Annotated in this window: 54 protein-coding genes and 2 tRNA genes (1 of these 56 running past the window's edge); 31 read left to right on the forward strand and 25 right to left on the reverse strand. The window is 67.5% G+C overall.

Features of this window, described 5'->3' with window-relative positions:
- The coding region (locus tag IDF66_RS22355) for an HNH endonuclease signature motif containing protein (RefSeq protein WP_190268692.1) at positions 1–995 on the forward strand (995 nt) is incomplete at its 5' end.
- 68 nt (positions 996–1,063) lie between these two features.
- Here the strand turns inward: IDF66_RS22355 and IDF66_RS22360 are convergent.
- Both IDF66_RS22360 and IDF66_RS22365 read right to left on the reverse strand, forming a co-directional pair.
- Entirely contained in the window at positions 1,064–1,690 is a 627-nt protein-coding gene (locus IDF66_RS22360; RefSeq protein WP_164310408.1) for a lipocalin family protein, read from the reverse strand.
- Between the two features lie 75 nt (positions 1,691–1,765).
- A complete protein-coding gene (locus tag IDF66_RS22365) occupies positions 1,766–2,203 on the reverse strand; it encodes a DUF7144 family membrane protein (RefSeq protein WP_190268693.1) in 438 nt (145 codons plus the stop codon).
- Between the two features lie 229 nt (positions 2,204–2,432).
- On the opposite strand from IDF66_RS22365, the gene IDF66_RS22370 reads away from it, so the two are divergent.
- Together IDF66_RS22370 and IDF66_RS22375 are read left to right on the forward strand one after the other, a co-directional pair.
- Positions 2,433–2,506, forward strand: a tRNA-Pro gene (locus IDF66_RS22370).
- A 100-nt stretch (positions 2,507–2,606) separates the two neighbouring features.
- Positions 2,607–2,876, forward strand: a complete 270-nt coding sequence (locus IDF66_RS22375; protein WP_190268694.1) for a hypothetical protein — start codon at positions 2,607–2,609, stop codon at positions 2,874–2,876.
- Between the two features lie 58 nt (positions 2,877–2,934).
- Here the strand turns inward: IDF66_RS22375 and IDF66_RS22380 are convergent, their stop codons facing one another.
- A complete protein-coding gene (locus tag IDF66_RS22380) occupies positions 2,935–3,492 on the reverse strand; it encodes an LppP/LprE family lipoprotein (protein ID WP_223310026.1) in 558 nt (185 codons plus the stop codon).
- Here IDF66_RS22380 and IDF66_RS22385 point away from each other — a divergent pair.
- The gene (locus IDF66_RS22385; protein WP_190268695.1) at positions 3,491–4,420 is read left to right on the forward strand and encodes a crotonase/enoyl-CoA hydratase family protein; all 930 of its coding nucleotides are present in this window, start codon (positions 3,491–3,493) and stop codon (positions 4,418–4,420) included. The genes IDF66_RS22380 and IDF66_RS22385 overlap by 2 nt on opposite strands.
- 34 nt (positions 4,421–4,454) lie before the next feature.
- On the opposite strand, the gene IDF66_RS22390 is transcribed toward IDF66_RS22385, so the two are convergent.
- On the reverse strand, positions 4,455–4,874 hold the full coding sequence (locus IDF66_RS22390) for a DUF7144 family membrane protein (RefSeq protein WP_164310416.1): 420 nt from the start codon (positions 4,872–4,874) through the stop codon (positions 4,455–4,457).
- A 144-nt stretch (positions 4,875–5,018) separates the two neighbouring features.
- Between IDF66_RS22390 and IDF66_RS22395 the strand changes: the two genes are divergently transcribed.
- Positions 5,019–5,462: a nitroreductase family deazaflavin-dependent oxidoreductase gene (locus IDF66_RS22395; protein WP_190268696.1), complete on the forward strand. Its 444-nt coding sequence runs from the start codon at positions 5,019–5,021 to the stop codon at positions 5,460–5,462.
- Positions 5,463–5,507: 45 nt separating this feature from the next.
- On the opposite strand, the gene IDF66_RS22400 is transcribed toward IDF66_RS22395, so the two are convergent.
- From IDF66_RS22400 to IDF66_RS22410, 3 genes are all read right to left on the reverse strand, one after another.
- Entirely contained in the window at positions 5,508–6,188 is a 681-nt protein-coding gene (locus IDF66_RS22400; RefSeq protein ID WP_190268885.1) for a haloacid dehalogenase type II, read from the reverse strand.
- 17 nt (positions 6,189–6,205) lie between these two features.
- Positions 6,206–7,207 (reverse strand): metallophosphoesterase, encoded by a 1,002-nt coding sequence (locus IDF66_RS22405; RefSeq protein ID WP_190268697.1) that lies wholly within the window; start codon positions 7,205–7,207, stop codon positions 6,206–6,208.
- Between the two features lie 63 nt (positions 7,208–7,270).
- Entirely contained in the window at positions 7,271–9,715 is a 2,445-nt protein-coding gene (locus IDF66_RS22410) for a penicillin-binding protein (protein WP_164311091.1), read from the reverse strand.
- 352 nt (positions 9,716–10,067) lie between these two features.
- On the opposite strand from IDF66_RS22410, the gene IDF66_RS22415 reads away from it, so the two are divergent.
- Positions 10,068–10,382 carry a WhiB family transcriptional regulator gene (locus IDF66_RS22415; protein ID WP_161061435.1) on the forward strand — a complete coding sequence of 105 codons (315 nt, stop codon included), beginning with the start codon at positions 10,068–10,070 and terminating at the stop codon, positions 10,380–10,382.
- Between the two features lie 81 nt (positions 10,383–10,463).
- Here IDF66_RS22415 and IDF66_RS22420 read toward each other — a convergent pair whose 3' ends face one another.
- On the reverse strand, positions 10,464–11,582 hold the full coding sequence (locus IDF66_RS22420) for an ArsA family ATPase (RefSeq protein WP_164310419.1): 1,119 nt from the start codon (positions 11,580–11,582) through the stop codon (positions 10,464–10,466).
- Positions 11,583–12,608 (reverse strand): ArsA-related P-loop ATPase, encoded by a 1,026-nt coding sequence (locus IDF66_RS22425; protein ID WP_190268698.1) that lies wholly within the window; start codon positions 12,606–12,608, stop codon positions 11,583–11,585.
- 43 nt (positions 12,609–12,651) lie between these two features.
- On the opposite strand from IDF66_RS22425, the gene IDF66_RS22430 reads away from it, so the two are divergent.
- Genes IDF66_RS22430 through IDF66_RS22440 form a run of 3 tightly spaced genes read left to right on the forward strand, consistent with a single transcriptional unit; the run spans position 12,652 to position 14,182 of the window.
- Entirely contained in the window at positions 12,652–12,816 is a 165-nt protein-coding gene (locus IDF66_RS22430) for a DUF4177 domain-containing protein (RefSeq protein ID WP_161061438.1), read from the forward strand.
- A gap of 5 nt (positions 12,817–12,821) precedes the next feature.
- Positions 12,822–13,295 (forward strand): RidA family protein, encoded by a 474-nt coding sequence (locus IDF66_RS22435; protein WP_164310421.1) that lies wholly within the window; start codon positions 12,822–12,824, stop codon positions 13,293–13,295.
- Between the two features lie 53 nt (positions 13,296–13,348).
- A complete protein-coding gene (locus tag IDF66_RS22440; RefSeq protein WP_190268699.1) occupies positions 13,349–14,182 on the forward strand; it encodes an MBL fold metallo-hydrolase in 834 nt (277 codons plus the stop codon).
- A gap of 96 nt (positions 14,183–14,278) precedes the next feature.
- Here the strand turns inward: IDF66_RS22440 and IDF66_RS22445 are convergent, their stop codons facing one another.
- On the reverse strand, positions 14,279–14,953 hold the full coding sequence (locus IDF66_RS22445) for a Crp/Fnr family transcriptional regulator (RefSeq protein WP_006330855.1): 675 nt from the start codon (positions 14,951–14,953) through the stop codon (positions 14,279–14,281).
- 189 nt (positions 14,954–15,142) lie between these two features.
- The gene (locus IDF66_RS22450; RefSeq protein WP_164310423.1) at positions 15,143–15,415 is read right to left on the reverse strand and encodes a hypothetical protein; all 273 of its coding nucleotides are present in this window, start codon (positions 15,413–15,415) and stop codon (positions 15,143–15,145) included.
- A gap of 158 nt (positions 15,416–15,573) precedes the next feature.
- Here IDF66_RS22450 and nth point away from each other — a divergent pair, with 158 nt between their 5' ends.
- The 4 genes from nth (at position 15,574) to IDF66_RS22470 (ending at position 19,224) form a co-directional block, all read left to right on the forward strand.
- The gene (gene nth, locus IDF66_RS22455; RefSeq protein WP_387998330.1) at positions 15,574–16,371 is read left to right on the forward strand and encodes an endonuclease III; all 798 of its coding nucleotides are present in this window, start codon (positions 15,574–15,576) and stop codon (positions 16,369–16,371) included.
- The gene (locus IDF66_RS22460) at positions 16,368–17,117 is read left to right on the forward strand and encodes a TlpA family protein disulfide reductase (RefSeq protein ID WP_203589460.1); all 750 of its coding nucleotides are present in this window, start codon (positions 16,368–16,370) and stop codon (positions 17,115–17,117) included. Before nth ends, IDF66_RS22460 begins: the two co-directional genes overlap by 4 nt.
- A gap of 95 nt (positions 17,118–17,212) precedes the next feature.
- Positions 17,213–18,028 carry an NUDIX hydrolase gene (locus IDF66_RS22465; protein WP_190268887.1) on the forward strand — a complete coding sequence of 272 codons (816 nt, stop codon included), beginning with the start codon at positions 17,213–17,215 and terminating at the stop codon, positions 18,026–18,028.
- On the forward strand, positions 18,025–19,224 hold the full coding sequence (locus IDF66_RS22470; protein ID WP_164310424.1) for a MarP family serine protease: 1,200 nt from the start codon (positions 18,025–18,027) through the stop codon (positions 19,222–19,224). Before IDF66_RS22465 ends, IDF66_RS22470 begins: the two co-directional genes overlap by 4 nt.
- A 36-nt stretch (positions 19,225–19,260) precedes the next feature.
- Here IDF66_RS22470 and IDF66_RS22475 read toward each other — a convergent pair whose 3' ends face one another.
- The 5 genes from IDF66_RS22475 to acs all read right to left on the reverse strand — a co-directional run bounded on the left by IDF66_RS22475 (position 19,261) and on the right by acs (position 24,602).
- The gene (locus tag IDF66_RS22475; protein WP_164310425.1) at positions 19,261–20,205 is read right to left on the reverse strand and encodes an alpha/beta fold hydrolase; all 945 of its coding nucleotides are present in this window, start codon (positions 20,203–20,205) and stop codon (positions 19,261–19,263) included.
- A gap of 3 nt (positions 20,206–20,208) precedes the next feature.
- Complete coding sequence (locus tag IDF66_RS22480; RefSeq protein WP_164310426.1) at positions 20,209–20,748, reverse strand: phage holin family protein; 540 nt, start codon at positions 20,746–20,748, stop codon at positions 20,209–20,211.
- 117 nt (positions 20,749–20,865) lie between these two features.
- A complete protein-coding gene (locus IDF66_RS22485) occupies positions 20,866–21,864 on the reverse strand; it encodes a MerR family transcriptional regulator (protein WP_190268700.1) in 999 nt (332 codons plus the stop codon).
- Positions 21,858–22,535, reverse strand: a complete 678-nt coding sequence (locus tag IDF66_RS22490; RefSeq protein WP_190268701.1) for a HEAT repeat domain-containing protein — start codon at positions 22,533–22,535, stop codon at positions 21,858–21,860. The genes IDF66_RS22485 and IDF66_RS22490 overlap by 7 nt, the downstream gene beginning before the upstream one ends.
- A gap of 114 nt (positions 22,536–22,649) precedes the next feature.
- Positions 22,650–24,602, reverse strand: coding sequence for an acetate--CoA ligase (gene acs, locus IDF66_RS22495; RefSeq protein ID WP_190268702.1), 1,953 nt, complete (start codon positions 24,600–24,602; stop codon positions 22,650–22,652).
- A 266-nt stretch (positions 24,603–24,868) separates the two neighbouring features.
- Here acs and IDF66_RS22500 point away from each other — a divergent pair, with 266 nt between their 5' ends.
- Positions 24,869–25,624, forward strand: coding sequence for a Fic family protein (locus IDF66_RS22500; RefSeq protein WP_164310430.1), 756 nt, complete (start codon positions 24,869–24,871; stop codon positions 25,622–25,624).
- Positions 25,625–26,301: 677 nt separating this feature from the next.
- On the opposite strand, the gene IDF66_RS22505 is transcribed toward IDF66_RS22500, so the two are convergent.
- Complete coding sequence (locus tag IDF66_RS22505; protein ID WP_190268703.1) at positions 26,302–27,219, reverse strand: HAD family hydrolase; 918 nt, start codon at positions 27,217–27,219, stop codon at positions 26,302–26,304.
- Positions 27,220–27,539: 320 nt separating this feature from the next.
- Here IDF66_RS22505 and IDF66_RS22510 point away from each other — a divergent pair, with 320 nt between their 5' ends.
- From IDF66_RS22510 to IDF66_RS22555, 10 genes are all read left to right on the forward strand, one after another.
- Entirely contained in the window at positions 27,540–28,511 is a 972-nt protein-coding gene (locus tag IDF66_RS22510) for an esterase/lipase family protein (RefSeq protein WP_190268704.1), read from the forward strand.
- A gap of 111 nt (positions 28,512–28,622) precedes the next feature.
- The gene (gene ssd / locus IDF66_RS22515) at positions 28,623–29,684 is read left to right on the forward strand and encodes a septum site-determining protein Ssd (RefSeq protein ID WP_190268705.1); all 1,062 of its coding nucleotides are present in this window, start codon (positions 28,623–28,625) and stop codon (positions 29,682–29,684) included.
- A complete protein-coding gene (locus IDF66_RS22520; protein ID WP_190268706.1) occupies positions 29,681–30,856 on the forward strand; it encodes a TadA family conjugal transfer-associated ATPase in 1,176 nt (391 codons plus the stop codon). The genes ssd and IDF66_RS22520 overlap by 4 nt, the downstream gene beginning before the upstream one ends.
- Positions 30,853–31,647, forward strand: coding sequence for a type II secretion system F family protein (locus tag IDF66_RS22525; protein WP_190268707.1), 795 nt, complete (start codon positions 30,853–30,855; stop codon positions 31,645–31,647). Before IDF66_RS22520 ends, IDF66_RS22525 begins: the two co-directional genes overlap by 4 nt.
- Positions 31,644–32,264 (forward strand): type II secretion system F family protein, encoded by a 621-nt coding sequence (locus IDF66_RS22530; protein WP_190268708.1) that lies wholly within the window; start codon positions 31,644–31,646, stop codon positions 32,262–32,264. The genes IDF66_RS22525 and IDF66_RS22530 overlap by 4 nt, the downstream gene beginning before the upstream one ends.
- Positions 32,265–32,352: 88 nt before the next feature.
- Positions 32,353–32,571, forward strand: a complete 219-nt coding sequence (locus tag IDF66_RS22535) for a DUF4244 domain-containing protein (RefSeq protein ID WP_164310437.1) — start codon at positions 32,353–32,355, stop codon at positions 32,569–32,571.
- A 16-nt stretch (positions 32,572–32,587) separates the two neighbouring features.
- Entirely contained in the window at positions 32,588–32,959 is a 372-nt protein-coding gene (locus tag IDF66_RS22540) for a TadE family type IV pilus minor pilin (RefSeq protein WP_190268709.1), read from the forward strand.
- The gene (locus IDF66_RS22545; protein WP_190268710.1) at positions 32,956–33,318 is read left to right on the forward strand and encodes an Rv3654c family TadE-like protein; all 363 of its coding nucleotides are present in this window, start codon (positions 32,956–32,958) and stop codon (positions 33,316–33,318) included. Before IDF66_RS22540 ends, IDF66_RS22545 begins: the two co-directional genes overlap by 4 nt.
- A 125-nt stretch (positions 33,319–33,443) precedes the next feature.
- Positions 33,444–34,895 (forward strand): hypothetical protein, encoded by a 1,452-nt coding sequence (locus IDF66_RS22550; RefSeq protein ID WP_190268711.1) that lies wholly within the window; start codon positions 33,444–33,446, stop codon positions 34,893–34,895.
- Positions 34,896–35,036: 141 nt separating this feature from the next.
- Positions 35,037–37,913, forward strand: a complete 2,877-nt coding sequence (locus IDF66_RS22555; RefSeq protein WP_190268712.1) for an AAA family ATPase — start codon at positions 35,037–35,039, stop codon at positions 37,911–37,913.
- Here the strand turns inward: IDF66_RS22555 and IDF66_RS22560 are convergent.
- Both IDF66_RS22560 and IDF66_RS22565 read right to left on the reverse strand, forming a co-directional pair.
- Positions 37,854–40,295 carry a LuxR family transcriptional regulator gene (locus IDF66_RS22560; protein ID WP_190268713.1) on the reverse strand — a complete coding sequence of 814 codons (2,442 nt, stop codon included), beginning with the start codon at positions 40,293–40,295 and terminating at the stop codon, positions 37,854–37,856. The genes IDF66_RS22555 and IDF66_RS22560 overlap by 60 nt on opposite strands.
- A 76-nt stretch (positions 40,296–40,371) precedes the next feature.
- On the reverse strand, positions 40,372–40,971 hold the full coding sequence (locus tag IDF66_RS22565; protein WP_223310027.1) for a TetR/AcrR family transcriptional regulator: 600 nt from the start codon (positions 40,969–40,971) through the stop codon (positions 40,372–40,374).
- A gap of 91 nt (positions 40,972–41,062) precedes the next feature.
- Here IDF66_RS22565 and IDF66_RS22570 point away from each other — a divergent pair, with 91 nt between their 5' ends.
- Positions 41,063–42,112 carry a TIGR03857 family LLM class F420-dependent oxidoreductase gene (locus tag IDF66_RS22570; protein ID WP_190268715.1) on the forward strand — a complete coding sequence of 350 codons (1,050 nt, stop codon included), beginning with the start codon at positions 41,063–41,065 and terminating at the stop codon, positions 42,110–42,112.
- Positions 42,113–42,119: 7 nt separating this feature from the next.
- Here the strand turns inward: IDF66_RS22570 and IDF66_RS22575 are convergent, their stop codons facing one another.
- Entirely contained in the window at positions 42,120–42,671 is a 552-nt protein-coding gene (locus IDF66_RS22575) for a hypothetical protein (protein ID WP_164310444.1), read from the reverse strand.
- Positions 42,664–44,991: a DEAD/DEAH box helicase gene (locus IDF66_RS22580; protein ID WP_190268716.1), complete on the reverse strand. Its 2,328-nt coding sequence runs from the start codon at positions 44,989–44,991 to the stop codon at positions 42,664–42,666. Before IDF66_RS22580 ends, IDF66_RS22575 begins: the two co-directional genes overlap by 8 nt.
- A gap of 329 nt (positions 44,992–45,320) precedes the next feature.
- On the opposite strand from IDF66_RS22580, the gene IDF66_RS22585 reads away from it, so the two are divergent.
- The 3 genes from IDF66_RS22585 to topA all read left to right on the forward strand — a co-directional run bounded on the left by IDF66_RS22585 (position 45,321) and on the right by topA (position 49,457).
- Entirely contained in the window at positions 45,321–45,524 is a 204-nt protein-coding gene (locus IDF66_RS22585; RefSeq protein WP_004022110.1) for a cold-shock protein, read from the forward strand.
- 158 nt (positions 45,525–45,682) lie between these two features.
- Positions 45,683–46,270: a hypothetical protein gene (locus IDF66_RS22590; protein ID WP_164310446.1), complete on the forward strand. Its 588-nt coding sequence runs from the start codon at positions 45,683–45,685 to the stop codon at positions 46,268–46,270.
- A gap of 175 nt (positions 46,271–46,445) precedes the next feature.
- Positions 46,446–49,457 (forward strand): type I DNA topoisomerase, encoded by a 3,012-nt coding sequence (gene topA / locus IDF66_RS22595; RefSeq protein ID WP_190268717.1) that lies wholly within the window; start codon positions 46,446–46,448, stop codon positions 49,455–49,457.
- A gap of 279 nt (positions 49,458–49,736) precedes the next feature.
- On the opposite strand, the gene IDF66_RS22600 is transcribed toward topA, so the two are convergent.
- Positions 49,737–51,194: an adenylate/guanylate cyclase domain-containing protein gene (locus tag IDF66_RS22600; RefSeq protein ID WP_203589499.1), complete on the reverse strand. Its 1,458-nt coding sequence runs from the start codon at positions 51,192–51,194 to the stop codon at positions 49,737–49,739.
- 171 nt (positions 51,195–51,365) lie between these two features.
- Here IDF66_RS22600 and IDF66_RS22605 point away from each other — a divergent pair, with 171 nt between their 5' ends.
- Entirely contained in the window at positions 51,366–52,625 is a 1,260-nt protein-coding gene (locus IDF66_RS22605) for a DNA polymerase III subunit delta' (protein WP_190268718.1), read from the forward strand.
- Positions 52,626–52,627: 2 nt separating this feature from the next.
- On the opposite strand, the gene IDF66_RS22610 is transcribed toward IDF66_RS22605, so the two are convergent.
- From IDF66_RS22610 to IDF66_RS22620, 3 genes are all read right to left on the reverse strand, one after another.
- Positions 52,628–53,551: a LysR family transcriptional regulator gene (locus IDF66_RS22610; RefSeq protein WP_164310449.1), complete on the reverse strand. Its 924-nt coding sequence runs from the start codon at positions 53,549–53,551 to the stop codon at positions 52,628–52,630.
- 101 nt (positions 53,552–53,652) lie between these two features.
- Positions 53,653–53,865 carry a hypothetical protein gene (locus tag IDF66_RS22615; protein ID WP_190268719.1) on the reverse strand — a complete coding sequence of 71 codons (213 nt, stop codon included), beginning with the start codon at positions 53,863–53,865 and terminating at the stop codon, positions 53,653–53,655.
- Between the two features lie 157 nt (positions 53,866–54,022).
- Positions 54,023–54,098, reverse strand: a tRNA-Thr gene (locus IDF66_RS22620).
- A gap of 127 nt (positions 54,099–54,225) precedes the next feature.
- Between IDF66_RS22620 and IDF66_RS22625 the strand changes: the two genes are divergently transcribed.
- Positions 54,226–54,600, forward strand: a complete 375-nt coding sequence (locus IDF66_RS22625) for a hypothetical protein (protein WP_190268720.1) — start codon at positions 54,226–54,228, stop codon at positions 54,598–54,600.
- Positions 54,601–54,603: 3 nt separating this feature from the next.
- Positions 54,604–56,843 carry the 5' portion of a TPR repeat region-containing protein gene (locus IDF66_RS22630; protein WP_190268721.1) on the forward strand. The gene runs 208 nt beyond the window's last position, so 2,240 of the gene's 2,448 nt are visible here — the first part of the coding sequence; it begins with the start codon at positions 54,604–54,606; the stop codon falls past the right edge of the window.

A 56,843-nucleotide genomic window follows, 5' to 3' on the forward strand; every position in this document is an offset into this window, starting at 1 on the left:
AGTTGCAGGCGCGGCCCACCACCGACACGGTGTTGCAGGATCAGTTGGCCGAGGTGGTGATCAGCCTCGACCCCGACGGCGCCGCCCAGACCCGCGAACAGTTCGCCCACACCTGGCAGAACCTGACCGTCACCGCCGACTCATCCGGGCACATGACCCTCGACGGCTGTGTACCCGCCGAAGATGGCGTGCACCTGTCCCAACGCATCAGCACCCTGATCGCCGAACGCCTGTGTCGCCGCGACCCGCGCCGCATCGGACAACAACGCGTCGCTGCTCTCGCCGAGATCACCGGCGTCCCCGGCAAAACACTCACCTGCCACTGCGGACACCACGACTGCCCGCAACGCCCCACCCCCAACCCCACCGACACCACCGACCCGAGCGGGCATGGCACCGAAGCTATTGCGGCGGACGCCGACGTGCCCGAGGCCGAGCCAAGCAGCCAACCACCGTCGACGTCGCCCACCTGGACACTGACATCCGATCCCACGGGCAGCGTGGTCCCCCGACTGCACGGCTACGGGGCCATCGACCCCGCACTGGCAGCAACCCTGGCCGAGAACTCCACCCTCATCACGCTTCCCGACCAGGCGCACCGCCGACCATCCGGGCTGATCGTCGTCGCAGACCGCGGACCCGCACCACCGGTCGACACGACCGGCCATGGCGGGCACCGGCATCCACCACCGGGAGCCCTGACCTACACACCATCTCGGCGACTACGCGACCAGATCCTGCACACCGACCTGCGGTGCCGATACCCACTGTGCGCCACACCATCCCACGACTGCGAACTCGACCACCTCGTCAAATTCAACCATGCCGACCCACAGGCCGGCGGCTGGACCGTGCCACAAAATCTGGCGCCGCTGTGCCGACCCGACCATCACCGCAAACACCTCGGAATATGGCTACCCACCATGCACACCGACCGCACCATCACCTGGCACAACCCCACCACCGGACAGCAGATAGTCACCCACCCGCGATAGCGGGGGTCACGGCCCCAGGCTGTCCTGCACAGTCCGCTGTGTACTGCGCAGTCCTACACAGTGCAGTCCTACACAGTGCAGAGCGGCGAATGATCGGTCCGCCCACCGGTTGTCGGCGATACGAGGAAGATGCACGAGTTGTATCCGACCTTCTCGATCTCACCGCGCAGCATGCGCAGTGTGGAGGTGGGGACGACCTTGTCCCGGGAGAGCAGGAATCCGGATGTCCGCGTGGGGTCGCCGACGACGGCAAACCGGTAGGGATCGGTCGGGGTCTTGCCGTCGGCGATCCAAGCGACAATGTAGTTGGGAGCACTTCCGGGATTGATGCTCACCGGAACCTGGGGGAAGGTCACCGACAGCTGGGCTTTGGTGACCGGGTCGACGACGGAGGCGCGGCCTTGCACGCGATTGGTCTGGCCGGTGAATGTTGTGCAGGTGTTCTCCACGCCGATGGTCTTGGCATCGATCGGCGTGTACGTGGCCTTGGTGTCCTTGGCACAGTTCAGGTTGAAGAACGCGGGCACTGCGGCGAGTTGCCACCACGAACCCAGATACCGCTGCGCGTCGAGCTTCGGAATCGGCTGCAGGGGAGCGGCCGATGCGGGTGCGGTCGCGACGAACAGGGCTGCGATCGTGAGGGCAACGGTCGCGAACAGCGTGAACAGCGGGCGGGTCGTGCGGGTGATGCGCATGGCAGCTCCGTTCGATGTGCTGGATGGTGCCAGCGATTCGGAGCCGTCGTCGCCGCGGATGGGTGACTGGGCCGTTCAGTACCCTTCGGCGGGCTTCCAGGTCGCAACCGCCCAGATCACGATCAGGTCGAGCGCGATGATGAGGATTGCCCACAGCGGGTAATAAGGGAGCCACAGGAATTGCGCGATGATCGACACCGACGCGATGACCACCGCGGCGACGCGCGCCCAATCGGCGCCGACCGCCAGGCCACCGGCGACGAGTACGCCGAGGACGCCGATGACGACGTGGATCCAGCCCCACGTGGTGAGGTCGAATTTGTACGCGTACTCGTTCCCGAGGACGAAGAGGTCATCTTTGGCCAGTGCGGAGATGCCCTGGAAGATCGCGACCAGGCTGGCCACGAAGATCAGCGCGGCCGCCACGATCGAGATTCCGAATGCGAACCCGGTCTTGGCTCCGTAGTCGGCGTCGCGGTCAGGCGTTGTCACATCGGTTCTCTCGGCGGTCATGGTGCGCCTCCCTTCATTGGTGCAGACGATATTGATGCAGACGATCGGACGATAGTGCACGACCAGATTAAGTTGCCGAAGCAAATGAAATGACATGAACGCGCCGTTCGGGTTGAAATGTTATGTCGTGAGGTGCATGAAGTCGCGGTCGACGATCGTCCGATTCGGCGTTTGGCCAGCCGATTTAGTCCCCAGGGGGACCTGGGGGTAAGCTATCGCAGGTTGCACACGGGGTGTGGCGCAGCTTGGTAGCGCGCTTCGTTCGGGACGAAGAGGTCGTGGGTTCGAATCCCGCCACCCCGACGCAAGGTTGAGATTGCAGAAGAGGCCCTGGCCTGGAGAAATCCGGTCAGGGCTTCCTCGTTTCCGGCAATGCCGGGCCGCCTGTGTGTGACCATGGGCTATGCCGACACTTCTGACCTCGGATGAGCTCGACATCCGGATCCTCTTCACCGAATCCGCGCCGGACGTTCTCACGTTTGTGCGCGAGGCGATTCGGGCGCACGAACCCATCGGTCTGTCGACGAATGCGGACCATCACGTCTATCTCGTCAATCTCGCAAACCTCAAGCAGTTCGCGCTCACCGAGCTCGACCGCGACGACGAGTCGTTGGCCGACGACCAGATCACGGTCCTCACCTCACTGGCCGAATTGCGCGATCAGGCCGGCTGAGCGGCCGCACGCCCGTCGTCATCCCGGCGGGAAGGTGCCCACGCGCCGGATACCGTCGTCATAGGTGGCGGTCACGATCGTCGGTCCACCGGTCGGGGCAGCAGAAGGCGTCGTCGCCGAGCAGCCACCGATAACGCACGGCCACCGAATCGCGGCCGAATCCGGCGATGGCCGTATAGGAATACGGCACGGGCTCGACAGTCCCGACGAACTCGCCGCCGTGGAACAGCAGCACGCGGCTCGTGGCGGTCGCATCGTTGTAGCCGGACCCGGTGACCAGCACGAAGTCGAGGTCGCAGCCGCGCCCCAGCGGGTTGTCGGACGCGGTCTCGACCTGCCACTGTCCGCCGTTCGGGTCGTTGCCGAGTGACGCGACGGCGTTGTGGACCATTGCGGAGTTCGCGTCGAGGCACAATCCGTGGCCGCTGCCGGCGGGTGGGGCCGCGGGCAGCGGTCCGGTGTCGGGAGCGGTCATGTGTGTGGTCGCCATCGTGGTGGCCCTGGGCAGTGCATCGTGCTGCGCGGTCTCGTCGGTGCCGCAGGCCGTTGCGAACGCGGGCAGGGTCAGCGCTGTCGCGACAACGCACACGACGCGCGAGAATGGCAGGTTCGCCATGGTGGTTCGCCCCTCGGTCGTCGATGTCCCGACCTACCTCGTCTATCGCGACGACCATCCGCGCGGTTACCGGAAGCGGCGAGAGATCCCGGACTCGGCGGAGAGGCTGCGGCGTATCGTCGGCGGGGTGATCATCGAGCGTGCGAACGGACCCGTCCGGATCATCGGTATCAATCGACCCGAGGTGCGCAACGCAGTCGACCGGACCACCGCGGACGCCCTCGCCGACGCCTTCCGTCGCTTCGACGCAGACGATTCGTCGTCGGTGGCTGTCCTGTACGGCGAAGGTGGAACCTTTTGTGCAGGAGCTGATCTCAAGGCCATCGCCGATGGCGCACCCAATCGGATCGACGACGACGGGGACGGTCCGATGGGTCCGTCGCGAATGCGGTTGTCCAAACCGGTGATCGCCGCGATCTCGGGGCATGCCGTGGCAGGCGGCCTGGAACTGGCGTTGTGGGCAGATCTGCGCGTGATGGACGACGACGCCGTGTTCGGGGTGTTCTGCCGCCGCTGGGGCGTGCCCCTGATCGACGGCGGAACCGTGCGACTACCGCGACTGATCGGTGCGAGCCGGGCGATGGATCTGATCCTGACGGGACGGCCCGTGTCGGCGCCGGAAGCACTCGATATCGGACTCGCCAATCGTGTTGTCCCGGCAGGGACATCGCTCGACGCGGCGATCCGACTGGCCACCGAGATCGCCGGACTGCCGCAGACCTGTCTCCGGCACGACCGGATGTCGATGCTCGAACAAGAGGGCCTCGACGAGCGCGCTGCCATCGCCAACGAGTTCGGACACGGCAAGGAGTCGCTGGCCGCGGACACGCTGGCCGGGGCGCGGCGTTTCGCCGGCGGCGCCGGTCGTCATGGTGCCGCGGAGGCCCGGTCTGCGCCCACCGATGTGGCAGGCACAGACCGGGCCTGAGGTCGGTGCGGCTCCGAATGTGTGGCCCGAGGGGTCAGGCCGTCTTCCAGGTGGCCACCGCCCAGATGATCACGAGATCGATGGCGATCACCAGCACCGACCACCACGGGTAGTACGGCAACCACAGGAAGTTCAGGATGATCGACAGCGCAGCCACGATGATGGCCGCGACCCGCGCCCATGCTGCGCCGGTGAACATCCCGATCGCGATGCCGATCGCGACGATCGAGACGACGATGTGGATCCATCCCCAGCTGGTGATGTCCATCTTGTAGACGTACTGCGGGCCGACGACGAAGAGATCGTCCTTGGCCACCGCCGAGATGCCCTGCAGGAGTCCGATGATGCCACCGGTGAGCAGCAGGATCGCGGCCGCGATCGTCGTGCCGCCTGCGAAGCCCTGCTGCACGCGATGGTCTTCGTACCGTCGTTCCTCGTACTGTGGTGTGGTCATGGCAACCTTTCTCTCTGATGGGTGCCGGAAGCCTTGTCGCGTCACCTCTACCGCATGGTCGTGGACGCACGCGGCGGCCACATCCCCCGTAGCGGGTGATTCCGTGATGGTGGGTGACAGAGCGCGACGAGAGGTCAGGTCTCGATGAGCATCGCCGCCCGGTTATTGCAGACCCGATGGTTTGTGCGAGCGCCGATCATCGTGTTCCGCGCCCGTCTCGGCTTCTTGTTCGGTGGTCGCCTGTTGCTGCTCGAGCACACCGGGCGTCGCACCGGAGAGAAGCGCTATGTGGTGCTCGAGACGGTCGAACGAGCGTCACCGACGCAGGTGGTGATCGCGTCGGGTTTCGGGACACGTGCCCAGTGGTTCAAGAATCTGCAGGCCGACCCCCGCTGCCGGGTGTCCGTCGGGTGGTCGTCGAGGCGTGCGGCGCTCGCGGAGGTGCTGGGTACCGACGACGCGACGGCCGTCCTCGACCGATATCGCGACGCGCATGCCCGTGCGTATGCCGAGTTGTCCGGAGTCATCGAGGAATCCACGGGACTGTCGATCGATGACGTGCCACTGGTCCGGTTGACCCTCATCTGACGTGCCTGAACCCGAGTTGGAGGACGTGCTGTCCGTCGGACCGGATCAGCAGCCGAGTTGCTGCGCCAGATCGAGGATGTCGGTGGCGTGGATGTCGTTCTGGGGCGAGCCGGAGTCGTCCTTCGGGTCGCCACCCCACTCCATCGGACGTTCGATGAACGCGGTGCGCAGGCCGAAGGATCGCGCCGCATCGAGATCGTGCTGGTGCGTCGCGACCATCATCACCTGCGCCGGCGAGACCTCGAGCAGATCGGCCAGGCCGCAGTAGGTCTCGCGAGCGGGTTTGTAGTGCCGCCAGAGGTCGGACCCGCCGATGACATCCCACTCGAAGCCGTTGTGCCGGGCCATGTCGGTGAGCAGCGCGACGGTTCCGTTGCTGAGCGCACACACGAGGAATCCGGTTCGGAGTCTGCGGATTCCGTCGGCCGCGTCCGGCCATCCCGGGATGGTGCGCCACGCGCGGACGAGCCGGGCCGCCTGCTCGTGGCCGAGTGCGCAGCCACACAGCGTCGCGACCTCGTGGACGGTCTCGGTCTGCAGATCGTCGAGACGCCGCCAGGGCAGCTCACCGGACTCCACGCGCGCCAGGATCGGTCCGTACCGACGGCGCCACTCACGAGCGAAAGCGCCGGCGTCAACGTCCGGCACCACCTCCCGGACCGTCGACGAGATCCCGGTGAACCAGTCGGTGACCGTGCCGAACGTGTCGAAGGCGAGCACCTTCAGCTCGCCCGCGGGCCCGTTCAGCCGATCTCCGACGCCAGTTGCGGCAGTGAATGATCCTCGTCGAACTCGGCGTCGCCGTTCGAGACCGGTGTCAGCGTCAGCAGGCTCGCCTCGGGGCGGCAGCAGAACCGGGCGGGCGCATACGGTGAGGTGCCGAGGCCTGCGCTGACATGCAACTTCATCGCCGAGCCCCAGCTGGACACGCCCTTCACGCGCGACCGGTCGAGCTCGCAGTTGGTCACGAGGGCTCCGAAGAACGGCAGGCACAGCTGGCCGCCATGCGTATGTCCGGCCATCACGAGGTCGTAGCCGTCGTCGGCGAAGCGGTCGAGCACCCGCGGCTCCGGCGAATGGGTGAGTCCCAGACGCAGATGCGCGAGCGGGTTCGGCCGCCCCGCGATGGTCTCGTAGCGGTCGCGCTCGATGTGCGGGTCGTCGACACCGGCGGCCACCACGCGCACCCCGCTGACCTCGAGTTCGCGCACGGTGTGGGTGGCGTCGAGCCAGCCGCGTTCGATGAACGCGGCACGCAGGTCCTGCCATGGCAGCGGATCGCCGAAGGTCCGGGTGTGGTCACTCCGGAAGTACTGGAAGGGATTCTTCAGGCGCGGCCCGAAATAGTCGTTGGAGCCGAACACGAACATGCCCGGCCGCGACAGCAGCCCACCCAGCGACTGGATGACTGCCGGGACCGCCTGCGGATGGGCGAGGTTGTCGCCGGTGTTGATCACCAGGTCGGGCTCCAGGGCCTCGAGCTCGGAGACCCATGCCTGCTTGAGGTGCTGGTGGGGTGTCATGTGGAGGTCGCTGATGTGCAGCACACGCAGCGGCGCTGCCCCGGGTTCGAGCACCGACAACGTGCTGTGCCGGAGTGTGAAGGCGTTGCGTTCGACCACCGTCGAGTAGAAGAGACCCGCGGCGGCCAGGCCGGCCAGCCCGCCCGCCGCGCGTACCGCGGCCGAGGAGGTCAGGCCCGCTGAGCTGATTCGGCCCGCGAGGGCGTTGTCGACGTGAACCATTCACTCAGGATACGCAGTGTCACGCCCGTGGCACCCACGGGTTTTCTCCGGCCCCCGGGCGACTCAGCCCGGGAGTTGGATCACCACCGGCCCGACGCCCGGGACCTGCACCGTCGTCTCGGTGGGGCCCTTGTCGCCGTCGTCGCGCCGGCCGTTGCTGACATAGATCGTCACCACACTGCCCGGCATCGCCGAATCCGACGGCGCGGTGAACACCACCGTGCCCTGCGGCCGGTTGCTGTCGACGTCGAGCTGGTTCACCTTGAACCCGGCGCGCTGCAGTCGCGACGTCGCGTCGCTGGCCCGCAGACCGCTGACCGAGGGAATCCGCCCGCGGTCATTGCCTGCCATGAATCGCGGATCGGTCGGTGGGAGGTTCACCGGCCCGAACTTGGTGGCCACCGGTTTGATCGCGGCGTACCAGGTCCGCGCCGGCTCCATGCCGCCGTACAGATTTCCGTCGTAGCACTGACGCAGCGGGCTGCTGCAGATCCCGGTCGGATTCGGGCCGTCGTTGTAGACGTAGGAGGAGCCGGCGATGTTGTTGGTGAAGCCCAGGAACGCCGACGAACGATGCGACTCGGTGGTACCCGTCTTACCGGAGACCGGCAGGGTCCAGCCTGCGGACCCGGCGGCGCCTGCGGATGTGCCGCCACCCTTGTCGTCGTGGCTCAGGCCGTTGGCGAGGGTGTTGGCGAGGCCTTCCTCGACGGCCTGCTCGCACGGCGGCGGGTTGAACGGGACTGCGGTCATCGCCGGCTTGCCGTCGGGCCCGAGCACCGGATTGCCGTACTGATCACGCTTGATGCGGCTGATGGATGCGATCGGATTCGGCGGGCACCAGGTGCCGCCGGAGGCCAGAGTGGCGGCGACGTTCGACAACTCGAGACCGTTGACGGGCAGTGGTCCCAGTGTGAACGAGCCGAAGTTGCCTTCCTTCACGTAGGTGGCCATGCTCTTGTCGCCATAGCCCGACGATCCGGGCACGGTGTAGGACCGCAACCCGAGACGTACGGCCATGTCGACTGCCGGCTTCACACCGACCTGCTGCAACAGCTTGACGAAGGCCGTGTTGGGGGACTGCGCGAGCGCATTGGTCACAGACATCGAAGCGGGATACTTGCCGTCGTTCTTGACGCAGTACGAGTTCGCCGGGCACCCGTTGGACCCGCTGCTGTTGCCCATGCCCTCGAGTGCGACGAAGCCGGGTACCTGGATGTTGGAGGCGAGTCCGAGTCCCTTCTCCATGGCTGCCGCCGTGGTGAAGATCTTGAACACCGACCCGGCGCCGTCACCGACCATCGAGAACGGCTGTGACTGCACGGTCTGGCCTGCCTTGAGGTTGAGCCCGTAGTCGCGGCTCGAGGCCATCGCCAGGATGTCGTGCGATTTCTTGCCGGGCCGGATCGCGCTCATCACGTCGGCGACACCGTCGGAATCGGGATTCGCCTGTGCTTTGACGGCCCGCATGGTCGACCGCTGGACATCGGGGTCGAGGGTGGTGCGGATCACGTAGCCGCCGCGTGCCACCGAGTCGCGTGACATGCCGTTCTCGGCGAGGAACTGCAACGCGTAGTCGCAGAAGAACCCGTTGTTGTCGGCTCCGATGCAGCCCTGCGTCGGGGTCTGCGGGTTGGGCACCACACCGAGTGGCTTCGCCTTGGCCGCCACGAGCTCCGCGCGACGATCCGGGAAGTTCTGGATCATGGTGTCGAGGACGGTGTTCCGCCGCTTGGTCGCGGCTTCCGGATTGGTGTACGGGTCGAGGGCCGAGCTCGACTGCACCATGCCGGCCAGCATGGCCGCCTGTTCGACCGCCAGGTCCTTGGCGTGCTTGCCGAAATAGGTCTGGGCCGCCGCCTCGATGCCGTAGGCGTTGTTGCCGAACGGCACCACGTTCAGGTAGCGGGTGACGATCTGTTTCTTGGCCTCTTGCTTGGCCGCCGCGTCGTCGAGGCCCTTGTCCCGTTTCGCCTGGTCGGTGAGCGACTGTTCCATGGTCAACGCCATGCGGACCTCACGCAGCTTGCGCGCCGGAGTGGTCTCGATCGCCGCCTGCCGGTCGGCCTCGGTGCGTGCGAGGACCAGGAGTTGATAGTTCTTGATGTACTGCTGATCGAGCGTCGAGGCGCCCTGCTGCACTTCGCCCGACGACGAGTTCTTGAGCGCCGCGCGGATGGTGCCCTTCCAGTCGACGCCGTCGTGTTCGAGGAACCGGCGATCTTCGATGGAGATGATCGCGCGGATCATGTCCGGCGAGATGTCGTTGTAGCCGACCTGATAGCGGTACTGGTCGTAGAGCACGGCTATCGGCGTGCCCGCCGAGTCGGTCATCGTGGTGACCTCCGGCAAGGTGCCGTTGAGCAACTCCGATGAGACATTTTCGACGGCGGAGGCCGCACGGTTGGACACCACGCCCATACCGCTTGCGACCGGGTACAGCAGACCGGCCACCAACACGCCAGCCAGCAGGCAGGCTCCGGCCAGCGGCCACAGCTTCTTCGAGATCGGCACATCGACAGGATACGTGTGATGGGCGGAACATCGTCCGACCACGGGTCACGGGGGGTCGCGTGCGGCGAGCGGGGCAGGTGACCTGCGCGGATGTCACTTGTTTGGACGATGGTGCCATTTTCTTTGCTCCAGGGGTTGCGCTCCCATGCACAGATCCTTAAATTGAGTGCAGAATGTGACTCACTTAACATTCCCTCGGGGATGTGAAGCGCGACCAGTGCCGCGGGAGCCGTGACCAGCGCAAATGCTTCCGTTGGTGAGAAATGTTCACGGTCAGGGACGTCGGAGTCGTGGCAGAGAACGCGTGACGACCCGGCGGGACACAACGACAGACAGGGGTCGGCGGATGGCGATTGCGGCAGTTTCCACCGGAGATGACGCTCGGTTGATGTGGGTGTCACAAGCTCGATGCCGGGGAGGAAACCCCGACGACCTGTTCGTTCGCGGAGCGGCCCAGCGCAAGGCCGCAACGATCTGCCGGCACTGCCCGGTGCAGCTCGAATGTGGTGCCGACGCCCTCGACAACCGAGTCGAGTTCGGTGTCTGGGGCGGCATGACCGAGCGGCAGCGGCGGGCGTTGCTCCGGCAGCATCCAGAGGTCACGTCCTGGGCGGCATTCTTCGACGCCCAACGACGCCGGCAGCGCGCCGACGCGGTGTGACCCAGCGACGAACGACAGTCGCACGACACTGATGGCCGGCCCGTTCGGGCCGGCCATCGTCGTTGAGGGTGAGGAGCGCTGTCAGCCGCGGCTGACGATCTGCTCGGCGACGGCGCGCAGCGCGACGGCGTCGGCCACCTCGAACGGCAGGGACGGGACCCCGACGATCGGCACGGCGGGATGCGATGCGGTGAACCGTTGCAGCAGGTGGAGTTCCCGCTTGCCCCTGGCCGCACGCTCGGAGTGGATCTCGAGCACGCCCCGGGTCAGTTCGTCGTCGACGCTCTCGAGGGCCGCACGGGCCGACGACTCGGAGATCGACGTCAGATTCGGGTGGGTGCGGTTGAGGATCAGGCCGGCGAGTGGCATCGACTCCTCCGAGAGGCGGTCGACGAAGAACGCCGCCTCGCGCAGCGCGTCCGGTTCGGCCGCGGCGACCACGGCGAACTGGGTGCCGGGCTGCTTGAGCAACTCGTAGGTCTTGAGTGCCCGGTCCTGGAAACCGCCGAACATCGAGTCGAGCGACTGTACGAACATCGCGACGTCGCGCAGCATGTCACCGCCGATGATGGTCGAGACACCGCGCATCGCCAGACTCATCGCGCCGGTGACCATCCGGCCCACGCCGCGGCCACCGCCGACGAGCACCTTCATCAGCCGGCCCGACAGGAACGAGCCGAGCCGTTGCGGTGCGTCGAGGAAGTCGAGGGCGTTCCGTGACGGCGGGGTGTCGACGATGATGAGGTCCCAGTGATCCCGCTCGAGCAGCTTGCCGAGCTTCTCCATCGCCATGTACTCCTGCGTCCCGGAGAACGACGACGCCATCGTCTGATAGAAGGAGTTCTCCATGATCGCGGCCGCCCGGTCGGGTGATGAGTACTCCAGCACCATCTCGTCGAAGGTGCGTCTCATGTCGAGCATCATCGCGTCGAGGGAACCGGCGCCCGAATCGCCGGACCCGTTCACGGCGCCGATGTCCACCGGCTGCGGATCGTTGGTGAGCTCGGACATGCCCAGCGACTGCGCCAGCCTGCGGGCCGGGTCGATGGTGAGTACCGCGACGGTCCGGCCCTGCTCGGCGGCGTACAGCGCCATGGCGGCGGCCGTGGTGGTCTTGCCGACCCCGCCCGCGCCGCAACAGATCACCACGCGGGTGGTGGGATCGGTGAGCACCGAGCCCATCTTCAGGTCCAGCGGCATCTAGGCACCTGCCTTCTGCAAGAGGTTGACGAGTTCGTAGATCGCCCCGAGGTCGATACCGTCGCCGAGCGTCGGCAACTCCAGGGTGGGCAACTCGACGTCGTCGAGTTGTGCCTTGGCCACCTGCTGGGCCTGCAGTCGGGTCGCGTGCTCGATGGTCTCGGTGAGCAGGCCTGCCAAGTCCTCGTCCGAGACGTTCATACCGGCCGCGGTCAGATGCTCGAGCACCCGCGGCGCATCGATCCGGCTCTCGGCGATCTCGTCGATGGAACCGGCGGGCAGATGGGTCGCACTCACGCGGTTGATGATGAGCGTGCCGATCGTCAGGTCCTTCTCGCGCAGCTCGGCCACGGCCTCGACGGTCTCCTGGATGGGCATCGCCTCGAGCAGGGTGACCAGATGGATGACGGTGTCCTCGGAATGCAGGAGTTTCACCACGCCATCACTCTGGTTGCGGATCGGCCCGGTCTTGGCGATGTCGGCCATCGCCTTCGTCACGTCGAGGAAGTTCCCGATCCGGCCGGTCGGCGGGGCGTCGACGACGACGGCGTCGTAGACGCGTCTGCCCTGCTTGTCGGTGTGGATGATCCGTTCCTTGATCTTGCCGGTGATGAGGACGTCGCGGAGTCCGGGCGCGACGGTGGTGACGAAGTCGATGGCGCCGATGCGCTTCATCGCGCGACCGGCGAAACCGAGGTTGTAGAACATGTCGAGGTACTCGAGGAGGGCGTGTTCGATGTCGAGGGCGAGCGCCGACACCTCGCCGCCGCCCGAGGCGGTGGCGATCCGCGTGTCGGTCGGCGGCAGCGGCGGGATGTCGAAGAGCTGTGCGATGCCTTGGCGGCCTTCGCATTCCACGAGGAGGACCTTCTTGCCGTCGGCGGCCAGGGCGAGGGCAAGAGCGGCGGCGACGGTGGTCTTGCCGGTACCGCCCTTACCGGATACGAAGTGCAGGCGGGCGCGCTCGGCGGACTCGGGCCATTCGTTGGCGTGCCCGGCGTCGTCGGCCGGTGTTTCGTTCACCACTGCATCACCATATCGACAACCCTCGACCCGTTAGGGTGGGTCCATGAGTGAAGTGACCGCGTGGGAGTACGTGACCGTGCCGTTGTTGACGCACGCCACCAAGCAGATCCTGGATCAGTGGGGCGCAGACGGCTGGGAACTGGTCAGCGTACTGGCCGGCCCGACCGGTGAGCAGCACGTCGCCTACCTGAAGCGGCCGAAGGGATAGCACCGATGGCAGGTACATGGACCCAGCGTCTGGCCGAGCTCGGTATCGAACTGCCCCCGGTGGTCTCGCCGGTCGCGAGTTACGTACCCGCGGTCCGGACCGGGAACCTCGTCTACACGGCCGGACAGCTGCCGATCGTGGCCGGTGAGCTCGACGTCGCGGGCAAGGTGCACGAGGGTGCCGAGGGCGTTGTCAACCCGGATCAGGCCAATGCCGCTGCCCGCCAGTGCGCCCTGAACGCGCTCGCCGCCGTCGACGGTCTGGTCGGCATCGATTCGGTCGTGCGCATCGTCAAGGTCGTGGGCTTCGTCGCTTCCGCACACGGATTCACCGGCCAGCCCGGTGTCATCAACGGTGCCTCGGACCTCCTCGGGGAGATCTTCGGTGAGAATGGCGTCCACGCCCGCTCGGCGGTCGGTGTCGCCGAGCTGCCGATGGGCGCGCCCGTGGAGGTCGAGCTCATCGTCGAGGTTTCCTGATCCGGTGACCTGGACCACTGCCCTCGGCGACGCTGTGGGTAGTGTCGGATGGCATGACCGACAACGGAAGTGACGCAGCCGAGGCTGCGCCGGTGCACCCGGCGTACGGAGTCGTCCGCGAGGTGACCTCGTTCGCGTCGGTGCTGTTGTGCAACAACCCGGGGAGCATGGAGCTCGACGGCACCAACACGTGGATTCTGCGGGCGCCGGGGCACGCGGAATGTGTGGTGGTCGATCCGGGGCCGCCGAACAAGAAGGGCCACGTCAAGCGGATCGCCGAGCAGCCGGGCATCGCGCTCGTGTTGATCTCACACCGCCACTTCGACCACACCGGCGCCATCAAACGCCTGCGGAAACGCGTCGACGCCCCGGTGCGTGCGCGATCGTCGAAGTTCACTCACGGCGCGCCGACCCTCACCGATCGAGAGGTCATCGAGGCGGCGGGCGTCCGCATCACCGTGCTCGACACACCCGGGCACACGGCAGATTCGGTGAGCTTCCTCGTCGAGTGCGACGGACAGCGCGCCCTGCTCACCGGCGACACCATCCTGGGCAGCGGGACCACCGTCATCGATCCGTCCGACGGCACCCTGCGGGACTACCTGAACTCGCTCAACCGGATCATCGTCGAGGGAGAGGACGCCGCCCTGCTTCCCGCCCACGGCCCCGACCATCCCCGGGTCGGCCCGGTGGCGCGCTACTACAAGGCTCACCGCGAAGAACGGATCGACCAGATCGTGGCCGCGCTCGACGAACTCGGTGTGTCGGCCAAGGACGCCAAACCGATGAAGGTGGTCCGGAAGGTCTACGCGGACGTCGACAAGAAGCTGTGGCCCGCCGCGCGGATGTCGGTCAAGGCGCAGCTGGACTACCTCCGCGACCGCTGACCCGGCCCGACACAGACTCGTCCCCCGGGTATCGCCTCATCCCTCACCTGTAACCGGAGGAACGAGCGATACCCGGGGGACGAACTGAAGGTTCTGTTACCGGGCGCGACGCGCCAGGCGCTCGGAGTCGGCGATCAGCACGCTCTTGCCCTCGAGCCGCAGCCAGCCGCGCTGAGCGAAGTCGGCCAGCGCCTTGTTGACCGTCTCACGGGAGGCGCCGACGAGCTGAGCGATCTCCTCCTGCGTCAGGTCGTGGGTGACACGCAGCGCGCCACCCTCCTGGGTGCCGAACCGCTGTGCGAGCTGCAGGAGCTGCTTGGCCACGCGTCCCGGCACATCGGTGAAGATGAGATCCGCCAGGTTGTTGTTGGTCCGGCGCAGACGGCGGGCGAGCACCCGCAGGAGCTGTTCGGCGATCTCGGGGCGATCCTTGATCCAGGCGCGCAGGGCGTCGCGATCCATGGAGACCGCACGGACCTCGGTCACCGTGGTCGCCGACGAGGTCCGCGGCCCGGGGTCGAAGATCGAGAGCTCGCCGAACATGTCGGACGGTCCCATGATCGTCAGCAGGTTCTCGCGGCCATCAGGAGAGCGACGCCCGACCTTCACCTTGCCCGACAGGATGATGTAGAGCCGGTCACCGGGCTCGCCCTCGTGGAAGATCACGTGACCGCGAGGGAAATCGACCGGTTGAAGCTGCTTGGTCAGCGCTGCGACGGCCGAGGGCTCGACACCCTGGAATATGCCAGCCCGCGCCAGTACGTCCTCCACCTAGGAACCTTTCTCGTCCAAACCACAATCGCGTGGCAACTGGTCACCGGCGTCTACAAGCACGTGGATACCGCCCCGCCGACGCGTTGCCCCGTGCAACGCTACTCTCGCCCCAAGCATAAGTGTTGAATGGGTCACGGACCGGACCATTGCGGCGAGTCGGCTTCGTCGGCTATGGCGGTTCTGCGGTCAGCTGGCGCGCTTCGGCGACGACGAGAGCATCGAATCCGACGTCGGCAGGGCCGGTTCACCGATCCCGCGACGAGTGCGGAACTCGTCGAGCGCGGCGGGAAAACCCTCCTTGGCCAGCGTGTCCACGTGTGCGGCGTCGGCCGATTCGAGGAATTCCTCCACGTGGTCCCGGGACACTGAGAGGCGGTCGATCCGACTCTGGACCTTCTCCATCGCCAGCGCGAAAAGCATGAGGACAGCTGGGAACAGCAGCGCCGCGAGTCCTTGCATGGGGACCAGTAAACACAATGGGATCCGTCTCCCGCCAACCAGAGTGGCGGCCTTCACTGACTTGTTACCAATGCGTAGCACCGTCGTGGGCGCCCCGTTCCCGGCGATGCGCACGGTCTCTGTCGGTCCCGCGGCGACGATCTGGCTAACCTGAATCGGTGAGCGCACGTAAGACCACCGACCCCGCGGTGCCGACTCCGTCGGCCCGTCCGCGCAAGAGCGGCGGGGCCCAGACGCACCTCGGGCTCGTGCGTCGTGCCCGTCGGATGAACCGGGCCCTCCAGGTCGCGTTCCCCCACGTCTACTGCGAGCTCGACTTCACCACACCGCTCGAGCTGTCGGTCGCCACCATCCTGTCGGCACAGTGCACCGATGTCCGGGTCAACATGGTGACCCCCGCGCTGTTCGCGAGGTACCCGACCGCGGTGTCGTACGCGCAGGCCGACCGCACCGAACTCGAGGAGATGATCCGCTCGACCGGCTTCTACCGGAACAAGGCGAATTCGATCATCGGCCTGGGTCAGGCGCTGGTCGAGCGGTTCGACGGCGAGGTGCCGAACACACTGAAAGAGCTGGTCACGCTGCCCGGGTTCGGACGGAAGACCGCCAACGTCGTGCTCGGGAACGCCTTCCGGGTACCCGGCATCACCGTCGACACCCATTTCGCGAGGTTGGTCGGTCGGTGGGGATGGACCACTGAAACCGATCCGGTCAAGATCGAGCGTGCGGTCGGTGAACTGATCGAGCGCAAGGAATGGACGGATCTCTCGCATCGGGTGATCTTCCACGGGCGACGCGTGTGTCACGCCCGCAAGCCGGCGTGCGGCGTCTGCGTCCTGGCCAAGGACTGCCCGGCGGTCGGAACCGGTCCGATGGACAAGACCGAGGCCGCCCGGCTGGTCAAGGGACCCGAGACCGATCACCTGCTGCAGTTGGCGGGGATCACGGCGCAGTGAATCAGACCCCAACCGACGAGGGCTCGAGTGCCCCGGAGCCCGAGCCCGGCCCACCGGAACCGTCGCAACCCGCGCGCGGGCGCTTCCCGGCATCGGCGCGATGGACCCTGGTCTTCATCGTCGTGATGATCGCCCTGGTGGTGGCGATCTGGCCACGCGGTGACGACGACACGGCGGGCGTATCGGACCAGGCGACTGCGACCGGTCCGAAGGCGACCGACGCCCAGGTGGACGAGGGTCAGCTGGCCCAGGCCCGACGCGATGCCGCTCTGCAACCCTGCCCGCAGACGGGCCTCCCGATCGGTCCGGGGTCGGTTCTCGCGGGCGTGACCGCGCCGTGCCTGGCGGACGGCAAGCCGTACGACGTCGGGGCCGGCACCGCCGGGAAACCGATGGTCGTGAACATGTGGGCGGTCTGGTGTCTGCCGTGTCGTCGGGAGCTACCGGAGATGGCCGCGTACGCGCAGCGTGCCGGTGACAAGGTGACGGTCCTGGCCGTGCACGCCCAGGAGGGTGCGAAGAATCCCTATCTGGCGCTGCGGTTCCTCACCGAGAACAACGTCCACCTGCCCGTCGTCATGGACCCCGACGCCCGCATCGCCGGCGCGCTCAAGGCTCCACGTGTCTTCCCGTCGACCATCCTGGTGCGTGGCGACGGCACCGTCGCCAAGGTGCTCCCGCAGGTCTTCGACGATCCCGACCAGATCGCCGCAGCCGTCCGGCAATACCTGGGGGTGGCGACATGACCGACCGTGACACGACCGGCAGCGACATGACCGGTGGCGACGAGCAGGTCTCGCCGTTCGGGCCGCTGGTGCCGACCGGACAGATCCCGCCGTGGATGCGCGCGGTGACGGGCGATGTCGGTGCCGTCACCGACGCGGTGCTCAATCGGGGCGGAGATCGGACCCGGTGGGCGTCGATGATCGGCCGGAACCGCCGTGCCGCAGCTGTCCTGGTGCTGATCTCGGGCAGCTGGGACGAGGCGCCCGACCACCCGGGTGGACTGCCGGCCGACGCCGAGATCTTGCTGACCGAACGTGCCGCGACGCTCCGGCAGCACAGCGGGCAGGTCGCCTTTCCGGGCGGTGCCATGGATCCGGGCGACGACTACCCGGTGGGTACCGCGCTGCGTGAGGCGAACGAGGAGACCGGTCTGGTCGCCGACGGCGTGCACGTGGTGGCGAACCTGCCGTCGTTCCCCGTCCCGGTGTCGGCGTTCGATGTCATCCCGGTGCTCGCGCACTGGGCGCGGCCGGGCGACGTGCAGGTGATGGACACCGCCGAGACATCGCGGGTCGCCCGGGTCAACCTGCGGTCGCTGCTGGCGCCGGAGAATCGCTTCCAGGTGCAACGGAAAGTGCTGGGGGCGAGCGCCTATCGTGGACCGGCATTCATGGTCGACGGTCTTCTGGTGTGGGGATTCACCGGCGGTCTCATCGCCGCCATCAGTGAGGTGTCGGGATGGGATGTGCCGTGGGACAAGTCGGATGTGCGTCCGCTGGAGGACGCCATCGAGCATGCGGCCGCCGGGAGCGTGGCGAGCGGGGCCGGTGTCGCCGGGAATCCCCAGACGACCGGCCGTTCAGCGGTGTTGCCAGAGGCGATGCATCAGGCGGTCGGCGATCCCGATCGCGGTGAGGGTGGAGATAGGTGAGCGGTTCCGGATGGGTGGATCTCATCGTCGTGGTGATCGCCGTGCTGGCCGCGGCCAGCGGGTACCGTCAGGGCGCGGTGGCCTCGGCGCTGGCGTTCCTGGGAGTCATCCTGGGGGCGGTCGCCGGAATCCTGCTTGCGCCGCACATCATCTCGAGGTTCGACGACAGCACGGTGCGGTTGTTGGTCGGCGTGGTGCTGCTGGTTGCGCTGATCATCGTCGGCGAGGTGTCGGGAATGATCCTCGGCCGGGCGGCGCGCAGCGGAATCCGGTCGAGGGGCGTGCGCCGCATCGACAGTGTGATCGGCTTGGTCCTGCAGGTGATCGCTGTGCTCGTCGCGGCATGGCTGCTGGCGATTCCGTTGAGCAGCTCTACCGAGACCCAGCTCTCGACCGCGGTCCGCGGCTCCAAGGTGCTCGGCGGAGTCGACGTGTTCGCCCCGCAGTGGCTGCGCGACCTGCCCCGGGACTTCAGTGCGCTGCTGGACAATTCGGGCCTGCCGCAGGTCATCGGACCGTTCGGCCGGACTCCCGTCGTCAATGTCGGTCCGCCCGATCCGTCGGTGGTCCAGCTGCCCGTCGTGAACCAGACACGTCCCAGCGTGATGAAGATCGAGGGGACCGCGCCGAGTTGCCGACAAGCCCTCGAGGGCAGTGGTTTCGTGGTGTCGCCGGAACGCGTGATGACCAATGCCCATGTGGTCGCGGGTACGCGCCGCCTCACCGTCTCCGCTCCGAGCGGCCAGCAACTGCCTGCGCGGGTGGTTCTCTTCGACAGCAGCAACGACATCGCGGTGCTCGACGTCCCCGGATTGACCGCGCCGCCACTGAAGTTCGCCGACAAGGAGGCGTCGCCCGGCGACGACGCGATCGTCCTCGGTTACCCGGAGGCGGGACCGTTCGCGGTGAATCCCGTGCGGGTGCGTGAGGTGATCAATCTGTCCGGTCCGGACATCTACCGCACCGGCCGGATTCTGCGTGAGGTGTACACCGTTCGCGGACAGATCCGTCAGGGAAACTCGGGTGGCCCGATGATCAACTCGGACGGCGAGGTGCTCGGCGTCGTGTTCGGTGCCGCCGAGGACACCGCGGACCAGACCGGCTTCGTGTTGACCGCCAAGCAGGTTCAGTCGAATTTCACCGACTCGGAGAACCGGTCGTCGCGGGTCAGCACACAATCCTGCGTGCATGCCTGAGAGCGGCGCACCATCGCGGCCGCTCGGCAGACACGGCTACGCGGGTTCGCGCGAGAGCAGCTCGACCAGCAGTTCGTTGACCTGATCTGGCCGTTCCTGGTGGGCGAAGTGGCCGCTGCCGTCGATCTGCCGGTAATCCATGTGCGCAGACCAACGGTTGCTCGCGGTCATCAGGTGATCCAGGATGTACGGATCCTCCCGGCCACGCAGCGCGAGTACCGGAATGTGCAGCCGCTGATTCATCAACTCCATGAAGCGCATTCCGTCTGGACGGAACTGCGACCGGAATGCCCAGCGCTGATACTCCAGGCTGCAATGGGCCACGTAGGGGATCTGGATCGCCGATCGGTTCCGCTCGACTGCCTCGGCGAACTCGTCGGTCTGCTGCCAATCATGTGCGGCGCGCTCGCGGAAGTACTGCTCGATGTAGCCGCCGTCGTGGCGGGTCAGGCGCCGTTCACCCATCCGCGGCAACTGGTTCCGCAGGAATCCCGTGAGGAAGGCCGATCGTTGCGCCCGGTTGCGCAGCACCTCCCGACGTAGAGCGCGCGGATGCGGCGACGCTACGACGGCGATCCGGTTCACCACCCGGGGATGCAACGTGGCGGTGGCCCAACACACCAGGCCGCCGTCCGCATGCCCGACGAGCGCGGCCTCGGTGTGCCCCAGGGCACGCACCAGACCGTTCGTGTCACCGGCCAGTGACCAGCCGTCGTAGCCGCGTGGCGGCTTGTCGGAGTCGCCGTACCCACGTAGGTCGACGGCGACGGCTCGGTATCCGGCGTCGGTCAGCGCGGCGATCTGGTGTCGCCAGCTCCACCAGAATTCACCGAAACCGTGCAGCAGCAGAACCAGGGGGCGGTCGGCCAGCCATCGACCATCCGCCTCGACAGCGTGAAAGCGGACCCCGTTCGCCCGGACGTCGAAGTGGTGCCAGTTTCCGGGAACCCGGACGCTCGACGGGTCAGGCGGGACCGCCAACGGTCATCTCCGCCCGGGGTCGTGCGCGCGAGGGATCTCGGGGTGATCGCCGGTCCGTGTCACCGACGTCGGCGGGACGTCTGCCGGGTGCTTGCCCGGCAGCACCGTCTGCACCTCCCGGACCGATTCGATCGTCTTCTTGGGGCCCCTGACCTTACGGAAGAGCACGTAGCCGACGAACGCCATGACGATGGTGATCAGCACCAGGATCAGGAACACGATCAGGAACGCCAGCCACCGGGGCATCCAGTTGTCCAGCAATTCGGCGAGGAAGAAGAAAAAGAAGAAGCTCGAATAGAGGGCCATCACCCCGGCGACGACCAGCAGACCGGTGCCGGCGCCCGCCTTTTTCGCCTCCCCGACGAGTTCGGCCTTCGCCAGCGCCACCTCGGACCGGAACAGGGTGGACACATTCGCGGTGGCGTCCTTCACCAGGTTCCCGATACTGGGCTCCCCGTCCCGACCCAGTGTGGGGTCCGACAGCGGGATGGACGGGACCGATCCGGTGCCGTCTGCGGGTTGGCCGTGCTCGTTGCGGCTCACTGCATCCTCCGTATCTCGGTGCTCTGCGCTTATGGTGCCATGCGACTGGCGGTCGCGGCGCGGGCCACCCGGGTCGCGACCGCGGCGAGTCGCGCGACCCACTGGCGACCGGCGAGATCACCTCCCGTGCGTTCGCATCGCCGCGACGGCCGCGACGGCCGGATCGTCGTCGTCGACCAACGCGGTGAGGATGCCGACGGCCACCTCGCCGGGCATCTCCACCAGAGCCTGCGCGAGGCGGCTGCGTGCCGCGGGCGAGACCGCCTCGTCGTCGAGCAGCCGACCGAGATCGGCCGCGACCTGATCGGCGGTGCCGGCATGGTGCGCCAGATCGCGGAGCAGGTCGGCGGCATCGACATCGTTGGTCCCGGCGACCACCATGTCGATGAGGTCCGGCACCACCTGCCGGTCGCCCCGCGCCCCGAGAGCCATCGCCGCCCGGCTGCGTACGACGACGTCGGTGTCGGTCAGCGCGCCGCGGAGAACGTCGGCCACCCCGGGACCCGCGAGCTCCGCGACGGCCGACACCGCACGCCGTCGTACCTCCACGTCGTCGGATCTCAGGCCTGTCGCGAGCACGGCCGTACCTGCCGCGTCTCCGGTGGCGGCCAGCGCCCAGGTGAGGGCGCCGGAGACGTTGGGGTCCGCTTCGGCCAGGACGGCGTCGGCCACGGCCTCGGACGACAGCTGGTGACCCATCGCCGCGAGAGCCGCCCGATAGCGCACGCCTGCGGAATCCGATTCGAGGTCGTGCATCAATCGCACCGCTCGCAGCACGTCCTCCCAATCCGCCGGGGTGGACGCCTCGATGCGCCGGAGCAGAGCCAGCAACTCCTCCTCGCGGGCGAGACGTCGGCGTGACTGGTCGACGAGTTCGCCGATCAGTGCAGTCGGCTCGGCGGATCCTGGTGCGTCCAGCACCCGCCGTACCTCGGCCAGCGACAATCCGAGTGATCGGAGTCCCTCCACCCGGAACAGCCGGGCGATGTCGTCGGTGGAGTACTCGCGGTACCCGCCGGACGTGCGGCCGGCGGGCGCCACGAGACCGAGCCGGTCGTAGTGCCGCAACATCCGGGTGCTCACGCCGGAGTGCTGCGACACCTCACCGATCAGCATTCGGTACCCGGCGACGGCGCGTTCGCCAAGGAGAGCGCCCGTCGCGCCTGATCCACCGCAGCCGAGAAATCGCTGTCCGGGTCCTCCATGAGGTGCTCGGTGGCGGCGGCATGCTCACGCACGGCCGGGTTGCGACCCGAACGTGCGACCGCGAGCAATGGGAGTGCCGCATCGCCGATAGCGACGAGCGCTCGGCTCAGGCTGCGTTGCGTCTCCCGGTCGCCGCGGCCCAGCTCGGTCACCAGTTCCCTTGCGAGAGACGCTCTTTGATCGTCCGGAGTGAGCACGACCGCCGCGCGCCAGGCACTGCGCGCGACGTCGTCGTCGGGATCGTGGAGCAGCCCATGCGGGATCTTCTCCCAGACCGAGTGCCGGCCGATCTTCGACAGTGTGTGCAACGCCTGGCTGCGGGCCTGCGGTGTGGTCGAGGCGAGCTCGCCGAGCAGTCGCGCGATGGTGACGTCTGGTGCACAGCGGGTGAGAGCCCACGTCAGCATGTCACGCACGAAGAAGTCCGGTTCGACGCCGCAGCGCCCCACGAGCACATCGACCAGCGCATCATCCGGGTATGTCCCGGCGGCCAGCGCCGCCTGCAGTCGGGTCGACGGCTGCGGCGCCGACAGGGCCTCGATCAGCCGGGCCTGCCGATCGTCACGAATCGCGTTGTTCATCGCGATCACCTCCTCGACACCAGTCAAGACCTTGTCACCGTGTCAAGGTCAAGGAGGAATCCGGCATCTCCGCCCCGACCGGGTCGATCGCGGGTCGGGGCGGAGACGTCGTGCTCAGGACTTGCGGGCGCGGATGGCCTCGAAGACCGACGGATCGACCAGAGTGGAGGTGTCGCCGAGTTCGCGTCCTTCGGCGACGTCCTTGAGGAGGCGTCGCATGATCTTGCCGGAGCGGGTCTTGGGCAATTCGGGGACGACGTTGATCTCGCGGGGTTTGGCGATGGGCGAGATCTCGACGGCCACCTGGTCGCGGAGTTCCTTGACGAGTTGGTCGCCGGTGTTCTCGACTCCCTCACGCAGGATGACGAAGGCGACGATGCCCTGACCCGTGGTCTCGTCGGCGGCGCCGATGACGGCGGCCTCGGCGACCCCGGAATGGCCGACCAGGGCGCTCTCGACCTCGGCGGTGGAGATGCGGTGCCCGGAGATGTTCATGACGTCGTCGACGCGTCCGAGGACCCAGAGGGCGTGGTCGTCGTCGTAGCGGGCGCCGTCGCCTGCGAAGTACCAGCCCTGCTCGGCGAAGCGTGACCAATAGGTCTCGCGGAACCGCTCGTCGTCGCCCCAGATGCCGCGCAGCATCGACGGCCACGGCTGGTCGAGCACCAGATACCCTTGCTCACCGGCGCCGACCGGCTTGCCCTGGTCGTCGACGATGTTCGCCGAGATGCCGGGCAGCGGTGCCATCGCGGAGCCGGGCTTGGTGGTCGTCACGCCGGGCAGCGGGGAGATCATGATGGCGCCGGTCTCGGTCTGCCACCAGGTGTCGACGATGGGCGCAGAGTTGCCTCCGATGACCTCGCGGTACCACTTCCACGCTTCGGGGTTGATCGGTTCGCCGACCGAGCCGAGCAGTCGCACCGAGCTCAGATCGTGTGCGTCGGGGATCTCGCGACCCCACTTCATGAAGGTGCGGATCAGCGTCGGCGCGATGTAGTAGATGGTCACGCCGTAGCGCTCGATGATCTCGAAGTGACGATGTTCGTTGGGGGAGTTGGGGGTTCCCTCATAGACCACTTCGGTGGCGCCGTTGGACAGTGGGCCGTAGACGAGGTAGGAGTGTCCGGTCACCCAGCCGATGTCGGCGCCGCACCAGAAGACGTCGCGGCCTTCCTTGTGGTCGAAGACGTAGTGGAAGGTATAGGACGCCTGCGTCAGGTAGCCGCCCGAGGAATGCACGATGCCCTTGGGCTTGCCCGTGGTGCCAGAGGTGTAGAGCAGGAACAGCGGGTGCTCGGCGTCGAAGGCCTCGGGTTCATGGGTGCTCGACTGCTCGTCGACGGTGTCGTCCCACCACACGTCGCGCCCATCGACCCACGGCAGATCGGGATCGTCGTTGGTGCGGCGCACCACCAGGACCTTCTCCACCGACTTCGCGGCGTCGTCGCCGGTGCCGAGTGCCTCGTCGACGGCGGCCTTGAGGGGGGCGGGTTTGCCGCGACGGTACTGGCCGTCGGTGGTGATGACGAGCTTGGCCTCGGCGTCGTCGACGCGCGAACGCAGTGCGCCCGAGGAGAATCCGGCGAACACCACCGAATGTGTCAACCCCAGCCGGGCGCAGGCGAGCATCGAGATGATCGCCTCGGGGACCATCGGCATGTAGATGGCGACGCGGTCGCCGGCCACCAGCCCGATCGAGGTGAAGTAGTTGGCGGCCTTGGACACCTCGTCCTGCAGCTGGGCGTAGGTGAGGTCGCGGGTGTCACCGGGCTCGCCGACCCAATGGATCGCGACCCGGTCGCCCTTGCCCGCCGCGACGTGTCGATCGACGCAGTTGTAGGCGACGTTGAGCTTGCCGCCGACGAACCACTTGGCGAACGGCGCGTCCGACCAGTCGAGGATCTGGTCGAAATCGGTGTCCCAGTCCAGGCGGCGGGCCTGTTCGGCCCAGAACTCCAGACGATCCGCGTCGGCCCGGTCATAGAGCTCAGACCCGGCGTTGGCCTGCGCGACGAAATCCTCCGACGGCGGATACCCCTGGGCGGACGAAGTGGTGGCGGGAGTCATCGGTGAGGAGACCTTTCACTGTCGAGGAGACGATGTGTACGCGTGCTGTGTGTATGCGTGCTGGGTGCCCGCACACTGGCGTGACGTGCATTCATGCCGGTTACTCATTGTGAGGGTAGTCACGTTGGAACCTCGTTGCAGGTGCCCTCGACCGGGTCCCGCAGTTCCGCGACGAATGGTCCCATGGACACGACGAGTGGTGCAGGACGCGCATCGACGTCACCGGCCGGACGACGGCCGACCCCACATCACTATCGTGGGAAGGCGTGACCTCTGATCCGCTCGCGCCGCTGCTCGACCTGCCCGGTGTGCGCGACGCCGCCGACCGCGCACGGGACGCGCTGAGTGCCGTGCATCGTCACCCGGCGAATCTGCGCGGGTGGGACAAGACGGCGACCGAGGCGTCCTGGCGGGCCGGCCGATCCTCGGCGGCCATCGACGGCGGCAGCGTGGAACTGCGTCGCGACGGTGACTTCGACGATCCGCTGCTGGCCGGTGCGATGCGCGTGGCCCAGGCCCTCGACGGCGACGCACTCGATCAGCTCACCGGCGTGTTCCGCCGGGCTCCCGCCCAGGCGTTCGCCCGGCTGCATATGCTCGCCGCCGCCGATCTCGTCGCCGATCCCGACGAGCTGGGCCGCCCGAGTGTGCAGCCCGGAGTCGCCGGACGGCTCGATCTGCTCGGGCAGCTGATCACCGGCGCCACATCGGTCCCGGCGCCGGTGCTGGCCGCCGTGGTGCACGGCGAATTGCTGGGGGTCGGCGCGTTCCCGACCGCGAACGGTGTGGTCGCGCGCGCGGCCTCGCGCCTGGTCTGCACGTCGTCGGGACTGGATCCGCACAACCTCGGCGTCCCGGAGGTGACCTGGCTGCGTCGCCTCGACGACTACCGCTCGTTGTCGACGGGGTTCGCCGACGGAGACCCGACAGCAGTGGGCGCCTGGATCGTGCTGTGTTGCGAGGCGCTCGAGGCGGGTGCGGGCGAGGCCCGCTCGATCGCCGATGCGGCACGCGCGGGCTAGCTCCCTGCGGCGCGCGCGCACGAAAATGTAAGCAGCGAGCGAACTCTCGGGATCGGTTGGCGCTCGGATGCAACACCCGGGCAGCACCCGGACGATACGACGGCACCGGACAATACCGCGCCGGACAATACCGCGCCGGACAATACAATGCGGGCGGCCGCTCGATCGGTTGAAACCGACCGGGTTGCCGCCCGCATAGCACGGACCCAAGTTACCAAGCGTGCTTGGTGGGTTGTGTGGATCGCCTCGGCGAGGGACCGCGGTGCCGGTCGGTACGCCCCGATGTGAACCATTTACGAATGACGGTGCCGTGCAATCGAATCGAGCTTCATCGGATCGATTCGTTCCGTCTCACGGACCAGCTGGTCCGTTCCGATCGGATCGATTCGTCCGGCCCGACGGGGAACTCCTCATGTTCCCGCTTACGGCCCGTTGATGGCCATCGGCTTGCCCTTGCCGGCCTACGATGTCGCAGGCGCACAACGCTTTTGCCTTATTGCGGCGTGCTCCGCGTGGGTGCTTGCCGCCCGTGCTGGGAAGCGCTCGGCGTGGGGGTCCGCTCCTTCTCTTCCGGATCGGACTTTGCCTTCCGAGATTCCGTAACCCCTTTTGTACACCGTGACCGCAGTCACATCAAGGGCCTTTCGCACCAACATTCAGTGGTGTTTCCAGGAGTCTCAGCTCCGGCGTCGCCGATGCCGTCGATGCAGGAACGAGTGCATTCCGGCGCTGCTGACCGCCGCCACCGCAGCGCCGAGCGCCAGGGCGGCGGCCATCCGTGACGACGGGGTGGGGATCCGCTTGCGGAGCGGCACCGGGCGATTGAAGCTCAGCACCGGCCAGCCTCGATCGGCTGCCTGCTTGCGGAGTTGCCGGTCCGGATTCACCGCGACGGGGTGACCGACCGCGCTGAGCATGGGGAGATCGGTGATGGAGTCGGAGTATGCGTGGCACTCGGCGAGATCGTAGCCACGGGATTCGGCGAGTGCCTCCATCGCGACAGCCTTGTGCTCTCCGTAGCAATAGAACTCGAGCTCGCCGGTGTAGTGGCCGTCGACGACTCTCATCTCGCTGGCCTCCACGTGGTCGACCCCGAGGAGCTCGCCGATCGGTTCGACCATCTCGCGTCCGGACGCCGAGATCAGCACGACGTCGTGTCCGCGTTCCTGGTGGCCGGCGATCAGTTCGGCGGCCTCGGCGAAGACCAACGGATTCACGATGTCGTGCAGCGTCTCGTTGACGATCGCCCGCACCTGCTCCACATCCCACCCGCGGCACATGTCGGTCACGTGGCGGCGCAGGTTCTCCACCTGATCGTGGTCGGCGGCCGTGACGAGGAACAGGAACTGGGCGTAGCTCGATTTCAGCACCGAGCGCCGATTGATCAGTCCCTCGTCGAAGAACGGTCGCGAGAACGCGAGCGCGCTCGACTTCGCGATGACCGTCTTGTCGAGATCGAAGAAGGCCGCGACGCGGCGTCGGTCGGTCAGACGTGATACCGAAGGTGGCGACCCGGTCGCCTTCGGTGAGGTGTCCGTCACGTGGTCAGAGTACGGTCTGAGAGGCCTGCGGCGATAGCCCCGATGCAACGTCATTGCATCGTGAATGCGCAGGCAGCGATATAAAAATGTGACCTCGGATCGCTCTTTGTTGTGGTTGCAATCAACGAAATCCCGTGTGTATAGTCGGCCGTAACCGGTTAATACCGGTGCCTTTCAGCCCGACCCCCCGGGGCTGAAACGCGATGACCCCGGCCTCCTCCCCCCCTGGCCGGGGTCGTCCTCTGTCTGGGGTCGGTATCACATCTCGGCAGCACTCATTCTTCGCGCGTATGCGGCGGTTTTCCGAAAACTGGGACGCTTGACCAAGCAGTTGCTAGGTTCTGGGCGGACGTCAGCCGAATGGGGGAGTGGGTATGTCGATCGGTGCAAGGACACGGGTGGGATTGATCGGTTCTGCGGTCTCCTGCGCGGTGGTCGCCTGCGTGATGGCCGTGGTGGTGGGCGCGGGCACTGCTCACGCGGCCCCGCAGCCGCCGCTACCCGAGACCTACAACTTCTTCTCGGGTATCCCGGCGGAACTCTCACATCCCGGCGGGTCCCTGCCCGGTTCCAACGACTTCACGTGCAAACCCACTGCGCGGCATCCGCGGCCGGTGGTACTCGTGCACGGAACCGGTGGATCGCAGCAGACCAACTGGGGTGCCTACGTGGCGATGCTGGCCAATCGCGGTTACTGCGTCTTCGCGCTCACCTACGGCGCCCTGCCGGGAACTCCGTGGCCGGTGTCGGCGATCGGGGGCATGGCGCCCATCGAGGGCAGCGCCGCACAGCTGTCTCGATTCGTCGACAGAGTGCTGGCCGGTACCGGTGCGAAGACCGTGGATCTCGTCGGGCACTCCCAGGGCACGTACATGCCCACCTATTACCTGAAGAATCTGGGTGGTGCGGGCAAGGTCAGCAAGTACGTCTCGCTCGCCCCTCTGTGGCGGGGCACGTTCGGCGGCACCCCGCTGACCGGCCTCACCGACACGCTGCTGGGTGGCCGGGAACTACCGATCTGTGCCGCGTGCGGCCAGATGACCGCCGGGTCGGAGATGAACCGGGAGATCTGGCGCGGGGGAAGCCCGTACGTGAAGGGCGTCGACTACACGAACATCTCCACCCGCTACGACGAACTCGTCCTGCCCTACACCAGCGGGCAGGTACCCGGACGCGCGGGAGAGAAGGTGCGCAACATCGTCGTCCAGGACACCTGCGCTGCCGACCACAGCGATCACCTCGCGATCGCCGGCTCGCGGCGTGCGGCCTACATGGTGCTCAACGCACTCGATCCGCAGCATCCGGTTCCCGTCCCGTGTGAGTTCGTGCCACCGTTCACGGGCTGACCGCAGGGTCATCCACAATCCGGGTCATCCACAGATCTGGGATATTCCACAGATCGGGCCGTGGCGCCCCGACGCCCCCGCCGGGGGGAGATGGCGCTGCAGGATCGGTACATGACCGATGAACTCCTCGCCCTGGTGGGTCCGGACCTCTCCGACGACGTCGCCCGCTGTGCGGCCGCGGCGGGATATCAGATGCTGCGCGCCGACCCAGAGCACTGCCGCCGGGAGTGGCTGCGTGCGGACGCGGTGGTCGCCGATGTGAACGCCACCCGGGTGCTGGCCGAACTCGGGCCGCCGCGACGCGCGGGACTCGTCATGGTGACCGACGGTGAACCCGCAGCCGACATCTGGCGATCGGCGATGAGTCTCGGTGCGGATCGGGCGGTGTCGTTGCCCGCCGAGGAATCCACCCTCGTCGGACTCCTCACCGAGCTCCGATCGCCGCTCGCCGCCCCGGCGGGCGCGGTCGCCGTGATCGGCGGGCACGGCGGAGCAGGCGCCACGACCCTGGCGGCCGCGGTGGCCCTGACCGCTGCCGAGGAGTCCACACACGTACTGCTCTTCGATGTCGACGAGTTCGGAGCGGGCATCGACCTGACTCTCGGGATAGAGGGTCGTGCCGGCCTCCGGTGGCAGGACCTGACCCTGGCAGGCGGGGCGGTCCGGGCGCAATCGTTGCACAGTGCATTGCCACAGGTGAACGATCGGCTGTCAGTGCTCGCGCCCCGTCGCGACAGCCGGCTGCGGATCGGCGTGGACGCGGTCATCGCGACGATGGATGCCGGCCGGGTCAACGGCGACACCGTGGTGGTCGACCTGCCCCGTACCGCCGACCCGGTCACCGATGCCGTGCTCGATTCCGTCGATCTCGTCGTGCTCGTCACCACGGCCGGTGTGCACGGGGTGGCGTCGTCGCGGACCGTTGCCGCCCGCCTGGGTGAGCGCGGGATCGCCGCTGCGCTGGCGGTCCGGGGTCCGGCGCCGAGCGGTCTGCGCGCGTCCGAGGTGGCCTCCGCCGTGGGCCTCCCGCTGCTCACCGCATACCGATCCGATCCCGGACTACCGGGCCGGATGGAGGCCGGGCGCCTGCGGGTTCCGCCACGCAGCCCGCTCGGGCGGGCGGCGCTGGCGGTGTACCGCAAGGCGGGGGCGGCCGAGCGGCTCGCGGCGTGAGCGGCCCGCACGATGCGCTCCTCGACCGTGTGCGTGACCGGCTGGCGACACAGGCCGTCGAGCCCACGGCAGAGGTCATCGCCGATGCGATCCGATCGGAGTCGCGGGGCATGCTCGGCGACACGGATCTGCTTGCCGCCCTGCGCTTCCTGCAGACCGAGCTGATCGGAGCGGGCCGGCTCGAGCATCTCCTGGCCGAACCCGACGTCGCCGACATCCTCGTCGTCGGCGCCGAGCGGGTGTGGGTCGATCGGGGAAACGGACTGCAGCGCACGGATATCCGATTCGACGACGAGGCGGCCGTCCGCCGCCTCGCGAGTCGGCTGGCTCTCAGTGCGGGCAAGCGGCTCGACGACGCGCAACCCTGGGTCGACGGCCAACTCGCCGACCTCGGGCGTCGTGGCCATGCGGTCCGGCTGCATGCGGTGATCCCACCCGTGGCCACCGACGGAACCTGTATCTCGCTCCGAGTCCTGCGCACCGCGACCCGTGACTTCGACGAACTCGTCGCGCTGGGTGCCATTCCCGGCGAGACCGTGGAGCCGCTGCGCGCCATGCTGCACGCCCGGCTCGCCTTCCTCATCGTGGGCGGGACGGGATCGGGTAAGACCACACTCCTCGGATCCCTGATCGGTGAGATGGACGCGGCCGAACGAATTCTCTGTGTCGAGGACGCGCTCGAACTCGACCCGCCTCACCCGCACATCGTGCGCCTTGTCGCCCGGACACCGAATGTGGAAGGGGCGGGAGAGGTTCCGGTGCGCTCATTGGTACGGCAGGCACTTCGGATGCGGCCGGACCGGATCGTCGTGGGGGAGGTGCGCGGTGCGGAGGTGATCGATCTCCTGACCGCGCTGAACACCGGACACGAGGGATGCTCGGGGACCGTGCATGCCAACTCGACGTCGGAGGTCCCGGCGCGGATGGAGGCGTTGGCGGCGCTGGGCGGGATGGCGCGCGACGCGCTGCACAGCCAGCTCGCGGCGGCCGTCCACGTGGTGCTCGGTGTCGCGCGGACCCCCGGTGGCTCGCGTGGACTCACCGAGATCGGGCTGGTGTCCCGCGACACCGACGGCTTTGTGCACATCCGGCCCGTGTGGATGCGCGCGCACGGCTTCACCGACGAGATGTCCGGATTCGATGCACTGGTGCGGTCCCGGACGCACCGATGATCCCGGTCATCCTGGCGCTCGCCGCGGCGGTGCTCTGGTGGCCGGCCACCCACGCCCAGTATCGGTTGGTGGCCCTCACGCCGGGAACCTCGCGGACGCGCACTGTTCCGTGGCAGGCGTCGGTCGCCGTCGGCGCCCCGGTGGCGGCAGCTGTGCTCATCGGGCTCCATGCGGCGGTGGCGATGACGTTGGTGTCCGCGACGTTGATGTGGCGACGGCACCGCGCACAGCGGGTCCGGGCGCGCGACCGGGAGATCTCCGATCTGCTGCTGGCGTTGTCGGTGATGACGGCCGAACTGTCGGTCGGTGCCCCGCCTGCCGCGGCGTGCGCGGCCGCGGCGCGCGAACTCCCTGCCGGGCAACCGAGGTCGCCGGTTGGCGATGGCCTCGCGATGATGGCGGGACGGGCCGAACTGGGCGGCGAGGTGATGCCCGACGTCGAGGCCTCCGACGAGCTCTCCTGGCATCGCGTGGGGGTCGCCTGGCAGACCGCCGACCGGCACGGTCTGCCCATGATCGAGCTGGTGGAGTCGGTGCGGGCCGATCTGCTGGCGCGCAGGCAGTTCGCCACCCGGACCCGAGCCGGACTCGCCGGCCCGCGGGCCACCGCGACCGTGCTCGCCGGATTGCCGGTCATCGGCATCGCGCTGGGCGAGTTCATGGGCGCGCACCCCGTCGGCGTGCTCCTCGGTAGCGGTCTCGGCGGGGTTCTGCTCATCGTGGGTACGGCGTTGTCGGTGGCCGGTCTCGCGTGGTCGGAGCGGATCACCGACCGGGTGATCAACCGATGATCGCGTTCTCGCTGGTTGCGGCGGGTGCTGCCCTCTGGGTATGGCCGGCACCGAGCTGGGCACTGCATCGGGTGGTTGGCGATCCGGCGTCGGCGATCGCCGCGCGCGACCCTGCGCATCCGAGGCCGGGTTCCGACGACCCGTTCGCGGTCGCGGCGTCCTTCGATCTGTTCGCCGTGTGTCTGCGCGCGGGGATGCCGATCGCCGCGGCGGCGGGCGTGGTCTCGAGTTCCGCGCCGCCCGGGCTCGCCCGCCCGTTGGCGTCGGCGGCCGAACTCCTCGGGCTCGGTGCCGATCCCGAGCATGCCTGGCGTCGCCACGGGGCGCCCGTCGTCGACGGCAGGCGAGCCGCGAGGTCGGACGTCGATGGCGACCGTTTCGAGGCGCTGGCGACGTTGGCGCGGCGTTCGGCACGGTCCGGGTCGTCGCTCTCCGGAGGTCTGGCGGAACTGGCCGACAGCACTCGCAGGGACGCGCACGACGACGCGCTGGCGGCCGCCGAACGCGCAGGCGTCGCGATCAGTGGACCACTCGGGCTGTGTTTCCTGCCGGCATTCGTCTGTCTCGGGATCGTGCCCGTGGTGGTGGGCCTCGCCGGCTCCGTCCTCGGTGGCTGATCGATCGTGACGCAGTGGATCCGAATCGTGATGCGGTGCGTCTTACCTGTGACACGCAAGGTGCGTGACCCAGGGAGGCCAGAACATCATGTCCGACAGAATCTTTCGACGTCCGATCGCGCGAGTGCAAGCCGAGGTGTTGCGGATCGTCGCCGACGACGAGGGGATGAGTACGGCTGAATATGCGATCGGCACCATCGCCGCGGCGGCCTTCGGGGCGATCCTCTACACCGTCGTCACCGGCGACAACATCGTGAGTGCCCTCACCGGCATCATCGGCAAGGCCCTGAACACCTCGGTGGGCTGAGGCGGTGTCGGTGCTGATGACGCTGCGGCAGGTGTGGCGCGACGAGCGTGGCATGGTCACCGTCGAGGGCGCGTATGCCATCGCCGCGATCGTGGCGACGGTCGTCCTCGGCATCACGGCGGTCGTCGGTGCGACGGTGCAGATCCGGTGTACAGATGCGGCCCGGGAGGCCGCCCGATTGGCGGCGGCCGGGGACGCCGCCGCGCAGGAGGTCGCCGCCGGGGTGGTCGGGCGGTCCGCGCAGATCACGATCACCGGCACGGATTCCCGCGTCGAGGTCGTCGTGCGGTCGTCGATCCCGTTGTTGCCGATGGTGACGGTGTCGGCCAGAGCGGTGGCGGCGAAGGAGCCCGACGACGACGCGCCTGTGCAGGCATCTCGACCATGATCCGGGTGTGGCGCGACGACGGGGGTTTCGCGACGGTGGCCGGGGCGTTCGCGATCGCGGCGATCGCGGCGACGGTGGTCACGCTGCTGTACTTCGGCGCTGCGGTCCTCGCACGGCATCGCGCGCAGTCGGCCGCCGACCTCGCGGCGCTCGCCGCCGCGCAGCAGCAGGTGGCCGCCGAGCCGGACCCGTGCGCGGCCGCACGCCTGATCGCCGCCGCTCAGGACGTGGGTGCCGAGGTGGCCCGGTGTGTGACGGAGGGTGCCGACGTCATGGTCGACGTGGTGGTTCCGGTGACGCTGGGACCGTTCGGTGTCCGGCGCGCGCAGGCCGCCGCCAGGGCCGGCCCGGTGGGGTGAGGGCGACTGCAGCATGAGTCGTTTGTCCACACTGTTCCGATTTCCTGGCATCGAGATGCGGACCACGGTCCAGACTTCGAAATCGTCCGACATGTGTCGGTTCGTTTCTGTCAAGGAGAGCTACATTGCACGTCCTCAGTCGCCCACAGCTGCGCCCATATCTGCTGGCCGGAGTGTCGCTGGTCAGCGCGACCGCGATCGCCGCCACCCCATTCGCCATGTCCGGGGCACCGTCGCTGACGAATGACCTCGGTGCGCAGGCCCAGAGCGTCATCTCACCCAATGTCCGGTTGAGTTCGTTCGCGGCGTATCAGGAAGCTGTCGAACATGCGATGACCAATCTGGAGGCCATCGCCACGACGTCGGAGGCCCGAGGGGCGCTCCCGGTGCTGCGTCAGATCCTCGAGAACCAGTCTGCGAGTGCCGAGACCCTGATCAGCGGTCTGCAGTCGGCCGGCTCGGCCATCACCACCTCGCTGAACGACGACGTCCCCGGTCTCCTCGAGGCCTCGTCTGCCGCTCTGCGCGCCGGTGACGTCTCAGGTGCGCTCAACAACCTGCTGACTGCCGTGATCGTGCCGATCTTCTCCGCGATCAACCCGGTGTCCGGTGACCTCATCCCAGCCATTCAGCAGGCACTCGCCGCGCCTGCGGAGAACCTGGCCCGAGTCATCAACGAGCAGTTCGCCAACATCGCGCTGAACGCCGGGCTCGCCCTCATCGGCCCGATCTACGGCGGGGTCGGCGGGCTCGGTGCAGGGATCCAGGGTGTCATCGATGCGGCCCAGAACGGTGGTGGACCGACCGACATCATCGAAGCGCTCGCCAAGGCGCCCGCGGTCATGCTCGACGGTCTGCTCAACGGTGGTTACGGCCCCAATCTGGGGCCGCTGATCGGCCTCGACATCCCGGGATTCACCATCTACGGCGGTGGGCTGCTGAGCAACGGTGAGGCAACCGCCGACGGCGCGATCATGCCGGGCACCCTCGCGTCGCTGCAGGCGATCCAGCAGAGCATCCTGTACGGCATCACCCCGCCGGCCAACGCGACCCTTGCCGGTCTGCGGACGGCTGCCGACACTGATGCGGCAGCCGTGTCCTCGGATACGACGGATACGACGGAGACCACCGGAGGCGCAGCAGAGGCCGACGCGGTCGGCGCCGAAACATCCACGGACAGCAGCGAATCGGTGACATCTCACGCAGGAGACGTATCGGAGACGACCGACGCCCCGACCGCCGACGCCCCGACCGCCGACGCCCCGACCGCCGCCGCCCCGACTGCCACGGACTCCTCTGCAGCCGACTCGACAACGTCTGACTCGACGGCGTCTGATTCGACCGCGTCTGACTCGACGGCGCCTGATTCGACCACTGCCGACTCGACGACTGCCGACTCGACGAATGCCGACTCGGGTACCACCGGGGGCGCCGACAGCCACGCCGGCGGATCGGGTTCGGCCGCATCCGCGGGAACCTCGAAATCGTCTTCGAGCTCCTCGTCGGATGGCGCCTCATCGGATGGTGGCTCGTCGAGTGATTCGAGCAGCTCGACCAGCTCGGGTGCAGCCGCTTAGATCGGACCGCCAAGAAGCACCATCACGAGAGTCCGTCCCGTCGGCCGCCCAGGCCGGCGGGACGGACTCTCCGCATCGCCGGTGATGTTGACCCGACGGCGCACGGTGAATTAGCGTTCATCCACGGAAGGCCAGGTCAGCATGGCCGTGGCGGGGGAGACGGACGAGTTGTCAGCAGATGTCGACGATCGATGTCGCGCCGACTCACGCGCGCTGCTCGGCCGCACGGGCGACATCAACCGCATCTCGCAGCTCCTGACCACGATCACTGCCGGGTCGAGTGAGTCCCTCGCCGTCGTCGGGGAGCCGGGTATCGGGAAGACCGAGATCCTCGCCACCGCAGCTGGGCTCGGCGAATCCCGGGGATGCCGCGTACTGCACGCGACGGGTGTCGAGTTCGAGACGGACATCGATTTCGCAACGCTGCAGGAGCTGCTGCTCCCGGTGGTCGACAGTCCGAGGGCGACCGGTCGGGCCTGGGCGACAACTCTGCGGGGAGCTCTCGGCCTCGAGGACGGCGCGATTCCCGACATCAGGGCAGTGCTTCGAGCGACGACGCGCTCGATCGAGGAGCTCGCCGCCGATGGGCCCGTGCTGATTGTCGTGGACGACCTGCACTGGGCCGACGCAGCGAGCCGCGAGGTCCTCGACGGCCTCGCCGCAGTCGGGCCCGCCCGGGTCGGCATCCTCACGGCGACACGTGACCGGGGACTGTCGGGCCGCCACGAGATGAGGCTCGAACCCCTCGACGACGTCGACGGGGCTGCGCTGCTCGACGCCATTGGCCCGTCGCTCGCGCCGTCGGTGCGAGCGCGCCTGCTGGCCGAGGCCCAGGGCAACCCGCTCGCACTCGTGGACCTGCCCGCGGCCATTCCGATCGAACAGCGATCGGGCACCACGTCTCTGCCGCCCCTACTTCCATTGACGCACCGGCTGCGCGACGCATTCGCCCCGCAGATCGCCGCACTGGGTGCCGATGCCCGGCTTCTGCTCCTCCTGCACGTCCTCCAACCGACCGCATCGGTCGCCGATCTCGCCGCGGCGGTCCCGGATGGATCGGCGACAGGTGCCATCGCCGATGCGACCGACGCCGGCGTGATCACCGTCTCGGGAGTCGGCCCCGACGCCCGGATCAGCCTGTGCCGACCATTGTTCGGGTCGGCGCTGCTCTCCGACTCCACGCCGCAGGAGCGTACGAACGCACACCGCAGACTCGGCAGGCTGCTTGTCCGGACACCCCCCGAGACATCCGAGTCCCGCACAGAGCCCGAGTCCCGCACAGTGCCCGAGTCCAGTACAGCGAACGGGGCCGGCCGATACGACGAACCCCGCGCGTCGCACCTCGAGCGTTCCGCGGAGGCCGCGGTCCGCGACGGGGACTGGACGGACGCTCTTGCTCTTTTCACCCGCGCCGCGGGACTGACACCGACGCCGCCCGACCGTGCGCGGCGGCTCGCGCGAGCCGCTTACATCGCCGCAGGCTCCGATTCGTCGATGGCACTCGAGTTGATCGACGAGATCCGGGAGTTGGACCCCGGTTTCACCCAGTCGCTGACAGCGGCGTCCGCGGCCGCGACGCTGATCGCCAGCGGCCACGACGGCGACATCGACATGGCTCACCAGATTCTCGCGCGGGCGATCGACGGGTACGCCCGTCACACCGACCCGACCGACGAGGCGCTGATGGACGCGATCGGTGAGTTGCGGTGGGTCTGCTGGCTGGGTGGACGAGAAGAGCTGTGGCCGGCCTACTACCGGGCTCTCGATCGACTGACCCCGCGTCCCCCGGTCGTCGCCGACCTCGCCAGTCGCACCTCGCTCGATCCGGCCCGCACCACCGCGAGGACACTGCGCGAGGTCGATGCACTGATCCGCGGGGTGCATGCCGAGACCGACCCGGTTCAGGTCATCCAGATCGCCGAGATGGCGGTCACCTTCGACCGGCTGTCCGATTGCCTTGTCGCACTTGACCGGATCGTCGATGCAGCCGAGCACCGTGGTCCCGTGCTCCCGGCGATCTGGGCGCTGCTCATGATCGCTCGCGACGCACGCAACCGCGGTGACTGGCAGACCGGCGTCGACGCCGTCGATCGTGCACGCCGACTGGCGAACGGCGGGGATTACAACCTGCTCCTGTGGGCCGCGGACTACGAGATGGCATGGCTCGCGGCTGCGAAGGGCGATCGGGCGTCGATGATGGTGCTCACCGATGCGATGGCGGCGTGGGCGATCCCTCGCCGCGCGACCACGGTCATCGCCTGTGTCGAGCACGTGGAGACGACGGCAGCCGCGGGGCGCGGCGACGCCGAAGGTGTGCTCGCGCATGCCACATCGATCAGTCCGATCGGCGAGTTCGCCGCGCATGCGTGGATGGCGATCTCGGTCGCTCTCGACGTCGTGGACGCCGCCGTGCGGCTGCGGCGACTCGACCTCGCCCGCGCACACGTCGATGCGATGGACCGCATCGGGTACGGCAGGCTGTCGCCGAGGATGGCAATGATTCACCTGGTGGCCCGTGCCCTGATCGCCGATGACGAGCAGGCCCGTGAGCTCTACCGGCAGGCCCTGGCGGTCCCGGGCGCGACGACGTGGCGATTCGACCACGCCCGCGCGCTACTCATGTTCGGTGCGCACCTGCGCCGCCACCATGTGGCAGCGGCGTCGCGGCCCCTGCTGACCGAAGCGCTCGCGACGTTCGACGAACTCGGCGCCCGACCGTGGTCGGATCGGGCTCGTGCGGAACTCGAGGCGACCGCAGCCACCCGGCTGGTGATGACCGAGGCGATGTCCGGTTCCCTCACCCCGCAGGAGCGACAGATAGCGGAACTCGCGGCACAGGGCATGAGCAACAAGAAGATCGCCGAGCGTCTCGCGATCTCGCACCGCACCGTCGGAAACCATCTCCACAAGGCCTACCGCAAGCTGGGCGTGGCCTCCCGTGGCGGCCTCCGTGACGCGTTACGCGTGACGAACGCCGGGCCCGCCGGCAGGGTCCTCGGAGCGGAGCGAATCCCGTAGTCCGGCACGGGAATGCACGCCGAGCGTCGCGTAGACACGAGACAGGTGCGAGCCGACGGTGCTCGGGGACATGTGCAGGACAGCGCCGATCTGGCGGTTCGACAGCCCGGTGGCGGCCAGCCCGGCGACCCGGCGACCGATCGGGGAGAGCTGGGTGATGTCGTGCAGCAGGTGATCTGTTTCGTCGGTCGCCCCGAGGCGGCGGAGTTCCTCACGCGCCTGGGCGAGCCACGGGGTGGCGCCGAGGTATCGGAACGTCACGGCCGCCGACCGGAGTGCTCGGTGCGCTTGTGTCACGGACCCCTGAGCGCGTAGGGAGCGTCCACGGCTCAGCTGGATGCGCGCGAGGTCGAACGGCCACCTGTCGGCCTCCGGCATGGCCACTGCGCGTTGGTAATACAGATCGTCATCGGAGATGATGGCCAGGGCGCCCGCGTACAGCAGGGTCCGGCGATCGGCTGCGACGCGATCGTCTGCGGGGCGTGCGGAGACGATCGCCCGCAGGGACTCGATGTCGTCGGAGGTGCCTGCGAGCATCGCTGCCTCGGCGAAATCCAATGCGGTCCTGTCGTCGAATTCGATCACCGCACCGAATTCGCCGGTGCCGGAGATCATCCGAAGGAGCCGGTACGCCCGCCGCGGCCGGCCACTGCCGAGCGCGATCACCGCCCGGCAGTGCAGGGCCCGCCAGTGCAGCGCGGCGGAGCCGCGGTCGTCGGCCCACTCCTGTAGCTGAGTGACGGCCGCCTGCGCCACCTGTTCCTCGCCTCGGTAGGCGGCGAGCAACGCGCGCGAGTGTCGGAGCCAGGGTTCGGCATACATCCGATAGTCATGTGACTCACAGAGATCCAGAGCGCGACGGGTCACCTGTTCGACCGCCTTCCAGTTCCCGGAACTCAGACCGTCGGCGGCGAGCAACGCACCCGCATAGACGACCGAGGCGAACGGGCTGCGCTCGTCGGCCCAGAGTCGCTGCAGGGCGTTGCGCCACCAGAACCGCCGGTCCCGGCCGCGGGTGACGAAGGCGATACGTACCACCGCCGACGGATCCGTGGTGAACGCCAGATTCTCGATCAGCTGGTCGGCCTGTGCGTCGAGGTCGGCGTCGTCGAATGCGGAGTGGGACTCCAGCCTGGCGGCGAGTGCGGCCCACGGTGGGATTCGGTCGACGTCGGCCTCCACCACGGCGCGGAAGTCATGCCAGTGCTCGCGCTGATTGCCGAACCAGCACAACAGGTACAGCGCCCACAGCGCCTCCTCGAACACCCAGCGTCCGATCTCATGCCGACGGTCGCCGATCGCCTCGACGAGTCGACGATGGACATCGTCGATTCCCTCGCTGCCGCGAAGTGCCACATACGACGTGGCGATGACGGCCTCGAGCGAGCGGTCCGACCGCGGGTCGGCGCGCAGCGCCTGATCGAGGAGGCGGCCCAGTGCGGGCAGGTCGCCGGTGACGTCGGCCGAGAGGCACGCGGCCGCGGCCAGCCGTCGCGCCCGCGCCGAGGGCTCGGTCGAGGTCTCCACCGCGCGCTCGAGTACGAAGGCGGCGGCACGGGCATCGCCGCGTCGCATCGCCCGGACGGCGACGCCGTCGAGGAGTTGAGCGACACCGCGCCGATCGCCGTCGACGGCTGTGGTGTCCATGGCTGTGGTGTCGCCGGTTGCGCGGTCGACGGACACGGCATGGCGAGAGAGTTCGGCCGATCCCTGCTCGATGAGCATTCGCGGGTTGCCCGGGACGGTGTCGACCACGTGTGTGCGCACCGTGTCGGGCAGCATCGGCAGCCGGTCGCGCAGCAAGCGGTGCGCAGCCTCTGCGGGGAGTGGGTCGAGGTGCCACGAGTGATCGACGGAACGTTCGACGAACACGCCCTCGCCCGGAGGCGCGGCCGCCAGGATCGCCACCGGCGCCGCGCCCAGCCGGCGCGCGACGGAGGCCAGGACCTCGACGCTGGCACGGTCGATGCGATGCGCGTCGTCGAGGGTGAGGAGCAAGGGGTCGCGGTGCGCCCGCCGCCGGATGAGGTCGAGGACGGTGGCCGAGAGGACCAGTCGCGACGGCGGCGTACCGGGTACACGACCCAATGCGACCTCCAGGAGATGGCGGCGGTGGTCGTCGAGCGCGAGGAGGGTGTCGTCGACAGCGGCGACCACGGAGTCCAATGCGGGATATGGTCCGGCCCGGCGGTCGGCGGTGACCCGTACGACGGAGACACCGGCGTCGATCGCCATCGATTCGGCCGTGCGCACGAGGCTGCTCTTGCCCGATCCGGGCTCCCCGAGGATGAGCGCCGACCCGCGGGACCGCGCCGTGACAAAAGCGCCGAGCGCGGATACGAGCTCGGTACGTCCATGCAGCTGGCGGGCGGAATCGGCCATGGGCTCGCTTCGGTGAGAAGGGCTGTTGCCGCCATATTACTGCCCGGTAGGTTGCGCCTCCTCGGGGTCCCCTCTGCTACCGCGCCGTGGTGCCGTACGTCGCCCGGAAACGGTCGGCGAGATGGGTCAGCTCGGTCGGGAGATCGTAGAGCTCGGGTGACACGATCCACTGGTAGCTGAGACCGAACACCGCAGAACCGATGTCGTTGGTGGCGCGGGCGAGGTCGATGTCGGCGCGTACCGAACCGTCGCGAAGTCCCTTCGCCAATCCGGCGATGATCTTGGATCGACCTTGATCGATGTTGTGCCGCACACGATCTCGCAATGCCGAGCTTTCTTTGACGGCCTCGAAGGTCGCGACGAACATCGCGCGCAGGAAGTCGGGGTCCTCGGCGTAGAGCTGCTGCACGTGCGAGACATGTGCGACGGCCTGGTCGAGTCCGGTGTCCGCGGGGTCGACGTCCGGTGTGAGGCGGCGGACGTAATCGTGCTCGAAGAAGGCGTCGAGGATCGCCTCCTTGCTCCCGAAGCGCGCATGCACCATCGCCCGGCTGTATCCGGCGCGCCTGCCGATCTCTGCCGCTGTGGTGGCCTCCCAGCCCTTTTCGACGATGAGTTCCGCCGCAGCCTCGACCATCCGGCGGTTCGAGACCTCCACACGTTGCGGTTGACTCATTCCTCGGATGGGTGACGGCACCATTGCATATTAGACGTGCGACAACTAACTTGTGTTCAGTGTCGAGGACGGCATCGGAGGGGTGTGGGGCGTGAGCGATCCACGTGCACTGGACGAACTGGGCTACTACCTGCTGGCCGGAGCCGGCGGCGAGGGGCCGGCCACCCTGATGGACGAGACCCGTGCCGGGGAGGCGCTGGGGCTGGGTACCGCATTCATCTCCGAGCGCTGGAACGTCAAGGAGGCGTCGTCACTGGTCGGTGCCGCGTGCGCGGTGAGTGAGCGCATGCAGATCGCCACGGCGGCAACCAATCACAACACCCGCCATCCATTGATCACCGCGTCCTGGGCGACGACGATGCACCGACTCTCCGGCGGGCGCTTCACTCTCGGGCTCGGTCGTGGGATCGCCGCGATGTACAAGGCGTTCGGCGTGCCCGCCGTGACCACGGCGCAGATGGAGGATTTCGCCCAGGTGATGCGGCGACTGTGGCACGGCGAGTTGATCTTCGGCCACGACGGCCCCATCGGGAAGTACGACCTGTTGTTCCTGGACCCGGACTTCGACGAGGACATCCGGCTGGCCATCGTGGCCTTCGGGCCGCAGACCCTGGCCCTCGGCGGACGCGAGTTCGACGATGTCGTCCTGCACACGTACTTCACTCCGGAAACCTTGCAGCGCAGTGTCAGGACGGTCAAGCAGGCGGCCGAGGAGGCAGGACGCGATCCGGACAGCGTGCGCGTCTGGTCCTGCTTCGCGACCGTCGGGGATCACCTGCCCGAGGAGCTGCGGATGAAGAAGACGGTGGCGCGTCTGGCCACGTATCTCCAGGGCTACGGCGACTTGTTGGTGACGACCAACGATTGGGATCCGGCCGTGTTACAGCGCTTTCGGGACGATTCGGTGGTCCAGTCGATTCCCGGTGGGATCGATCACAAAGCGAGTGCCGACCAGATCGAGCACATCGCCACGCTCCTTCCCGACGAGTGGCTGGAGCCGTCGGCGACGGGGTCTCCGGAGCAATGCGCCGCCCGCATCCGGCAGGAGTTCGAGTACGGCGCGGATGCGCTGATCATGCACGGCGCAACCCCCGCCGAACTCGAGCCGGTGGTGACGGCCTACCGCGCGGCAGACAGATGACCGACGGTCAGATGTCGTCCTCGCGCACCACGATCCGTTTCGGGTACACGCGGCGCGAGTGCGAGGGCGCGAATCCGATCTGGCCGAAGTCCACCGATTCGTCACCGCGATAGACGAGCCCGAAGGACATCGTGGTCGACGAGACGGCCATGTACCGCATCGCCGCGCGGACGAACGAGGTCCAGTGGATCAACTCCCCTTCGGTGAGGAACCCACCCGCGACCGCCATCGGTCGATCCGGATCGGTGGCGCCGGTCGCCAGGAAGACCTCGCCCAGTCCAGCGGTGACCTGCGATCCGACCATCGCACTCTGCAGGTACCAATGTGCGCCTGCCACGACCGAGGAGTGATGTCCGCCGTGCTGGGCGGCGCACCACGCGTAGTGGAGATCGAGCGCATCGAGTGCCTCGTCCTCGGAGAAGAACACGTCGCGCTCGCCGATGGTGGCGGGCAATTCGTCGGCCTGCTCGGTCGGTCGGGCCAGCAAGAAGTACGCCGGCCGTGACGACGCGATGGCGTGCGCAGGCTCGCGGCGACCTTCGGCGCTGTCGTCAGTCATCACTCGAGTATTGCCGACTCAGCAGTGTCAGAACCGTGATCGCGCCGTCCTTGTCGAGCGGGTCGTTGCCGTTTCCGCACTTGGGGGACTGCACACATGACGGGCATCCGCTCTCGCACCGGCAACTCGCCACGGCGTCGCGCGTCGCAGCGATCCAGGTCTCGAACGCCGCGAATCCCCGATCGGCGAAGCCCGCACCACCCATGTAGCCGTCATAGACGAAGACGGTTGGCAGTCCGGTGTCGGGGTGCTGGTTGGTCGACAACCCGCCGATGTCCCAGCGGTCGCAGGAGGCGACGAGTGGGAGCAGCCCGATCGCGGCGTGCTCGGCGGCATGCAGCGCGCCGGGAAACCGGCCGGCGGCCACTCCGGCCTCCTCCAGCGCTTCCGGTGTGAGCGTGTACATCACCGCGCGGGTACTCAGTGTCTGCGGCGGCATGTCGAGTTCCACCGCGTCGAGGACCTCGCCCGACAGCAAGGTGCGGAGGTAGCCGACCACCTGATGGGTCACGTCAACGGTCACCAGTGCGACGGTCAGCGGACCACATCTGCGGCGCGCCACGACGTCGGTGATCGTCACGTCGGTGGTCTCGCGGGCGGAGGTGGTCCAGTCGGGTTCTTCCGGATGTGCCAGGGCCAGACCGTCGGTCAGATCGAGTTCGTCGACGACGTAGGACTCACCCTGGTGGATGTGCAACGCGCCGGGGTGGACGGTCGACATGGCGCGGCCCGAGTCGACGGTGCCGAGCAACTGGGAGGTGGTGGTGTCGACGATCAGGACCTGGCCGCCGATACCTCCGCGGATGTCGATGTCGGCGTGCGGTTCGACGCCCGGCGCCACGTACCAGCCCGCCTTGCGGCGCTTCAGCATCCCATCGGCAGCCAGCCCCGCGACCGCGTCGACGGCTCCCCATGCCTCGATCTCGCTGTCCTGCAGCGGTAGCTCGGCGGCCGCGCACAACAAATGTGGAGTGACGATGTACGGATTCGTCGGATCGGTCACCGTCGCCTCGACCGGTCGGCCCAGCAGCGCCTCCGGGTGGTGCACGAGGTAGGTGTCCAGCGGATCGTCGCGGGCGACGAGCACCACCAGCGAATCCCCCGAGGTGCGTTGTCGCCCGGCGCGTCCGGCTTGCTGCCAGAAGGAGGCGACGGTACCGGGATAGCCGCCCACGATGACCGCATCGAGTCCACTGATGTCCACGCCGAGTTCGAGCGCGTTGGTGGTGGCCACACCGATGAGGTCTCCGCCGGAGATCGCCTGCTCCAGGCGGCGGCGATCGTCGGCGAGGTATCCCGCGCGATACGCCGCAACCCGATCGACCAGTTCCGGTGCGGTCTGCGACAACAGGTGACGTGCTTGACGTGCGGTCAGCTCCACGCCGCGCCGGCTGCGCTGGAAGCAGAGTGTCCGCGCTCCCTCGACGACGAAATCGGCCAGCAGCCGAGCGGATTCGGAGCCGGCCGAACGGCGTACCGGCGCACCGTTCTCGCCGGTCACGGCGGGCAGGAAGTCGGGCTCCCACAGCGCGACCGTGCGCTCGCCGCGAGGTGATCCGTCCTCGGTGACGGCGGTGGCCGGTTCGCCGATCAAGCGGGTCAACGCTTCTGCCGGTTCGGCCATGGTCGCGCTGGTACCGATCACCACCGGGTTTCCGCCCGCGGATCGGGCGATCCGGAGCAGACGCCGCAGGACCAAGGCCGTGTTGGAGCCGAAGACGCCCCGGTAGTGGTGACATTCGTCGATCACGATGTAGCGGAGATGGCGGAAGAAGTGCCGCCAGCGAGCGTGCCCGGAGAGGATGCCGATGTGCAGCATGTCCGGATTGGTGAAGATCCACCGCGAATGCGCGCGCGCCCACTGCCTGATCTCCACATCGGTATCGCCGTCGTAGGCGCACGGCTGCAGATGGGTGAACTCCCGATGTCCGGCGAGTAACGAACTCACCGAACGGATCTGATCCGCACCCAGCGCTTTGGTAGGCGAAAGATACAGCGCTGTCGAATTCGGATCCTTCGACAGCGTGGTCAATATGGGTAACTGGTACGCCATCGATTTACCGGAAGCGGTTCCCGTGCAGAGCGCGACATGATTTCCGTGATAAGCGAGATCGGCTGCCGACACCTGATGTGTCCACGGTTCATCGATTCCGGAATCGATGAAGGCGGTCGTCAATTCTGGTGGAACCCACTCCGGCCACTCGGCGAAAGTAGCTGTCCGCGAGGGTATTACCGACATGTGGGTGAGGCACGACGCCATCGCGTCGGTGCCTGCCATGCTCTGGCGGAGGAGTTCGGACCCGAATGTGAGATTCTGCATTGTTGGTGACTCAATCGTCGACGGCGTTCGCCAACGTGGACCCTGATGTTACTGCGAGATGTCCACGCGGGCGAAAATGACCAGGTTTTTGCGCAGTTTGGTTGGGGTGACTATCGCAGGCGGGCCGAACATGATTGACTAGTGGCGGTCGCAGCTTTCGTGAGCGCCGGACAGCCGGTTGCGCAGCGAGATCGTGTTGTGGCCGTGGTACTGAGGCTGGTTTTCGCGGGTTCTCCGCAGGGGTCCATCGAGGTATGGCGGTCGGAACCGGCCACGACACGAGACCCATCGTGTCGCGTCTGTTGGAATGTATGTAAAGGATTGCAGTAATGGCACAGGGAACTGTGAAGTGGTTCAACGCGGAAAAGGGCTTCGGCTTCATCGCACCTGATGAGGGGTCCGACGACGTGTTCGTCCACTACTCCGAGATCCAGGGATCCGGTTTCCGCACTCTCGAAGAGAACCAGCGGGTCGAGTTCGAGGTCGGTCAGGGCACCAAGGGCCCGCAGGCCACCGGTGTTCGCGCCGTCTAGGAGTCACCTCCTGCAAGCTGCGAAGCACGCTTGAGCGAAGCCGCTCCCGGTCACCGTCATGGTGACCGGGAGCGGCTTTTTCATCATGCTGCCGAACGGAGCGGGACGCCCGTCTGTCGCGTCACCCGTCTGTTGCCCCACGCAGTAACCTCTGTGATGTGGGCCAGTTGTCGTTCTTCTCGGCGCAGATCGACCAGCCCGCGTACGACGATCTGGCGGGTCTGCTGGCCACCAACGGCCAAGCGGTCCGCTCCGATGCCGGTACGCGGGTGTCTGTGGTCGTGGCGGACAAGTGGCGGGCCACGGCGATCGTCGAGGAGATCGCGGCGACCGGCCTGGCAGTCGAGATCGTCACGTCTGACGAGGGCAATCCGATCGCTCGGACGGGTCACAGTCATCAGCTCGACGGTTTGCACCGGCGATGGTCGGCCGGAGCCGTCAAGGCGATGCCCGCCGGGTGGGTGCCGTCGCCCCGTGCGCTGCGCCTGTGGACGATCGCCGGTGGTGAACGTGAGGGCGAGCGGTACCTTCTCGGTCTCGATGCCCATGCGCTCGACACCCACGCGATGCTGGCGACCGCACTGATGCGGGTCGGCGTCGCGCCGACGCTGGTCGGCACCCGCGGTCAGTCGCCAGCCCTGCGGATTGCGGGAAAGCGTCGCCTCACCCATCTACTCGAGTACGTAGGCGAGCCCCCTGCACTGCCCGGTGCGGCCGAACACTGGCCGACCATCGCCGGATTCTGAGCGAACACCCCCGACAGACCCGAAAATTTACGGAGACCCCGTGAACTGGGGTTATGTGCTGAGCGTGGCGCAATTTGTCACACTGGGAGTTTGAGAAGGGAATCCGGATGTGCAGATGACGCTATATATAAGGTACAAACCTCAACGAGCAGCGATAGCGAAGTAAGGACGCCCGGTGGCCGATACCAGCACCGCACCTCCCGCGAGCGGGAGCACGACTCGACGATTGGTCATCGTCGAGTCGCCGACCAAGGCCCGCAAGATCGCGGGTTACCTGGGGGCGAATTACGTCGTCGAGTCCTCTCGGGGTCACATCCGCGACCTCCCGCGCGGTGCGGCCGATGTCCCGGCCAAGTACAAGGGACAGCCGTGGGCGCGCCTCGGGGTGAACGTCGACGACAATTTCGAACCGCTCTACGTGGTCTCCGCCGACAAGAAGTCCACGGTCACCGAGCTGAAATCGCTGATGAAAGACGTCGACGAGCTCTACCTCGCGACAGACGGTGACCGCGAGGGCGAGGCCATCGCCTGGCATCTGCTGGAGACCCTGAAGCCGAAGATCCCGGTCAAGCGGATGGTCTTCCACGAGATCACCGAGCCGGCGATCCGAGCCGCCGCCGAGAATCCGCGCGACCTCGACATTGACCTCGTCGACGCTCAGGAAACCCGCCGCATCCTCGACCGCCTCTACGGCTATGAGGTGTCACCGGTGCTGTGGAAAAAGGTCATGCCGAAGCTGTCGGCAGGCCGTGTGCAGTCCGTGGCCACCCGCATCATCGTCGACCGCGAACGCGAGCGGATGGCGTTCGTCTCCGCCGACTACTGGGACATCGCCGCGACCATGGACGCCGGCGACGCGGCCACCCCGTCGACTTTCGGGTCCCGGCTGGTGTCGGTCGACGACGCACGGGTCGCGACCGGCCGTGATTTCGACGCGCGCGGCGCTCTGAAGCGTCCCGACGGCGTGGTCGTGCTCGACGGTCCGCGCGCCACCCGGCTGGCCGACGCCCTCGACGGTGCCGACATGTCGGTGACCTCGGTCGAGGAGAAGCCCTACACCCGCCGCCCCTACGCCCCGTTCATGACCTCGACGCTGCAGCAGGAGGCCGGGCGCAAGCTGCGGTTCTCCTCCGATCGCACGATGCGGATCGCGCAGCGCCTGTACGAGAACGGTTTCATCACCTACATGCGTACCGACTCGACGACACTGAGCGAGTCGGCGATCAACGCGGCCCGTGACCAGGCGCGCGAGCTGTACGGCGATGCGTTCGTACATCCGACTCCGCGGCAGTACACGCGCAAGGTCAAGAACGCGCAGGAAGCCCACGAGGCGATTCGGCCCGCGGGTGAGACGTTCCGGACCCCGGGCCAGCTCGCGGGTCAGCTCGAGTCCGATGAGTTCCGCCTGTACGAGCTGATCTGGCAGCGGACCGTCGCATCGCAGATGGCCGACGCCAAGGGCACCACGATGAGTCTGCGGATCAGTGGCACGGCGTCGACGGGGGAGCGATGCACGTTCGCCGCGTCCGGTCGCACGATCACGTTCCCGGGCTTCCTGTCGGCCTACGTCGAGACCGTCGACGAGCAGACCGGCGGACAGGCCGACGACGAGGAGAACCGCCTCCCGAATCTCACCGAGGGCCAGGCGCTGACGGCCACCTCGCTGACGGCCGACGGACATTCCACCAATCCGCCCGCGCGCTTCACCGAGGCGTCGCTGGTCAAGGTGCTCGAAGAACTGGGGATCGGCCGGCCGTCGACGTATGCGTCGATCATCGGCACCATCCAGGACCGTGGCTACGTCGTGAAGAAGGGCAATGCCCTCGTGCCGTCGTGGATCGCGTTCGCGGTCGTCGGGTTGCTCGAGGCATATTTCGAGAACCTCGTCGACTACGACTTCACCGCCTCACTCGAGGATGACCTCGACCAGATCGCCAGCGGCAACGCCAACCGCACCCGCTGGCTCACCGAGTTCTACTTCGGCGACAACGCCGAGGCCCCGGTGGCCGAGGGATCGGGCGAGACCGGATCCGGCATCGCCAAGCACGGCGGGCTGAAGAAGCTGGTCGGCGTCAACCTCGAGGAGATCGACGCCCGCGAGGTGAACTCGATCCGCCTGTTCGACGACGACGAGGGGCGTCCGGTCTACGTCCGCGTCGGTCGGTACGGGCCATACCTCGAACGCAATGTTGCCCAGCCCGGTGCGGAACCGGATCTCAAGCGCGCCAACCTGCCCGCCGACATCACTCCGGACGAGTTGACGCCGGCCGTCGCGGAGAAGTTGTTCGCGACTCCGCAGGAGGGGCGGACCCTCGGCGTCGATCCGCTGTCCGGCCACGAGATCGTGGCGAAGGAAGGCCGTTTCGGTCCCTACGTGACCGAGATCCTGCCGTCGGACGACGACGATGACACCGGCAGCGCGCCTGCCACGGTCCCCGCGGGGCCGACGCCGCGCGACGGCGGTGACTCCGGAGGCGAGGTGGTCCACCTCGACGACGCGCCGACCGGAGGTGGCGGCACCACGACAGCGAAGAAGGCTCCCGCGAAGAAGGCCGCGGCGAAGAAAGCCGCCAAGAAGGCCGGCCCGAAACCGCGGACCGGATCGCTGTTCAAGACGATGGACATCTCGACGGTCACCCTCGAGGATGCGCTCAAGCTGCTGTCGTTGCCGCGGGTGGTGGGCGTCGATCCGGAGTCCGGCGACGAGATCACCGCGCAGAACGGCCGCTACGGGCCGTATCTCAAGAAGGGCACCGACTCGCGGTCGCTGACCAACGAGGAGCAGCTCTTCGAGATCACGCTCGACGAGGCGCTGAAGATCTACTCCGAGCCCAAGCGACGGGGTCGTCAGGCCGCCGCTCCTCCGTTGCGTGAACTGGGCAACGACTCGGTCAGTGAGAAGCCGATGGTGATCAAGGACGGCCGCTTCGGTCCGTATGTCACCGACGGCGAGACAAACGCCAGCCTGCGCAAGGGCGACGAGGTCGATTCGATCACCCCGGAGCGGGCGATGGAACTGCTGGCCGACCGTCGTGCACGCGGGCCCGTGAAGAAGCGGGCCGCGAAGAAGGCCCCGGCAAAGAAGGCTCCGGCCAAGAAGGCCGCGGCGAAGAAGACGACCGCCAAGAAGACCGCTGCGAAGAAGACGACCGCGAAAAAGACCGCGGCCAAGAAGACAACCGAGTAGTCCCCGCCGGGACGCTGTCTCTAACGCTGGTCGACCAGGCGCTGGTCGAGCAGGCACCCGCCGCCCCTACCGTTGGTCGAGTAGGCGCCCACCGCTCCTACCGCTGGTCGAGTAGGCGCCCACCGCTCCTACCGCTGGTCGAGTACGACCGAGCCGCTAGGCGAGGGAGGTATCGAGACCACTTGTGCCGCGCGAGGTCTCGATACGGCGCTCGCCTAGCGGCTCGCACCTACTCGACCAGCGGTGAGCACACTCGACCAGCGGGTGACACCGCCCTGCTCAGTCCCCCATCGGCTCGAGCAGCGGGCGGGCGAGCAGCGTCTCGATACCGCGACCACGGAGCTCGACGCCCTCGCCGATCTCCCAGTTCTCCGACTCCTGCTGCGATGCGAGGAACACGGCGCGTGCGCTGCCGAGCACGCGGCTCGGTTCGTCCTTGGCGAGCTCGGTGAGCCGCGCGGCCTCGTTGACCGGGTCGCCGATCACGGTGTACTCGAGACGCTGTTCGGAGCCGATGTGGCCGGCGATCGCCTTGCCCGCCGACACCCCGATCCCGATGTCGGTGTCGCCCAGGGTGCGGTACAGCTCGGTGCGGAGCTCGCGCGCGGAGGCCAGGGCACGTCCGGCGAAGTCCTCGAGATCGAGAGGAGCACCGAAGATGGCGAGTGCAGCGTCACCCTGGAACTTGTTGACGAAACCGCCGTGGCGGCCGACGACGGCGACCACCACGCGGAAGAACTCGTTGAGCAGCTCGACCACATCGCGTGGCGGCCGGTTCACCGCCAGCCGCGTCGACCCCACGATGTCGACGAACAGGACTCCGACGTAGCGTTCCTGGCCGCCGAGCTCGGTGCCGGTCTCGATCGCCCGTCGTGCCACGTCCTCGCCCACGTACCGGCCGAACAGGTTGCGCAGCTGTTGGCGCTCGCGCAGGTCGGCGACCATGTCGTTGAAGCCTGCCTGCAACAGGCCGAGATCGCTGCCGTCATAGATCCGGACCGCGACATTCAGGTTGCCCGCCGACACCTGGCTCTGAGCGCGGCGCAATTGTTTGATCGGATCGTTGATCGCGGCGACCACACGGACGATCGCGATGACGCTGAACGCGAGGGCCGCTCCTGACATCCATAGGATCGGTCGCTGCAAACCGGCCGGATCGGTCGCGATCCAGCCGAGTCGTTGCAGGGTGATCAGTCCGATGATGACGGCCAGCGGTGCGACGACGCTGATCACCCAGAACACCGCGATGCGGGTGGTCACGCTCGGCGCGACCGCCACGTCGGGCTCGTTCGCCATCGCGGCCACGGTGATGGGCCGCAACACCTTCTCGGCCTGCATGTACGACAGCACGCAGGTCACCAGGGCGCCGATGGCGCTGGCCATGCCCACGATGAACGCGTCCTTGTGGGAGACCGCGAAGTTGACCAGGGTGAACAGCACTCCGCCGACCAGCCACAGGCCGGCGTTGACCACCGACAACAGGTACGGCAGTTTGAGCGCGCGACGTCGCGCGTTCTCGTTGTCCAGGCGCGTACGCCGCCGATGCCACACCAGCACCGGCAACGACAGTTGGATGCTCAGGAACGCGCCGACCAGCATCGCGCCGATGAGGTAGACGGCGAAGATGATCTGGTTGAGCGCGGTGATCTCGTCGAGACGGATGGAGTCCTCCATCGGCATCCCGAATCGGAGGAACGCGAAGGTGAACAGAGCGCCCACCACGTTGGCCCTCAACATGTCGAGGGCAAGGATCGGCCACGGTGTGTGCACGAGCCATCGGGCCAGATGCAGGCCCTTTGACCACCGAGACCGCCGTTCAATCACGTAACAACGGTAGCTGTCTGCTTGCAATTGTTAAACACACGCAGGTCGGTGGGAGGTGTCTGAGCAGCACATTAGGGTGGCGGTGTGACGAATGTCTTCAGCCGTTTGATCGGCCAGGTCGCGGTGGCCGAGGAACTGCAGGCAGCAGCCCACGCCGCCCGTGGCGTGGCGGCGCGACTCGACGAGGGCGATTCCGCCGTCGGCGACCCGGACGACGACCGATTCACGGGTCGGTCCCGGGCGGCGATGACCCACGCATGGCTGTTCACCGGCCCGCCCGGCAGCGGGCGTTCGGTGGCTGCGACGTGCTTTGCAGCGGCGTTGCAGTGCCACGCCGAGGACGAGGTCGGTTGCGGTGAATGCCGTGCCTGCGTCACCGCGATGGCGCAGACCCATGCCGACATTCGGCACGTCGTCCCCCAGGGGCTGAGTTTGTCGGTGCACGAGGCGCGTGACGTGGTGCAGGCCGCGGCGCGGCGCCCGGGCACCGGCCGGTGGCAGATCGTCATCGTCGAGGATGCTGATCGACTCACCGAGCAGGCGGCGAATGCTCTCCTGAAAGCGGTCGAGGAGCCGGCGTCCCGGACGGTCTTTCTGCTGTGCGCACCGTCGGTGGATCCGGAGGACATCTCGGTCACCCTGCGGTCGCGTTGTCGACATGTCGCCCTCACGACGCCGGGGGTGGCCGACATCGAGCGGGTCCTGGTCGACCGCGACGGCATCGAACCGGAACGGGCGGCCTGGGCGGCCGGTGTGTGCGGAGGTCATGTGGGCCGCGCCCGACGGCTGGCCACCGACGACGACGCTCGGGCCCAGCGCGAGAAGGCCCTCGGGCTCGCGCGGGCCGCCACTCGGGATTCGACGGCGTACGCCGCGGCCGAGTCGTTGGTGAAGTCCGCAGAGGAGGCCGCCAAGGCCATCAGCGCCGAACTCGATGAACCCGAGACCGAGGAGATGCGGACGGCTCTCGGCGCCGGCGGCACCGGCAAGGGCACCGCACGGCCGCCCCGTGGGAGCGCCGGTGCGTTGAAGGAGCTGGAGCGGCGGCAGAAGTCGCGGGCCACCCGGGTCTCCCGCGACATGCTCGACCGCGCCCTGGTCGATCTCGCCGCACTCTTCCGCGATGCGTTGGTGGTCTCGGTCGGTGCCTCGGTGACCGCGATGCATCCGGACAAGGCGGATCTGGTCGGAGGGATGGCGCACTACGCGTCGCCCGAGCGCCTCCTGCGGTGCGTCGAGGCCGTCCTGGACTGCCGGACCGCCCTGGATGTGAACGTGAAGCCGAAGTTCGCGGTCGACGCGATGGTGGCCAAGATCGGCTTGGCGATGAACTCCGGCAGGTGATGTCAGGCGCTGACCGGCGGCCCCGTCGCTCCGACCTGCATCGCGATGTCGAGCAGGTCGCGGGCCGGACCGCGCAGCGAGATGTGGGGGGTCCACACCGCGCGCAGGGGACGCACCATGCGAAGGCCTGCCACGTCGACGCGGACCAGGCGTCCGGCGGCGATGTCGTCGTCGACGGAGAGACGTGACAGGACCGCAGCGCCCGGAGACGTCAGCACCGACGACCGGATCGCGGTGACCGACCGGAGTTCGATGAGGGGATCGGTGGGCGTGACGCCCGAATCACGCAGTGCCGCTTCGAAGGTGACGCGCGTGCCGGATCCGGGTTCGCGCTGGATGAGTGGTGTGGCTGCGAGCTCGTCGAGGTGGACGCTCCGCCCGTCTGCCCATGGGTGGCCGGGCGCCGCGACCACCACCAGTTCGTCGCGGGCGACCACGGCGCTGTCGAGATCGCCTGCCGCGCCGGGACTCTCGATGAACCCGAGGTCGGCCTTGCCGGCGTGAACGGTTTCGATGACCTCGGTCGAGTTCATCGGTCGCACCGAGATCTTGACGTCGCTGCGGTGGGCGAGCGTGCTGATCCAGAGTGGTACCAGGTACTCGGAGACCGTCTTCGACGCAGCGACCACCAACGTCGCGTGCCGGGCGCCGACCAGCGCATCGACGCCGGCCATGAACTGGGTCGCCCGCTCGACGAGCGCGTTCGCCCACTCCAACACCGCCATCCCGTTCGCGGTGACGTCGACGCCGCCTGCCGACCGGATGAAGATCTCCACACCAAGCTCGCGTTCGACCCCCCGGACGCGGGCACTCACCGCTTGCTGGCTGATGCCGAGGTCCCGCGCGGCGGCGCCCATACTGCCGAGCCGGGCGACGGTCACCACGACGTCGAGGGCGGGGATGTCAGGGAGTCGGCGTTGCACCATACGATGACTTTCCGTCCCAGATGACACCTGAGCGCATCGTCGCGTCGAGGACGACCTCGGCCGACTGCTGTCGTGTCATCTGGGACAGCGACGGCCGGCGGTCACTTCTCCGTCGCCGATCCGCCGCCCTCGGTGTCGTCGGACGCGCTCTCGCCGTCGGTGCCGCCCTCATCTCCGGCGGTGTCACCGGATTCCTCGTCCTCCTCGCGGAACGCGTCATAGCCGTCGACGCCTTCGAGGACGGTGAGCTCCTGATCGAACGCAGCGGAGACGGCCTTCGCTTCCTCTTTGATCTTGTTGATGAAGTCCGACATCGTGTTCTCCTTGCCACCTCGCCCGGCCGCTCGACCGGTGGTCCCGACACCACTATAAGGACGTCTGGGTCATTCGAATGACCGAAAACTCGGGGGAGAGGGAGGGGTGAGCTGACCAGGCCGTTCGGCAGGGCCAACGGGACCCTCGTCGCCGTGATGGAGCCGCCCAGGGGAATCGAACCCCTGACCTATTCATTACGAGTGAATTGCTCTACCGACTGAGCTAGGGCGGCGTGCTGCGCAAGGCAGCGCACACGAGTGTAGCGAGCCCCGATGGCAAGGACAAAACCAGTCGAACGACCGACTGTACGGTGCCGCTGCCTTGGTAAGGTTCCCGGGTCAGACTGCGTTGGGGGATCAATGGCAATCTTCAGTGTCGAGCCGGGGCAACTGTCGTCCGCGGCGGCGAAGCTGGATGGCTTGGCGAACGAGATTCGCGGGCTCGAACTTGGGACGAAGATGTCGGTGCTGGGTGAGGCCATCCCGGACACGGCGAACTGCCCGTCGCCGATCAAGCCCATCGCTGCCCGCGCCGACCAGACGGTGACGACGTCGCTGAGCAATTGCGGGGGCCAGGTCGAGGCATTCGGCGCCTTGGTGCGGGCCGCGAAATCGGTCACCGAATCGACCGACGACTTCAATTCGACCAGGTTCTCGGACGCCGGTGAACTACCGAGCGTCGAGCCGTGGAATCCCGGCAATGTGCCACCCCCGTCCTCACCGTCGGGGAATTGAGACGTGCCCACTCCGGCTCGATCTGACGTCGACATGTGGCGTCCCCACCAGATGCTGCCCGTCGCGGCCTCCCTCAGGGCCGTTGCCGGTTCGCTGGAGGCCAAATCAGGTCCGATTCGCAACGCGGTGGTCTCCGACATCGACCGGGTCACCGGCTGGGTCGGGCACAGCCGCGCGTCCGCGGACGATCGCGCAGAGGCCGAAAAGAAGTGGCTGACCAACCTCTCGGACAACTTCGAGGACGTGGCGACGGCCATCGAGCAGGGTTGCGCGAACATCGCCAACCAGAGGACGGCTCTCGACGCTCTGCAGAACGGCGCACTCGATGCCGGGTACGTCCTCGGGTCCACCGGTGACACGAATTGGACGTTGAAGCGCAAGGAAGGCGAAGAGGAGACAGACGGCGATGCCGCTGCGATGGAGTCATGGCGAACGCGGTTGGTCGCGCAGGCAAACGAGGTCTTCCACGCGGTGCAAGGTGCCGCGAGTTCGTTGCAATCCGAACTCGGACAGCTGACGACCCTGACTCCGGCGTCCTTGGCTCTCAACGGGACGATGGGTACTCGGGACGCAGGTATGGCGAAAGATGGATACACGCCCGAGGAATTGCGCACCATCGGCCAACATCTCAAGGACGCCCAACTCACGCCCGAACAGATCAAGGCACTCATGGACGGCAAGACAGCCGACGTGCCACCTGGTGTCGTGTCCTACCTGCGCAACCTGTTCGGCGGTCTGAGCCCGAAGGACGCGTTGGCGCTGCGATACGGGCTGGACGCGAGCGACCCGGCGGCGGGCACTGCGTTTGCGAACGACCTCAACACGCTCGGAAACGAGAAAGTCTCGGGCGGAGGCACTTCGGGCGGATACGACGAACTCCCCGGATGGATGAAGGACATCGTCGGCGAACGGATACCCGGAGACCGGGGTAGCGACGAGTTCGCGAACTACTTTGCCCGTTCGTTCGCATTGGGTCAGCTGTTCAACGGTGCGACCACACAACCCGGCACCAAGTTGGGCACTCAGCTCGAACTCAAGTCGGCGGACCTCGCCGAGCTCGCCAGGTCGAACCCGCAGTACCAGACCGCGATGTCGGACCTTCTCGTGCAGCACAGCATGTGGGGTGAGGCCAACGGGCTTGCGGATCCGGCTCATCCGGACGTGAGTGACAACCCGGCCGCGGCGTTCAAGGACCGGTACGACGACACCATGCGGAGTCTGCTGAATGCCGGTGCACTGAACCATGAATCGTCGACCGCGATCCTGACCGGTCACGGCGGTGCCGATGTGGGGCTACCGGCGGGATACGACTCGAATCGGACTCTCCAGTCTCTGTACGGGTTCCATTGGGAAGATCGTGGCACCACTGTCGGCCACCTGACCGACTGGATCGATGATTACGCGGGGGACCAAGGAAACAGCTACCGAGCCGGACTGTCTGCGGATGCCTTCCGTGGCATGTACGACTTCAACACCGATCCGAAGAATTTCACGTTCCTGATGGACATGGACGGCGCGCATTCCGGATCGTTGGGTGATGTGAATCCGGAGTTGGCCAAGTCTCTGGAAGAGGCCACCCGTCCCTACTTGAATGTCCTTGGTGGTGGCAACCCTGTCGACCACGGTTTCGGTGACGAGGCAACCGGGCATCTCCTGCATCTCGGGGGCGAGGGCCCGGAGATCGCCAACGACCGGGAGATGCAGGATCAGGTGCGGCGTCTTTTCGGGGTCATCTCATCGGGCGACGATGCCCAGGCGAGTCTCATCCGGGACATCGGGATTCAGCAGGCGCACAACGCCGAGCACGTTCCGCTGGCACTGAACGAAGGGCGCGGGTTCGCCGGCGACCTCGCGGCGCGAAACGGATGGTTGCAGAGTCTGTTGCGGGACGGCGTGATGGCCGACCAGTTGGACGATTGGCATGACAAGAATCCCGGAAACGACATCGATGACGACACGGTGAACAACCTGAAGTCCAATACGAAGGATATTGTCACCAAAGGACTTGACGCAGTTCCCGTGGTGGGCGGGGCACTTTCGCTCGGTGCCGGTATCGGTATCGACTGGGCGAGCTTGCCTCAGCATGAGGCCGGGGATTCGGGGAACATTCCGACGCACGTGTCGGTGAATGACACGCTGTTGGAACAGCATTGGTCGACGTGGGCGGCGACGCATCCGAGGCCGACGGGCGACATTGAAATGGACAGAGCCCTGTTCAGTTCCGACGGCTCGCTCAAGTCGTT

The sequence above is a fragment of the Gordonia hankookensis genome (genome assembly GCF_014673215.1).
GTDB lineage: Bacteria > Actinomycetota > Actinomycetes > Mycobacteriales > Mycobacteriaceae > Gordonia > Gordonia hankookensis.

Bases quoted from the DNA above. Each gene is read 5' to 3' on its own strand.
- IDF66_RS22430 (WP_161061438.1), top strand. From the start codon at position 12,652: ATGAGTGAAGTGACCGCGTGGGAGTACGTGACCGTGCCGTTGTTGACG.
- IDF66_RS22530 (WP_190268708.1), top strand. From the start codon at position 31,644: ATGATCGCGTTCTCGCTGGTTGCGGCGGGTGCTGCCCTCTGGGTATGG.
- IDF66_RS22525 (WP_190268707.1), top strand. From the start codon at position 30,853: ATGATCCCGGTCATCCTGGCGCTCGCCGCGGCGGTGCTCTGGTGGCCG.
- acs (WP_190268702.1), bottom strand. From the start codon at position 24,602: ATGACTCCCGCCACCACTTCGTCCGCCCAGGGGTATCCGCCGTCGGAG.
- IDF66_RS22625 (WP_190268720.1), top strand. From the start codon at position 54,226: ATGGCAATCTTCAGTGTCGAGCCGGGGCAACTGTCGTCCGCGGCGGCG.
- IDF66_RS22435 (WP_164310421.1), top strand. From the start codon at position 12,822: ATGGCAGGTACATGGACCCAGCGTCTGGCCGAGCTCGGTATCGAACTG.
- IDF66_RS22565 (WP_223310027.1), bottom strand. From the start codon at position 40,971: ATGAGTCAACCGCAACGTGTGGAGGTCTCGAACCGCCGGATGGTCGAG.
- IDF66_RS22490 (WP_190268701.1), bottom strand. From the start codon at position 22,535: ATGAACAACGCGATTCGTGACGATCGGCAGGCCCGGCTGATCGAGGCC.
- IDF66_RS22575 (WP_164310444.1), bottom strand. From the start codon at position 42,671: ATGACTGACGACAGCGCCGAAGGTCGCCGCGAGCCTGCGCACGCCATC.
- IDF66_RS22385 (WP_190268695.1), top strand. From the start codon at position 3,491: ATGGTGGTTCGCCCCTCGGTCGTCGATGTCCCGACCTACCTCGTCTAT.
- IDF66_RS22380 (WP_223310026.1), bottom strand. From the start codon at position 3,492: ATGGCGAACCTGCCATTCTCGCGCGTCGTGTGCGTTGTCGCGACAGCG.
- IDF66_RS22545 (WP_190268710.1), top strand. From the start codon at position 32,956: ATGATCCGGGTGTGGCGCGACGACGGGGGTTTCGCGACGGTGGCCGGG.
- IDF66_RS22390 (WP_164310416.1), bottom strand. From the start codon at position 4,874: ATGACCACACCACAGTACGAGGAACGACGGTACGAAGACCATCGCGTG.
- IDF66_RS22375 (WP_190268694.1), top strand. From the start codon at position 2,607: ATGCCGACACTTCTGACCTCGGATGAGCTCGACATCCGGATCCTCTTC.
- IDF66_RS22360 (WP_164310408.1), bottom strand. From the start codon at position 1,690: ATGCGCATCACCCGCACGACCCGCCCGCTGTTCACGCTGTTCGCGACC.
- ssd (WP_190268705.1), top strand. From the start codon at position 28,623: ATGACCGATGAACTCCTCGCCCTGGTGGGTCCGGACCTCTCCGACGAC.
- IDF66_RS22415 (WP_161061435.1), top strand. From the start codon at position 10,068: ATGGCGATTGCGGCAGTTTCCACCGGAGATGACGCTCGGTTGATGTGG.
- IDF66_RS22405 (WP_190268697.1), bottom strand. From the start codon at position 7,207: ATGGTTCACGTCGACAACGCCCTCGCGGGCCGAATCAGCTCAGCGGGC.
- IDF66_RS22485 (WP_190268700.1), bottom strand. From the start codon at position 21,864: ATGCTGATCGGTGAGGTGTCGCAGCACTCCGGCGTGAGCACCCGGATG.
- IDF66_RS22615 (WP_190268719.1), bottom strand. From the start codon at position 53,865: ATGTCGGACTTCATCAACAAGATCAAAGAGGAAGCGAAGGCCGTCTCC.
- IDF66_RS22555 (WP_190268712.1), top strand. From the start codon at position 35,037: ATGGCCGTGGCGGGGGAGACGGACGAGTTGTCAGCAGATGTCGACGAT.
- IDF66_RS22580 (WP_190268716.1), bottom strand. From the start codon at position 44,991: ATGCAGAATCTCACATTCGGGTCCGAACTCCTCCGCCAGAGCATGGCA.
- IDF66_RS22560 (WP_190268713.1), bottom strand. From the start codon at position 40,295: ATGGCCGATTCCGCCCGCCAGCTGCATGGACGTACCGAGCTCGTATCC.
- IDF66_RS22440 (WP_190268699.1), top strand. From the start codon at position 13,349: ATGACCGACAACGGAAGTGACGCAGCCGAGGCTGCGCCGGTGCACCCG.
- IDF66_RS22395 (WP_190268696.1), top strand. From the start codon at position 5,019: ATGAGCATCGCCGCCCGGTTATTGCAGACCCGATGGTTTGTGCGAGCG.
- IDF66_RS22610 (WP_164310449.1), bottom strand. From the start codon at position 53,551: ATGGTGCAACGCCGACTCCCTGACATCCCCGCCCTCGACGTCGTGGTG.
- IDF66_RS22465 (WP_190268887.1), top strand. From the start codon at position 17,213: ATGCGCGCGGTGACGGGCGATGTCGGTGCCGTCACCGACGCGGTGCTC.
- IDF66_RS22450 (WP_164310423.1), bottom strand. From the start codon at position 15,415: ATGCAAGGACTCGCGGCGCTGCTGTTCCCAGCTGTCCTCATGCTTTTC.
- IDF66_RS22535 (WP_164310437.1), top strand. From the start codon at position 32,353: ATGTCCGACAGAATCTTTCGACGTCCGATCGCGCGAGTGCAAGCCGAG.
- IDF66_RS22420 (WP_164310419.1), bottom strand. From the start codon at position 11,582: ATGCCGCTGGACCTGAAGATGGGCTCGGTGCTCACCGATCCCACCACC.
- IDF66_RS22365 (WP_190268693.1), bottom strand. From the start codon at position 2,203: ATGACCGCCGAGAGAACCGATGTGACAACGCCTGACCGCGACGCCGAC.
- IDF66_RS22600 (WP_203589499.1), bottom strand. From the start codon at position 51,194: ATGTTGAGGGCCAACGTGGTGGGCGCTCTGTTCACCTTCGCGTTCCTC.
- IDF66_RS22505 (WP_190268703.1), bottom strand. From the start codon at position 27,219: ATGACGTTGCATCGGGGCTATCGCCGCAGGCCTCTCAGACCGTACTCT.
- IDF66_RS22510 (WP_190268704.1), top strand. From the start codon at position 27,540: ATGTCGATCGGTGCAAGGACACGGGTGGGATTGATCGGTTCTGCGGTC.
- IDF66_RS22540 (WP_190268709.1), top strand. From the start codon at position 32,588: ATGACGCTGCGGCAGGTGTGGCGCGACGAGCGTGGCATGGTCACCGTC.
- IDF66_RS22585 (WP_004022110.1), top strand. From the start codon at position 45,321: ATGGCACAGGGAACTGTGAAGTGGTTCAACGCGGAAAAGGGCTTCGGC.